49 protein-coding genes, 4 tRNA genes and 1 pseudogene (1 of these 54 only partly in view) are annotated in these 56367 nt (G+C 60.9%); 30 read left to right on the top strand and 24 right to left on the bottom strand.

The annotated features are described in order from the left end of the window. Positions 1–367: 367 nt before the first annotated feature. The 5 genes from fabB to BFW87_RS20915 form a co-directional block, all read right to left on the bottom strand. The gene (gene fabB / locus BFW87_RS20895) at positions 368–1588 is read right to left on the bottom strand and encodes a beta-ketoacyl-ACP synthase I (RefSeq protein ID WP_076950492.1); all 1221 of its coding nucleotides are present in this window, start codon (positions 1586–1588) and stop codon (positions 368–370) included. Positions 1589–1599: 11 nt separating this feature from the next. Beyond that, positions 1600–2115, bottom strand: coding sequence for a 3-hydroxyacyl-[acyl-carrier-protein] dehydratase FabA (fabA, locus tag BFW87_RS20900; protein WP_003210552.1), 516 nt, complete (start codon positions 2113–2115; stop codon positions 1600–1602). 249 nt (positions 2116–2364) lie between these two features. Continuing rightward, the gene (locus tag BFW87_RS20905) at positions 2365–4266 is read right to left on the bottom strand and encodes an ATP-binding protein (protein ID WP_078741620.1); all 1902 of its coding nucleotides are present in this window, start codon (positions 4264–4266) and stop codon (positions 2365–2367) included. Further along, entirely contained in the window at positions 4263–5192 is a 930-nt protein-coding gene (locus tag BFW87_RS20910) for an ABC transporter substrate-binding protein (protein WP_078741621.1), read from the bottom strand. The genes BFW87_RS20905 and BFW87_RS20910 overlap by 4 nt, the downstream gene beginning before the upstream one ends. A gap of 1 nt (position 5193) precedes the next feature. After that, entirely contained in the window at positions 5194–7314 is a 2121-nt protein-coding gene (locus BFW87_RS20915) for a TonB-dependent receptor plug domain-containing protein (RefSeq protein WP_368483949.1), read from the bottom strand. Positions 7315–7509: 195 nt separating this feature from the next. Here BFW87_RS20915 and BFW87_RS20920 point away from each other — a divergent pair, with 195 nt between their 5' ends. The 9 genes from BFW87_RS20920 (at position 7510) to BFW87_RS20960 (ending at position 15355) form a co-directional block, all read left to right on the top strand. Further along, the gene (locus BFW87_RS20920) at positions 7510–8535 is read left to right on the top strand and encodes an NAD(P)H-dependent glycerol-3-phosphate dehydrogenase (RefSeq protein ID WP_078741623.1); all 1026 of its coding nucleotides are present in this window, start codon (positions 7510–7512) and stop codon (positions 8533–8535) included. A gap of 10 nt (positions 8536–8545) precedes the next feature. Beyond that, positions 8546–8893: a DUF4389 domain-containing protein gene (locus tag BFW87_RS20925; protein WP_078741624.1), complete on the top strand. Its 348-nt coding sequence runs from the start codon at positions 8546–8548 to the stop codon at positions 8891–8893. Further along, on the top strand, positions 8890–9339 hold the full coding sequence (gene sixA, locus BFW87_RS20930; protein ID WP_078741625.1) for a phosphohistidine phosphatase SixA: 450 nt from the start codon (positions 8890–8892) through the stop codon (positions 9337–9339). Before BFW87_RS20925 ends, sixA begins: the two co-directional genes overlap by 4 nt. A gap of 85 nt (positions 9340–9424) precedes the next feature. After that, positions 9425–11074 (top strand): AMP-binding protein, encoded by a 1650-nt coding sequence (locus tag BFW87_RS20935; RefSeq protein ID WP_078741626.1) that lies wholly within the window; start codon positions 9425–9427, stop codon positions 11072–11074. Positions 11075–11104: 30 nt separating this feature from the next. Further along, positions 11105–11548 carry a hotdog fold thioesterase gene (locus BFW87_RS20940; protein WP_078741627.1) on the top strand — a complete coding sequence of 148 codons (444 nt, stop codon included), beginning with the start codon at positions 11105–11107 and terminating at the stop codon, positions 11546–11548. A 97-nt stretch (positions 11549–11645) separates the two neighbouring features. Then, positions 11646–12449, top strand: coding sequence for an alpha/beta fold hydrolase (locus BFW87_RS20945; RefSeq protein WP_078741628.1), 804 nt, complete (start codon positions 11646–11648; stop codon positions 12447–12449). Then, positions 12446–13300: an alpha/beta fold hydrolase gene (locus tag BFW87_RS20950; RefSeq protein ID WP_078741629.1), complete on the top strand. Its 855-nt coding sequence runs from the start codon at positions 12446–12448 to the stop codon at positions 13298–13300. The genes BFW87_RS20945 and BFW87_RS20950 overlap by 4 nt, the downstream gene beginning before the upstream one ends. Before the next feature lie 102 nt (positions 13301–13402). Continuing rightward, the gene (locus BFW87_RS20955; protein WP_078741630.1) at positions 13403–14221 is read left to right on the top strand and encodes a DUF4892 domain-containing protein; all 819 of its coding nucleotides are present in this window, start codon (positions 13403–13405) and stop codon (positions 14219–14221) included. A 72-nt stretch (positions 14222–14293) separates the two neighbouring features. Further along, complete coding sequence (locus BFW87_RS20960) at positions 14294–15355, top strand: AI-2E family transporter (RefSeq protein ID WP_078741631.1); 1062 nt, start codon at positions 14294–14296, stop codon at positions 15353–15355. A 125-nt stretch (positions 15356–15480) separates the two neighbouring features. Here the strand turns inward: BFW87_RS20960 and BFW87_RS20965 are convergent, their stop codons facing one another. Both BFW87_RS20965 and BFW87_RS20970 read right to left on the bottom strand, forming a co-directional pair. Next, positions 15481–16518: a sensor histidine kinase gene (locus tag BFW87_RS20965; RefSeq protein WP_078741632.1), complete on the bottom strand. Its 1038-nt coding sequence runs from the start codon at positions 16516–16518 to the stop codon at positions 15481–15483. Beyond that, positions 16518–17282, bottom strand: coding sequence for a response regulator (locus BFW87_RS20970; RefSeq protein WP_078741633.1), 765 nt, complete (start codon positions 17280–17282; stop codon positions 16518–16520). The genes BFW87_RS20965 and BFW87_RS20970 overlap by 1 nt, the downstream gene beginning before the upstream one ends. 260 nt (positions 17283–17542) lie before the next feature. Between BFW87_RS20970 and pyrF the strand changes: the two genes are divergently transcribed. Then, complete coding sequence (gene pyrF, locus BFW87_RS20975) at positions 17543–18241, top strand: orotidine-5'-phosphate decarboxylase (RefSeq protein ID WP_078741634.1); 699 nt, start codon at positions 17543–17545, stop codon at positions 18239–18241. 130 nt (positions 18242–18371) lie between these two features. Here the strand turns inward: pyrF and BFW87_RS20980 are convergent, their stop codons facing one another. Further along, the gene (locus tag BFW87_RS20980; RefSeq protein ID WP_078741635.1) at positions 18372–19379 is read right to left on the bottom strand and encodes an NADP-dependent oxidoreductase; all 1008 of its coding nucleotides are present in this window, start codon (positions 19377–19379) and stop codon (positions 18372–18374) included. A gap of 227 nt (positions 19380–19606) precedes the next feature. Here BFW87_RS20980 and BFW87_RS20985 point away from each other — a divergent pair, with 227 nt between their 5' ends. The 4 genes and pseudogenes from BFW87_RS20985 to BFW87_RS32640 all read left to right on the top strand — a co-directional run bounded on the left by BFW87_RS20985 (position 19607) and on the right by BFW87_RS32640 (position 24066). Continuing rightward, the gene (locus tag BFW87_RS20985) at positions 19607–20368 is read left to right on the top strand and encodes an SDR family oxidoreductase (protein WP_078741636.1); all 762 of its coding nucleotides are present in this window, start codon (positions 19607–19609) and stop codon (positions 20366–20368) included. Positions 20369–20571: 203 nt separating this feature from the next. Next, positions 20572–21984: a PLP-dependent aminotransferase family protein gene (locus BFW87_RS20990; RefSeq protein ID WP_078741637.1), complete on the top strand. Its 1413-nt coding sequence runs from the start codon at positions 20572–20574 to the stop codon at positions 21982–21984. A 996-nt stretch (positions 21985–22980) separates the two neighbouring features. Further along, positions 22981–23205, top strand: a pseudogene (locus BFW87_RS32635) (HAMP domain-containing protein); the annotation flags it as partial. Between the two features lie 18 nt (positions 23206–23223). After that, positions 23224–24066: a methyl-accepting chemotaxis protein gene (locus BFW87_RS32640; protein WP_439848397.1), complete on the top strand. Its 843-nt coding sequence runs from the start codon at positions 23224–23226 to the stop codon at positions 24064–24066. 33 nt (positions 24067–24099) lie between these two features. Here BFW87_RS32640 and BFW87_RS21000 read toward each other — a convergent pair whose 3' ends face one another. Together BFW87_RS21000 and BFW87_RS21005 are read right to left on the bottom strand one after the other, a co-directional pair. Then, positions 24100–24912, bottom strand: coding sequence for an alpha/beta fold hydrolase (locus tag BFW87_RS21000; protein ID WP_078741639.1), 813 nt, complete (start codon positions 24910–24912; stop codon positions 24100–24102). A 115-nt stretch (positions 24913–25027) separates the two neighbouring features. Next, the gene (locus tag BFW87_RS21005) at positions 25028–25786 is read right to left on the bottom strand and encodes a hypothetical protein (protein WP_078741640.1); all 759 of its coding nucleotides are present in this window, start codon (positions 25784–25786) and stop codon (positions 25028–25030) included. Between the two features lie 371 nt (positions 25787–26157). Between BFW87_RS21005 and BFW87_RS21010 the strand changes: the two genes are divergently transcribed. The 5 genes from BFW87_RS21010 (at position 26158) to gltS (ending at position 27976) form a co-directional block, all read left to right on the top strand. Next, a tRNA-Glu gene (locus tag BFW87_RS21010) sits at positions 26158–26233 on the top strand. Between the two features lie 4 nt (positions 26234–26237). Then, a tRNA-Gly gene (locus BFW87_RS21015) sits at positions 26238–26313 on the top strand. A gap of 104 nt (positions 26314–26417) precedes the next feature. Beyond that, a tRNA-Glu gene (locus BFW87_RS21020) sits at positions 26418–26493 on the top strand. Positions 26494–26496: 3 nt separating this feature from the next. Then, a tRNA-Gly gene (locus tag BFW87_RS21025) sits at positions 26497–26572 on the top strand. 192 nt (positions 26573–26764) lie between these two features. Beyond that, the gene (gene gltS, locus BFW87_RS21030) at positions 26765–27976 is read left to right on the top strand and encodes a sodium/glutamate symporter (protein WP_078741641.1); all 1212 of its coding nucleotides are present in this window, start codon (positions 26765–26767) and stop codon (positions 27974–27976) included. 37 nt (positions 27977–28013) lie between these two features. Here the strand turns inward: gltS and BFW87_RS21035 are convergent, their stop codons facing one another. After that, positions 28014–29495, bottom strand: a complete 1482-nt coding sequence (locus BFW87_RS21035) for a PLP-dependent aminotransferase family protein (protein ID WP_078741642.1) — start codon at positions 29493–29495, stop codon at positions 28014–28016. Between the two features lie 77 nt (positions 29496–29572). On the opposite strand from BFW87_RS21035, the gene BFW87_RS21040 reads away from it, so the two are divergent. Beyond that, positions 29573–31228, top strand: a complete 1656-nt coding sequence (locus BFW87_RS21040; protein WP_078741643.1) for a M24 family metallopeptidase — start codon at positions 29573–29575, stop codon at positions 31226–31228. A 29-nt stretch (positions 31229–31257) separates the two neighbouring features. On the opposite strand, the gene BFW87_RS21045 is transcribed toward BFW87_RS21040, so the two are convergent. From BFW87_RS21045 to BFW87_RS21070, 6 genes are all read right to left on the bottom strand, one after another. After that, entirely contained in the window at positions 31258–32997 is a 1740-nt protein-coding gene (locus BFW87_RS21045; protein ID WP_078741644.1) for a dipeptidase, read from the bottom strand. Positions 32998–33282: 285 nt separating this feature from the next. Next, complete coding sequence (locus BFW87_RS21050; RefSeq protein WP_078741645.1) at positions 33283–34500, bottom strand: phospholipase D-like domain-containing protein; 1218 nt, start codon at positions 34498–34500, stop codon at positions 33283–33285. A 246-nt stretch (positions 34501–34746) separates the two neighbouring features. Further along, the gene (locus BFW87_RS21055; protein WP_078741646.1) at positions 34747–35394 is read right to left on the bottom strand and encodes a MotA/TolQ/ExbB proton channel family protein; all 648 of its coding nucleotides are present in this window, start codon (positions 35392–35394) and stop codon (positions 34747–34749) included. 18 nt (positions 35395–35412) lie between these two features. Continuing rightward, positions 35413–37692 carry a TonB-dependent receptor gene (locus BFW87_RS21060; protein ID WP_078741647.1) on the bottom strand — a complete coding sequence of 760 codons (2280 nt, stop codon included), beginning with the start codon at positions 37690–37692 and terminating at the stop codon, positions 35413–35415. Positions 37693–37715: 23 nt separating this feature from the next. Further along, positions 37716–38450: an energy transducer TonB family protein gene (locus tag BFW87_RS21065; protein ID WP_078741648.1), complete on the bottom strand. Its 735-nt coding sequence runs from the start codon at positions 38448–38450 to the stop codon at positions 37716–37718. A 2-nt stretch (positions 38451–38452) separates the two neighbouring features. Next, a complete protein-coding gene (locus tag BFW87_RS21070) occupies positions 38453–38860 on the bottom strand; it encodes an ExbD/TolR family protein (protein WP_005786670.1) in 408 nt (135 codons plus the stop codon). A 190-nt stretch (positions 38861–39050) separates the two neighbouring features. Here BFW87_RS21070 and BFW87_RS21075 point away from each other — a divergent pair, with 190 nt between their 5' ends. Together BFW87_RS21075 and BFW87_RS21080 are read left to right on the top strand one after the other, a co-directional pair. Further along, positions 39051–39605: a GNAT family N-acetyltransferase gene (locus BFW87_RS21075; RefSeq protein ID WP_078741649.1), complete on the top strand. Its 555-nt coding sequence runs from the start codon at positions 39051–39053 to the stop codon at positions 39603–39605. Further along, positions 39602–41176 carry an alkaline phosphatase D family protein gene (locus BFW87_RS21080; RefSeq protein WP_078741650.1) on the top strand — a complete coding sequence of 525 codons (1575 nt, stop codon included), beginning with the start codon at positions 39602–39604 and terminating at the stop codon, positions 41174–41176. Before BFW87_RS21075 ends, BFW87_RS21080 begins: the two co-directional genes overlap by 4 nt. A gap of 201 nt (positions 41177–41377) precedes the next feature. On the opposite strand, the gene BFW87_RS21085 is transcribed toward BFW87_RS21080, so the two are convergent. Beyond that, positions 41378–42004, bottom strand: coding sequence for a hypothetical protein (locus BFW87_RS21085; RefSeq protein WP_078741706.1), 627 nt, complete (start codon positions 42002–42004; stop codon positions 41378–41380). 89 nt (positions 42005–42093) lie between these two features. On the opposite strand from BFW87_RS21085, the gene BFW87_RS21090 reads away from it, so the two are divergent. Continuing rightward, positions 42094–43026 (top strand): LysR family transcriptional regulator, encoded by a 933-nt coding sequence (locus tag BFW87_RS21090; RefSeq protein WP_078741651.1) that lies wholly within the window; start codon positions 42094–42096, stop codon positions 43024–43026. Between the two features lie 131 nt (positions 43027–43157). On the opposite strand, the gene BFW87_RS21095 is transcribed toward BFW87_RS21090, so the two are convergent. Both BFW87_RS21095 and BFW87_RS21100 read right to left on the bottom strand, forming a co-directional pair. After that, positions 43158–43565 carry a PA2817 family protein gene (locus tag BFW87_RS21095; RefSeq protein ID WP_078741652.1) on the bottom strand — a complete coding sequence of 136 codons (408 nt, stop codon included), beginning with the start codon at positions 43563–43565 and terminating at the stop codon, positions 43158–43160. 75 nt (positions 43566–43640) lie between these two features. Further along, positions 43641–46088 carry an acyl-CoA dehydrogenase gene (locus tag BFW87_RS21100; protein ID WP_078741653.1) on the bottom strand — a complete coding sequence of 816 codons (2448 nt, stop codon included), beginning with the start codon at positions 46086–46088 and terminating at the stop codon, positions 43641–43643. A 158-nt stretch (positions 46089–46246) separates the two neighbouring features. On the opposite strand from BFW87_RS21100, the gene BFW87_RS21105 reads away from it, so the two are divergent. From BFW87_RS21105 to BFW87_RS21120, 4 genes are all read left to right on the top strand, one after another. Further along, the gene (locus BFW87_RS21105) at positions 46247–46906 is read left to right on the top strand and encodes a transglutaminase-like domain-containing protein (protein WP_078741654.1); all 660 of its coding nucleotides are present in this window, start codon (positions 46247–46249) and stop codon (positions 46904–46906) included. 56 nt (positions 46907–46962) lie between these two features. Further along, complete coding sequence (locus BFW87_RS21110) at positions 46963–47580, top strand: glutathione S-transferase family protein (protein WP_078741655.1); 618 nt, start codon at positions 46963–46965, stop codon at positions 47578–47580. Between the two features lie 134 nt (positions 47581–47714). Beyond that, positions 47715–48647, top strand: coding sequence for an ABC transporter ATP-binding protein (locus BFW87_RS21115; RefSeq protein WP_078741656.1), 933 nt, complete (start codon positions 47715–47717; stop codon positions 48645–48647). Beyond that, positions 48644–49423, top strand: a complete 780-nt coding sequence (locus tag BFW87_RS21120; protein ID WP_078741657.1) for an ABC transporter permease — start codon at positions 48644–48646, stop codon at positions 49421–49423. The genes BFW87_RS21115 and BFW87_RS21120 overlap by 4 nt, the downstream gene beginning before the upstream one ends. 186 nt (positions 49424–49609) lie before the next feature. Here BFW87_RS21120 and BFW87_RS21125 read toward each other — a convergent pair whose 3' ends face one another. Continuing rightward, a complete protein-coding gene (locus BFW87_RS21125; RefSeq protein ID WP_078741658.1) occupies positions 49610–50155 on the bottom strand; it encodes a TetR/AcrR family transcriptional regulator in 546 nt (181 codons plus the stop codon). 90 nt (positions 50156–50245) lie between these two features. On the opposite strand from BFW87_RS21125, the gene BFW87_RS21130 reads away from it, so the two are divergent. From BFW87_RS21130 to BFW87_RS21140, 3 genes are all read left to right on the top strand, one after another. Then, the gene (locus BFW87_RS21130) at positions 50246–51433 is read left to right on the top strand and encodes an MFS transporter (protein WP_078741659.1); all 1188 of its coding nucleotides are present in this window, start codon (positions 50246–50248) and stop codon (positions 51431–51433) included. A gap of 110 nt (positions 51434–51543) precedes the next feature. Then, a complete protein-coding gene (locus tag BFW87_RS21135; RefSeq protein WP_078741660.1) occupies positions 51544–52692 on the top strand; it encodes a TDT family transporter in 1149 nt (382 codons plus the stop codon). 83 nt (positions 52693–52775) lie between these two features. Then, on the top strand, positions 52776–54650 hold the full coding sequence (locus BFW87_RS21140) for an MFS transporter (protein WP_078741661.1): 1875 nt from the start codon (positions 52776–52778) through the stop codon (positions 54648–54650). Between the two features lie 117 nt (positions 54651–54767). Here BFW87_RS21140 and sugE read toward each other — a convergent pair whose 3' ends face one another. The 3 genes from sugE to rdgC all read right to left on the bottom strand — a co-directional run. Continuing rightward, on the bottom strand, positions 54768–55082 hold the full coding sequence (sugE, locus tag BFW87_RS21145) for a quaternary ammonium compound efflux SMR transporter SugE (protein WP_078741662.1): 315 nt from the start codon (positions 55080–55082) through the stop codon (positions 54768–54770). Positions 55083–55194: 112 nt separating this feature from the next. After that, positions 55195–56154, bottom strand: coding sequence for a bile acid:sodium symporter family protein (locus tag BFW87_RS21150; protein WP_078741663.1), 960 nt, complete (start codon positions 56152–56154; stop codon positions 55195–55197). 180 nt (positions 56155–56334) lie between these two features. Beyond that, on the bottom strand, positions 56335–56367 hold the end of the coding sequence (gene rdgC / locus BFW87_RS21155; protein WP_078741664.1) for a recombination-associated protein RdgC. It continues 888 nt past the right edge of the window; 33 of the gene's 921 nt are visible here — the last part of the coding sequence; the start codon falls outside the window, past its right edge; the stop codon is at positions 56335–56337.

A 56367-nucleotide genomic window follows, 5' to 3' on the forward strand; every position in this document is an offset into this window, starting at 1 on the left:
GCTTTTGATTTTGATCTTGATCTGAGGCGCCCCGTTAACCACGCTGGCCGAACGCAGGCTTGAATCCGTGGGTAACCCGGCAGGACGCCGGGTTAGCCGCGCTGGGCCAAGGATGGCCCATCGCGGCGGCCCACGGATTCAAGCCGGAGTGAGGGCATGCCGAGCCTAGGCGAGGCACCGAGTGGTGGGGCGAAGACCTTTTGGTTACTTTTGGGGCGTTTCCAAAAGTGACCCGCTGTAAGAGCGGAACCATAAGAAGCCGTTACCGCAGCAACGGATATGTACCCCAACCCCAACCCCAAAACCACCCACCCACAAAAAAGCCCCGAACCAGTCGGGGCTTTTTCATCTGATCAACCTACAGGCCTTACTTGCCCTGCCAGCGCTTCAGCACCAGCGTGGCGTTGGTGCCACCAAAGCCAAAGCTGTTGCTCATCACGGTGTCGATTTTGGCGTTCTCAACGGTCTTGGTCAGGATCGGCATATCAGCCACCACCGGATCAATCTCGTCGATGTTGGCCGAACCTGCCATGAAGTTGCCTTCCATCATCAGCAAGCAGTAGATCGCTTCGTGAACGCCGGCGGCGCCCAGGGAGTGACCCGACAGGCTCTTGGTGGAGCTGATGGCCGGGGCCTTGTCGCCGAATACCGCACGCACGCCTTCCATTTCCTTGGCGTCGCCGACCGGAGTCGAAGTGCCGTGGGTGTTCAGATAGTCGATTGGGGTATCAACAGTGGACATCGCCATCTGCATGCAACGGATGGCGCCTTCACCGCTCGGGGCAACCATGTCGTAGCCGTCGGACGTCGCGCCGTAGCCAACGATTTCCGCGTAGATCTTAGCGCCACGGGCCAGAGCGTGTTCCAGCTCCTCGACCACCACCATGCCGCCACCGCCGGCGATGACGAAACCGTCACGCTTGGCGTCGTAGGCGCGGGAGGCCTTTTCCGGGGTTTCGTTGTACTGGGTGGACAGCGCGCCCATGGCGTCGAACAGGAACGACTGGCTCCAGTGTTCTTCTTCACCGCCGCCGGCGAATACGATGTCCTGCTTGCCCAGCTGGATCTGCTCAACCGCAGTACCGATGCAGTGAGCACTGGTGGCGCAAGCCGAGGAGATCGAGTAGTTCACGCCCTTGATTGCAAACGGCGTGGCCAGGCAGGCTGAAACGGTGCTGCCCATGGTCCGTGTAACACGGTACGGGCCAACGCGTTTCACGCCTTTTTCGCGCAGGATGTCCAGTGCTTCCATCTGGTTCAGGGTCGATGCGCCGCCGGAGCCGGCGATCAGGCCGGTGCGTACGTTGGACACCTGGTCGTCGCTCAGGCCGGAGTCGGCAATTGCGTCTTTCATGGCCAGGTAAGCGTAGGCGGCAGCGTGGCCGACGAAGCGGTAGATCTTGCGATCAATCAGTTCTTCGAGGGGCAGGTCGATGGAGCCGGAAACCTGGCTACGCAGACCCATTTCGGCATATTCCGGGTTGAAGCGGATGCCAGGGCGACTTGCACGCAGGTTAGCGGTGACGGTCTCTTTGTCATTGCCCAGGCAAGAAACGATGCCCAGACCAGTGATAACGACGCGGCGCATGCGGATAACCCTTAAAAGTTGTCAGTGGAAGTGAATACGCCGACCCGAAGGCCTTCGGCAGTATAGATCTCGCGACCGTCGACAGTGACCGAACCGTCGGCGATGGCCAGGTTCAGCTTGCCCTTGAGGACGCGCTTGATTTGAATGTTGTAGGTGACTTTCTTGGCGGTCGGCAGGACCTGGCCAAAGAACTTCACTTCGCCCGAACCCAGGGCGCGACCGCGACCCGGCAGGCCTTGCCAGCCCAGGTAGAAACCCACCAGCTGCCACATGGCGTCGAGGCCCAGGCAGCCCGGCATCACAGGGTCACCTTCGAAATGGCAGGCGAAGAACCACAGGTCCGGGGTGATATCCAGCTCGGCGACCAATTCACCTTTGCCGTACTTGCCACCTTCTTCGCTGATATGGGTGATGCGATCCACCATCAGCATGTTCGGGGCGGGCAGTTGCGCGTTACCTGGGCCGAACAGCTCACCGCGACTGCAGCGCAGCAGGTCTTCCCGAGTAAAGGCGTTTTGTTTGGTCATGCGAGCTCCTCAATAATCCCATGCGGCGGGGTGGGGTAAATCTTCCCGATCCGACTGAAGCGTTCATGCCTCAGGTCAGCAGCCTACACATAGACTATTGCGTTGTAGTGAAAGTCACAGCGTCAAGGCACTGAATGTACACTTGTTCACTGAAATTTTAAACCGGGCCTGTTTATCGGCCCGTTCGGGTGCCTAAGACTGCCGCACTTTCGTCTTTCACGCCAGTCGCAGTTGGCTGATGGCGCGTCGCTATTGCACCCAACGCTGCAGTATTTGCTGCAAATCCGTGCGTTTGAACGGCTTCGCCAGGTAATCGTTCATTCCGGCTGCCAGGCAAGCTTCGCGGTCGCCCTGCAAGGCGTTGGCGGTGAGTGCGATGATCGGCAGATCGGCGCAACCAGGCAGTTGGCGAATTTGTCGCGTAGCTTCGTAGCCGTCGATCAGCGGTAGGCGGCAATCCATCAAAATCGCAGTGAAAATCAGGCTTTCGGCGCTGCGGATCGCCTCGGCACCGTCGGTGGCCAGGCTGACTTCAAAACCCAGGCTGCGCAACATGGCTTCGACCACGGTACGGTTGACCGGGTTGTCCTCCACCAGCAACACATGGCGACCATCGCCGGCGCCGGTTTTGCCTTCGGCGTCCAGGGCGATCGTCGGCTGGCTTTGCTGGTCGACGGCCAAGGGAATTTCCAGCGTAAACACCGAGCCGCGGCCTTCTTCACTCTGGGCACGCAGGGTGCCGCCCATGCGTTCGGCCAGCGTGCGGGCGATCGGCAGGCCCAAACCGGTGCCGCCGTAACGTCTTGAAATGGAACTGTCAGCCTGCTGGAACGCATCGAACATCAATTCCAGGCGTTCGGCGGAAATGCCGATGCCACTGTCGCGCACGGTGCAGGTGAACCACACCAGTTCATGATCGAGGGTTTGCCAATGGGGCTCGACGGTGACAGTGCCGTGTTCGGTAAATTTGAGCGCGTTGCCGATCAGGTTCACCAGAATCTGGCGGATGCGTGTCGGGTCACCCTGCACGCGCAGCGCGCCCATGCCCGCCGGGATCGGCAACTCCAGCGTCAGCCCACGTTGTTGGGCGCTGTGCTGAAAGGCCTGGGCGCAACTGCTGATCAGGTCAGCCAGGTTGAACGAAATATGCTCCAGCTCCAGCGCCGCGCGTTCGATGCGAGAGAAGTCGAGGATGTCGTTGATCACCTTGAGCAGATGCTCGGTGGACTCGGAGGCCAACGCCGCGTACTCGGTCTGCTCCTCGGTCATCTCGGTGGTTTCCAGCAACTGCAACATGCCCAGTACGCCGTTCATGGGCGTGCGCAGTTCGTGGCTCATCATCGCCAGGAAGTCCGACTTGGCATTGTTCGCCCGTTCGGCCTCTTCGCGAGTCTGGATCAACTGCGCCATGGCCTGTTGCTGCTCGCGGCTCGCCTGGTTGAGGTTTTCGGCGAGGTTGTTGATATGCCGCGACAGGTCGCCCAGTTCCGAGTCATCGACAATCGGTAACGGCGTCTTGTAGTCGCCTTGCTGGATGGCCTTCACCGCGTGGCCCATGGCGCTGATCGGCTGCGACAGGCTGGCTGCCAGGCGCCGTGCCAACAGGAAGGTAAACAGCAGTGCGAACAACGCGAGAATGCCGGCCTTGAACAAGATCTCTTGCTGGCGCTGGCTGAAGGCATCGTTGGACATGCCGACGATCACCCGGCCCAGATAGTCCGCGCGCGGCGCCTTGGGCTCGTTGAGGTTGTCCTGAAAGAAGTCGTTACCCAGCTGGATATGCTGCAGGCGAATCGGCGCCTGGAACACTTTTACCGACAATGAACGGTCATGTTTCTCCGACGGCTGTTCGACGTACACCAGTATGTTTTCGGTGCTGTCCTGAATCTCCAGAAAGCGCACGTGCGGCGTGGCCAAGGTCGCGCGCAGCAGGCTGTCGAGCACGTCGTTGTTGCCGGAAATCACCCCATATTCGGTGGCGGGTGCGAGCTGGTTGGCGATCAATTGACCGGTGTGATCCAGTTCCTGTCGCAAGTCCTGGATGCGCACGAAGGTAAAGAAGCTGATCAACAGCAACGTGAGCAACAGCGCCGGGCCCAGGGTGATGAGCTGGGTGCGGGTGTTGATGTCCCAACGACGACGCAAGGTCATGGTCGTTTTTCTCCTTCGGCCAATCGGGCGGCGACGGCGGCTTCGTCCACCTGTTCGATGCCCAGTGAGCGCGCGACTTGCGGGTTGCCCACGACTTTGAAGTGTTCCGGGTACAAGGTGCGTGGCCAAGTGGCCGGCGAATGGTCCAGCAGGCGGTCGAGTACATCGAGCCAGTCGGCCTGGTCGCTGTAGGTACTGGCCAGGGCTCCGGCCTTGACGAATCCGGCATTGGGGCCCACCAGCGGCAGTTGCTGGGCATAGCTGCTGAGCAACAGGTTTTTCACGGTTTTGGGGTTGTACAGCTGCGGGTCATCAAGACCGAGCAGCACGTCACTGTTCTTGAACAGGTTCTGCAACGGGCGGCTGTCATTAATGTTGTCCCAGCGCTGCGGCACGATCTCCAGGCCCAACGGCGCTGCGTATTGGGTCAACTCGCGCAACAGGAATTCACTGTCGCTGCCGTAGAGCACGCCAATACGCCGGGCCTGGGGCAGGGTGTCGGCGATCAGGTTCAACTGACGTTCCAGCGGCGGGTCGCTCCACAGCAAGCTGATTTTCGCCGGGTGCGCGTTGCCCAGGCGCTGGCGGGCTTGCAGGCGGCTGATGCGCAGCACCAGGGTCGGCGGGCCCTGGGCATCCTGCAGGCGCCAGTCGAGGCCGGGCAGGTCGAGCAGAATCAGACGGGTGTTGGCCGGAAGCTGACTGGGGGCGGGCAGATCTTTGAGCGCGGTGAAGGTGATGTGGTCTTCCGGGCGTTGCAGGGCCAGGGCCTGGGTAAAGGCTTGCACGCCGGCACCGTCCTCGGCGGCGGTCAGCAGGATGTCGGCGCTCCAGGCAGGCGCTGCCAGCAGCAGGCACACCAGCAGCAGGCCGCGTCGCCACAGGCGAGTTATAGAGAGGAGGGTCATCCGTGACTGATCGCCCATATCAGAATTCCAGCTCCGCGCTGAAATAGAGGACGTGGCGACTGTCGTAATTGTTGTCGGCCCAGGTGGTGGGCTGGTTATCGAGGCGTTGTTGCAACATGCCGGCCAGCTCCACGTTGGCTTTGCCCAAGGCAACGCGCTTGGCCACCCGGAGGTCGACCCGTTCGAAGCGATACTGATTAAGTGCGTCGTCGCCGTAGTAGAACAGCGCGCTGGACCAGCCATGGCCCCACTCTCGCAACCAGCCGGCCGAGCCGCTGTTGCGCGCGGTTTGCGCTTTGTCCAAGGGGTTGCTGGCGGTGGCGTCGACGTAAGCATAGGTCAGCCGCAAACGGTCGGCATTGCTCATGCGCCAGTCGAACTGCGATTCGGCGCCGGTAAACCGTGAGCTGTTGGCGTTGCTGGCAATGTATTGGTTATTGCGCAGCGGCGAGCTGATCATGTCGGTGATTTCGTCGTAGAACAGTTTCACGTCGACATTCAGCCCGAGGTCGGCAAAGAAGCCGTTGTAGCCCAGCTCCCGCGAGCGCATCAACTCTTTATCGAGGTTGCCGGGGCCGCGCGTTACCACAAAATATTGCCCGGAGTTCTGCCCGTAGGCCGGCGAGCTGAGGTTGGTAACGCGATAGCTCCAGTTGACGTTGTTCTCGAACATGTCCGGCGAACGAATCGCCTCGGAGTACACCGCACGCAGGCCGTGGCGTGGGTTGATCAAATAATTGACCGCCACCCGTGGCGTCAGCGAGTTGCCGCTCAGGTGGGTGTCTTCGTACATCGCGCCGCCTTGCAGCAGCCAGTGCTCGCTGGCGCGCCACTCCAAGTGGCCGAACAGGCGCCAGGTGGTGTCGTCGAGGGTGCCATTGAAGTAGGTGTCGGAGTCGGCGCGGTCGTAGCGGTAGTTCATGCCGCTGACCAGGCGCAGGCTGTCGGACAGGCTGAGGGTGTCCTGAATCTCGATGTCGTAGCGGCTTTCGCGAGTACTCTGGTCGATATCCCCGCACACGCTCTGGTTGGCCCCATTGCGCCACTGGTCCAGCACTTGGTTGCCCAATGCCTGCTCCGCAGTGGTGCCAGGCGGGGCGGTGCCTTGGCTGTAGGTGTCCATGTGCCGAGCCAACTGTTCGGCATAGTTGGGGTTGAGCTGCCACAACTGGGTCAGCTCCGGGCTGAACGACACCTTGGCATCACAAGCCTTCCAGACTTGCTGGCGGTCCCATTGCTGGGCCGAACCCTGGACGTACAGGCTGTGCTCCGGGTTGAACTCGTAATTCCAGCGCACCGAACCGGCGTAGTCCTTGGCGGTAACGTCGGAATTGGTACCGCCTTCGGTAATCCCGGCAAATACTGGTGTGTAGGTGTAAGGGCGCTGATTGCTGCCTTCCTTGGCATCCAATTGCCAGTCGAGGCTCTGCTGGGCGTTCAGCGTCTGGCTCACGGCCAGGCTGAAACGGCTGAGACGCCGACTGTCACGGCGGTCGGCACCGGCCGCGTCGCTGTCAAAGCCATCGTCCTGTTGCCCTGACAACGACAGGCGCAAGTCGCCGGTTTCCCAGCCCACGCCCTGGCTGGCATAAAAATCGTTGATCCCGCGTGCGCCACGGATGACTTTCACCCGCGAACCCTGGCTGTTGGCCGGTGAGCGCGTGAGGATGTTGACCACCGCCATCAGCGCGTTGGCGCCGTAGCTGACGGTGTTGGGGCCACGGAACACTTCGATGCGCTCGATATCCTCCATGGCCACCGGAATGTCGCTCCAGTCCACGGTCGCCAGGCCCGCGCGGTACACCGAGCGCCCGTCGATCAGCACTTGCATGCGCCGTGCATCGCTGGCGCTGGTGCCGTGGTAATTCACCGCCGCCTGGTTGCCGGTGGTGTAGCCGACCATCATCCCCGGTACCAGCCGCAGCAGCTCGGCGATGTCCCGTGCGCCGCTGGCCTTGATCAGCTCGCTGTCGATCACCGTCATACTGCCAGGCACGGCTGCAGCCGATTGCTTGAGGCGGGTGGCGGTCAACACTTGTGGCAGCGGCTGGCTGTCGAGGAACAGATCGTCGGAAAAAGCCGGTGCACTGCACAACAGCATCAGCCAAAGAGATGAACGGGGAGGAGGGCCCAAATACACGGCACGGCCTTGATAATTGCGAATAGCCGCCCATGTTAACCGAGGCACGGCCATTTGCCAGTCGCCTTACCCGCGATTACGTCACACAACCGTGGCAATTTCCGACAAACGTGTGAATTGACACAGGGGCTGGCCGCAAGCGGGTCGCCCCGTATAATGCCGCCATCGCCACTGGTATGGATTAACGGATTGCATATGACTGAACAGCGCCCTATTGCGGTCCTGGGAGGCGGAAGTTTTGGTACCGCCGTGGCTAACCTGCTGGCCGAGAACGGCCACGCGGTGCGCCAGTGGATGCGTGATCCCGAACAGGCCGAGGCCATTCGCGTCCACCGGGAAAACCCGCGTTACCTTAAAGGCATCAAAATTCATCCGGCGGTCGAACCGGTCACCGATTTGCTCGACACCCTCACCGCCTGCGACCTGTGTTTTGTCGCGCTGCCTTCCAGCGCCTTACGCTCGGTGCTGGCGCCCCACGCCGAGCGTCTGGCCGGCAAGCTGCTGGTCAGCCTGACCAAAGGCATCGAAGCGCAAACCTTCAAGCTGATGAGCGAGATTCTCGAAGAGATCGCCCCGCAGGCGCGCATTGGCGTGCTGTCCGGGCCGAACCTGGCGCGGGAAGTCGCCGAGCACGCGCTGACCGCCACCGTGGTCGCCAGTGAAGACGAAGCGCTCTGCGAACGCGTGCAGGCCGTGCTGCATGGCCGTACCTTCCGCGTGTATGCCAGCAGCGATCGCTTTGGCGTGGAGCTGGGCGGTGCGCTGAAAAACGTCTACGCGATCATTGCCGGCATGGCGGTGGCGCTGGGCATGGGCGAAAACACCAAGAGCATGCTGATCACCCGCGCGCTGGCCGAGATGACCCGGTTTGCGGTGAACCAGGGCGCGAACCCGATGACTTTCCTGGGCCTGGCGGGCGTGGGCGATTTGATCGTCACCTGTTCGTCGCCGAAAAGCCGCAATTACCAGGTCGGTTTCGCCCTGGGCCAGGGCCTGAGCCTGGAAGACGCGGTGACGCGCCTCGGTGAAGTGGCCGAAGGGGTCAACACGCTCAAAGTGCTGAAGGCCAAAGCCCAGGAAGTCGGCGTGTACATGCCGCTGGTCGCCGGGCTGCACGCGATCCTGTTTGAAGGGCGCACCTTGAACCAGGTGATCGAGTTGCTGATGCGCGCCGAGCCAAAAACCGATGTCGACTTTATTTCCACCAGCGGTTTCAACTGAGGAGCACGCCATGAACGACCCGAAAGCAGCCCCTAAATACGAGTCCATCCTGCTGCGCATTCTGTGGATGCTGGTGTTTGCCCTGGTGTGGCAGGTGGCGCAATTCCTGCTCGGCGCGCTGGTGGTGGTGCAGCTGATTTACCGCTTGATCTACGGCGCCCCGAACCTGGGCCTGATGAATTTTGGGGATAGCCTCAGCCAGTTCCTCGCGCAGATCGGCCGTTTCGGCAGCTTCCACAGTGATCAGAAACCCTGGCCGTTCGCCGATTGGCCCACCCCGCGCGCACCCGAAGGCGAAGCCGCCCACAGCGTGCCGCCGGCGCCGCACCCGGCGCGCGATGAGGAGCCAAAACTGTGAAGCTATGGATTTTGCGTCACGGTGAAGCCGAGGCCCATGCGCCCTCCGACGCTGAGCGCAACCTCACCGAGCATGGCCGCGGCGAAGCATTGCGCAGTGCTGCGCACCTGATCGGCCAGCCCATCAGCGCGATCCTCGCCAGCCCTTACGTGCGGGCGCAGCAAACCGCACAGCTGGTGCGTGATGCCTTGGGTTTCGAACCGCACATCCGCACGGTGCCGTGGTTGACGCCCGAGAGCAGCCCGCTGCAGGTGCTGGAAAAACTCGACACTGACGACAATGTGCTGCTGGTCAGCCATCAACCGCTGGTGGGCAGCCTGATCAGCTTTTTACAGCACGGCCACTTGCGCCAGCCGCAGCCGATGCACACCGCCAGCCTGGCGGAGCTTGAAGGAGACTTTCCGTTGGCGGGGCTGATGAGCCTGGTCAGCGTGAAAAATCCGTAGGAAGGATCTGCGCTTTTTGTGTGCTATATAGTCAACCAAGCAAGTGCTTGGTTGGCTATCATCGGATCACAAAGGAGCGCGTCCCATGCCTGTCGCTTTTCGTTTGCCGTTGCAGGTCTTCTTCGAACGTGAAGCGCGGCACCCGCGCAAATCCTTTCTTGTGCAGCCGGTCGGCAGTGACGAGGTGCAGACCCTCACTTGGGAGGACGTCGGCCACCAAGCCCGCTGCGCCGCGCATTGGCTGCGTACCCGGGAATTGCCCCAGGGCTCGCACATTGCGCTGATCTCGAAAAACTGCGCGCACTGGATCATCGCCGACCTGGCGATCTGGATGGCCGGGCATGTCTCGGTGCCGCTGTACCCCAACCTCACCGCCGACTCCGTCGCGCATGTGCTGACGCACTCCGAGGCCGCGCTGGTGTTTATCGGCAAGCTGGATGACTGGCCGGCCATGGCGCCGGGTATCCCGGCCGGCTTGCCGACCATCAGCCTGCCGCTGTGCCCGGCGGGCGATTTTTCCTACACCTGGGCTGACCTGCAAGCCTGCTCACCGATTCAGGACAACCCCACTCCCGACGCTTCAAACCTGGCAACCATCGTCTACACCTCCGGCACCACCGGTTTGCCCAAGGGCGTGATGCAAACCTTCGGCGCGCTGGGGTTTGCCGCCACACGTGGCACTGAATTATTTGGCCTGGGCGAGGGCGACCGGTTGTTGTCTTACCTGCCGCTGTGCCATGTGGCGGAGCGGATGTTCGTGGAGCTGGCCTCGATCTACACCGGGCAAACTGTGTTCTTTGCTGAAAGCCTAGACACGTTTCTGGCCGACCTGCGCCGGGCACGGCCGACCGCCTTGTTTGGCGTGCCGCGCATCTGGACCAAGTTTCAGATGGGCGTGTACGCCAGGATCCCTGAAAAGCGCCTGGACACCCTGCTGCGCCTGCCGTTTATCGGCAAGCGCGTCGGCCATAAAGTCCTCGCCGGGTTGGGGCTGGATGCGTTGCGCATTGCACTGTCAGGCGCCGCACCCGTCCCCGAGGCCTTGCTGCGCTGGTATCAGCGCCTGGGCCTGGACGTGCTGGAGGTGTATGGCATGACCGAAGCCTGTGGCTATTCCCATGTGTCTCGCCCGGGCCAGCAAACCCTCGGCTGGATCGGCCTGCCATGCCCCGGCGTGGAAGTGCGCATCGATGCCAGCGGCGAAGTGCAGGTGCGCAGCGGCGCGACCATGCTCGGCTATTTCAAGGACCCGCAGAAAACTGCAGAGACAATCACCGAAGACGGTTTTTTGCGCACCGGCGACAAGGGCGAGCAGGACGCTGACGGCCGTCTGCGCCTGACCGGGCGGCTCAAGGAAATCTTCAAAACCAGTAAAGGCAAATACGTAGCCCCGGCGCCGATTGAAAACCGCTTGGCCGAACATGCGCGTATCGAGCAGGTGTGCGTGGTCGGTGATGGGCTTATCGCACCGATAGCGCTGTGCGTGCTGTCGGCAGGTGAACAGGATCGGCACGCATTGGGCACAAGCCTTGAACGCTGGCTGGAACAGGTGAACCAGGCGCTGGATAAACATGAGCGTTTACGCCAGTTGGTGGTGGTCAAAGACAGCTGGGCGGTGGACAACGGCTTCCTGACGCCGACGTTGAAGATCAAGCGCAGCGTCATCGAGTCGACCTACGGCGCAGAGTTTCAGGCCTGGAGTGAGCGCAACGAATCCATTCTGTGGCAGGATTAGGGCCGTAATAAAACCAATAAGGACACTTGCATGAGCCTGTGGCGCACCCAACCGAATATCGAACAACTCAACGCGATTCAGAAAAACACCATTGGTGAATTACTGGATATTCGTTTCGAAAGCTTCGACGACGAATCCCTGACCGCCAGCATGGTGGTCGACCAGCGTACCCATCAGCCTTACGGCCTGTTGCACGGCGGCGCGTCGGTGGTGCTGGCCGAGAGCGTCGGTTCCATGGCGGCCTATCTGTGCATCGACGCCAGCAAGTTTTATTGCGTGGGGCTGGAGGTCAACGCCAACCACCTGCGCGGTGTGCGCAGCGGGCGGGTGACGGCAGTGGCGCGGGCGATTCATATCGGCCGTACGACGCAGGTGTGGGACATTCGCCTGACCAGTGACGACGGCAAGGCCAGTTGCGTGTCGCGTCTGACCATGGCCGTGGTGCCGCTGGGCCAGAACCCGCCGGCGCGATAGGCGTGGCGTGAGTGTCATCATTCCTGGCAGTTACAGTCATTGCTGTGCTGCCCGGGGCTGGTGACAATCCACTTCTGTTTTTGTTGATGGAACCGCTATGTCGCAGCACGTGTTTTTTGCCCACGCCAATGGCTTCCCTTCGGCCACCTACGGCAAGTTGTTTGCCGCCCTGGCCCCGGAATACGAGGTGGCACACGTGCCGCAGCACGGTCACGACCCCAGGTTTCCGGTCGACGATAACTGGCAGAACCTGGTGGACGAGTTGATCCACCACCTGGAGCAACAGCCGGAACCGGTGTGGGGCGTGGGGCATTCCCTGGGTGGCGTGCTGCATTTGCACGCGGCCATGCGTTGCCCACAGCTGTACCGGGGCGTGGTGATGCTCGATTCGCCGGTGCTGACCCGCGCCGACCGCTGGGTCATTCGTGCGGCCAAACGCTTTGGCTTTATCGACCGCTTGACCCCGGCCGGGCGCACGCTGGGCCGTCGGGAAGAATTCAGCGACCTGGCTGCCGCGCGCAGCTATTTTGCCGGCAAGACGTTGTTTCGCGGGTTCGACCCCGAATGTTTTGACGCTTACCTGCAACATGGCCTGCTGCAAGTAGGCGATCGCCTGCGTCTGCGCTTCGACCCAGCCACCGAAATCAGCATCTACCGTGGCGTGCCCCACACCAGCCCGGGCCAGGTGCGCCAGTTGAAGGTGCCGCTGGCGGTGGTACGTGGTCGCCAGAGCCGCGTGGTGATGCGTCACCATGCCAGCGGCGTCGACCGCCTGCCCATGGGCGAAATGCTCACCATGCCGGGCGGCCATATGTTCCCCCTTGAACGCCCTCAGGACACCGCGACCTTGATCAAGAACCTGTTTTCCCGCTGGGAAGCCCGCGAGCGCAGCTGCGCATGAGTACGCCGGTCGAGGAAGTGCGCCTGAGCCTGCCGCATATCGAATTGGCGGCGCATCTGTTTGGCCCTGAAGACGGTGTGCCGGTGATCGCCCTGCATGGCTGGCTGGACAACGCCAATAGCTTTGCGCGGCTGGCGCCCAAGCTTGCGGGGTTGCGCATCGTTGCGTTGGACATGGCCGGGCACGGGCATTCCGCGCATCGTCCTGCGGGGGCCGGCTATGCCTTGTGGGATTATGTCTCTGACGTGCTGCACGTCGCCGAGCAACTGGGCTGGAAACGTTTTGCATTACTTGGCCATTCCCTCGGCGCGATCGTTTCACTCGTGCTGGCGGGCGCCTTGCCGGAACGGATTACCCACCTTGGATTGATCGACGGCGTGATCCCGCCGACCGCCGCCGGTGAGAACGCCGCTGAACGCCTGGGTATGGCATTGCAGGCGCAATTGAACCTGCGCGATAAAAACAAACCGGTCTACAGCACCCTTGATCGCGCGGTAGAAGCGCGCATGAAAGGCGTGGTCGCCGTGAGCCGCGAAGCTGCCGAACTCCTGGCCCAGCGCGGTTTGATGCCGGTGCCGGGCGGTTATACCTGGCGCACCGACAGCCGCTTGACCCTGGCGTCGCCGATGCGTCTGACCGACGAGCAGGCGATGGCTTTCGTGAAGCGTGTGGGGTGCCCTACGCAGTTGGTGGTCGCGGCTGATGGCATGCTGGCGAAACATTCCGAATTGCTTTCTCAGCTACCCTTCACGGTGACCACGCTGCCCGGCGGCCATCATTTACACCTGAATGATGAGCCCGGCGCGGCTCTTGTTGCAGACTGTTTCAATCGGTTCTTCTCCACGCCTTGACTTGGCGGGGTCAACTGCCGAGGCTGGGCGGATTGAAAGGGAGTCAACCATGAACCATCTCAACACCGCTGCGACCTCCAATGGCCAGGGCTCACGCATCCGATGAGCCTGCGTAAAGGATGTATACGTGCCCTCGGGCTGTGCTGTTTCAGCCCCTTGGTGTTCGCCGCCGACTTGCCGGGCAGTCAGGATTTACCCGCCGTTTCGCGCCAGGTCGACGCGCAGATCGTCGATTACCGCCCCGCTGAAGAAAAAGAACGCATTTACCCCATGGGCGCGATCCGCAAGATCAGCGGCCAGCTGCGCTATGAAGGCCAAGCCACGGCGCGCGGCCAGGCCACCGCCATCACCTATGAACTGCCCGCCGAACACACCTCCAGCGCCGCGTTTACGTCAACGCGCGAAGCGTTACAGGCCAAGGGCGCACAATTGTTGTTCTGGTGTCAGGCCCGCGATTGCGGCGAGAGCAGCCTGTGGGCCAATGAAGTGTTCGGCAACGCCAAGCTGGTGGGCGCCGACGGCCAGCAGGAATACCTGCTGCTGCGTTTGGCCGCCCCGCAGGACAACTCCCTGGTGGCGCTGTACGGCATTACCCGAGGCAACCGCCGCGCCTATCTGCACGTAGAGCAACTGGACGCCAGCGCGCCGTTGGGCGACCTGCCGCCGACCTCGGCCACCTTGCTGCGTGAATTGAAAAGCACCGGTGAGCTGGATTTCCCGATCCTCAGCGCTGAACCTGACGCCACGTGGCTGACCCTGATTTCCCGTGGACTCAACCTTGACGCCACCTTGCGTGTCAGCCTCACCGGTCCCACGGCCGAAGCCTGGCGCCAGGGCCTGATCGACAGCGGCGTACGCGCCGCGCGCCTGGAAACCGGTACAGATACCGCCAAAGGCCTGCACCTGCATCTGATACGCTAAGCGTTACAAGGCGAACGGACCCGCGCCGTTCGCCTAAGCTCTCTTCCTACAGCCTTTTTCTCGAGATACCCGATGCTCAATAACGATCGCCTGCTGGTGCAAATCCTGCTGCTGGTGCTGTTTGGTGCGAGCTTCTGGGTGATGGCGCCGTTCTGGTCGGCGCTGTTCTGGGGCGCGGTGCTGGCGTTTGCCAGCTGGCCGCTGATGCGTTTGCTGACGCGCGCGCTGGGTGGCCGCGAATCCCTGGCGGCGGGCATTCTGACGTTGGGGTGGATGTTGCTGGTGGCGGTTCCGCTGGTGTGGCTGGGGTTCAACCTGGCGGACCACGTGCGCGATGCGGTGGGCCTGATCAAGGATATCCAGGTCGACGGTTTGCCCGCCGCGCCGACCTGGCTCGGTTCGATCCCGTTTGTCGGCGAGCGGCTGGTGGCGACGTGGGACAGCATCGACCAACAGGGCGCGGCGCTGATGGTCAGCATCAAGCCGTACCTGGGGCAGGTCGGCAACTGGCTGCTGGCGCGCAGCGCGCAGATCGGCGGCGGAATCCTCGAACTGACCTTGAGCCTGGTATTCGTGTTTTTCTTCTACCGTGACGGGCCACGCCTGGCGACCTTTGTGCATCGCCTGCTGGAACGCCTGATCGGCGAGCGCGCCGGTTACTACATCGAACTGGTCGCCGGTACAGTGCAGCGTGTAGTCAACGGCGTGATCGGCACCGCCGCCGCCCAGGCCGTGTTGGCGCTGATCGGTTTTCTGATCGCCGGGGTGCCGGGTGCGCTGGTGCTGGGCATCGTCACTTTCCTGCTCAGCCTGATTCCCATGGGCCCGCCGCTGGTATGGATCCCGGCCACGGCCTGGCTGGCCTGGAAGGGCGATTACACCTACGCGGTGTTCCTCGGGGTGTGGGGCACGTTCATCATCAGCGGCGTCGACAACGTGCTCAAGCCCTACCTGATCAGTCGAGGCGGCAACCTGCCGCTGGTGATCGTGCTATTGGGCGTGTTTGGCGGGTTGATCGCCTTCGGCTTCATCGGCCTGTTTATTGGCCCGACCTTGCTGGCCGTGGCCTACAGCCTGTTGACGGACTGGAGCGCGACCCAGGTCCAGGTCCGTCGGGAGGATAAATCGATCTAACTGATCGATGGAGATCACTGTGGGAGCTGGCTTGCCTGCGATGGCGGCCTGTCAGGTGCTCATTGGCAAACTGACATACCGCCATCGCAGGCAAGCCAGCTCCCACATGGGGCCGTGCCAGACCATTAGCCTCTGGGCAGCCACATCACGGCGGTCAACCCGCCGCCTGGGGTTTCCTCCAGGCTGAGGTGGCCGCCGAGGCGTTCCACCGCTTCCTTGGAAATCGTCATGCCCAGGCCGACGCCGCCGGAGTTGCGGTTGCGCGAGCCTTCCAGGCGAAAGAACGGTTCGAACACCGCCTCGCGTTTATCCGCCGCAATCCCGGGCCCGTGGTCGATCACGCGAATCACCAGCGCGCCACGGCTGTCTGCCAGCTCCACTCGGGCGGTGCCGGCATAACGCAGGGCGTTGTCGATCAGGTTGTTCAGGCAGGAACGCAGCGCCATTGGTTGCACCTGCAAAGGCGCGCAGGTGCCGGAAAACTGCACGTCAGAGCCTTGGTCCTGGGCATTTTCGCTTAAGGACTCCACCAGTGCCTGCACGTCGAGCCAATGCCGGGTCTCGCTGGTACGCTGTTCGTGCAGGTAGCTCAGGGTGGCGTCGAGCATGCCGATCATGTCGTCGAGGTCTTGGCGCATCTGGCCTTGCAGCTTGGTGTCTTCGATCTGCTCCAGGCGCAGCTTGAGGCGCGACAGCGGGGTGCGCAGGTCGTGGGACACCGCGCCAAGCATGCGTGCACGCTGGCTGACCTGTTCGCGGATGCGCTTTTGCATCAGGTTGAATGTCGATGCTGCCTGGCGCGCTTCCCTAGGCCCGGACTCGTTGAGCGGTGGGCTGTCGAGGTCGAGGCTCAAGCGCTCGGCTGCCGCACTCAGGCGCTGGATCGGCCGGCTCAGCAGTTTGGCGCCGTACCAGGCAGCGATAATCAGCGAGATAAATTGAAACGTCAGGGGCACCACCGGGCCGCCGAACCAGGGCCGATGGTGATCCTTGCGCAGCGGCGTCAGTGTGCCGTCAGGCTGCTCGATGAAGGTTTCATGGGGCGGCGGTGGCGGCGGTCCGTAATGGTGGAACCAGAAGAAAGCCAGCGCGTGCGCCAGCACAATGGCTACCAGCAATACGCCGAACAGCCTGCCGAACAGCGTATTGAAGCCGTTGCGCATCAGCCAATATCCCGTGCGTCGAACAAATAGCCTTCGCCACGCACGGTCTTGATCAGTTGCGGTGCTTTGGGGTCATCGCCCAGTTTCTGGCGCAAGCGTGAAACGAGCAAGTCGATACTGCGATCAAACGCTTCGATGGAGCGGCCACGGGCGGCATCCAGCAATTGTTCGCGGCTCAGCACGCGGCGTGGGCGTTCGATAAACACCCACAACAGGCGAAACTCGGCGTTGGACAGCGGCACTACCAAGCCATCATCGGCCACCAATTGGCGCAGCACGCTGTTGAGGCGCCAGTTATCGAAACGAATGTTGGCGCGCTGCTCGGTGCGGTCATCACGCACCCGACGCAGAATGGTCTGGATCCTCGCCACCAGCTCGCGCGGCTCGAACGGCTTGGACATATAGTCGTCGGCGCCCAGTTCCAGGCCGATGATGCGGTCGGTGGGTTCACAGCGGGCGGTGAGCATCAGAATCGGGATGTCTGATTCCCCGCGCAGCCAGCGGCACAGCGACAAGCCGTCTTCACCCGGCAGCATCAGGTCGAGCACCACCACATCGAAGGTTTCCGCCTGCATGGCCGTGCGCATGGCGGCGCCGTCGGTTACGCCCACGGCAAGAATGTTGAAGCGTGCCAGGTAATCGATCAGCAGTTCGCGGATCGGCACGTCGTCGTCAACGATCAGCGCGCGGGTGTTCCAGCGCTTTTCGTCGGCGATCACTGCGCCTTTTAGCTCGTCGTTCACAGAGACTGAAGAAGTATGCATAGTGCGATCATCTGCCTGGTTGTTGCTGTCAGCATAGGCGCCCAGCCCCCATGGCTGGAAGTGCTGGACGGTCGGTCATGTGCGCGAGGCTAGCGGTAGGGCGTGTTGGGGGCGTGTCGTGAATGTATCAGGCTTGATACAATTGGCTGGAATGGCCGCCGCAGGGCGGTCTGTCAGTATTTACCGATCATCGGATCCCGTAACGGCGCCGCTTGCGCTACAATCCGCGCCGATTTCGACTTGCCTGAGAGCCCATTCCAATGTCCGTTTGCCAGACTCCTATCATCGTCGCCCTGGATTACCCCACCCGTGACGCCGCACTGAAGCTGGCTGACAGGTTGGACCCGAAGCTTTGCCGGGTCAAAGTCGGCAAGGAACTGTTTACCAGTTGCGCCGCGGAAATTGTCGGCACCCTGCGCGACAAAGGTTTTGAAGTATTCCTGGACCTCAAATTCCACGACATTCCCAACACAACCGCGATGGCGGTGAAGGCTGCGGCCGAGATGGGCGTGTGGATGGTCAACGTGCACTGCTCCGGCGGCCTGCGCATGATGAATGCGTGCCGTGAAGTGCTGGAACAGCGCACCGGCCCCAAACCGTTGCTGATCGGCGTGACCGTGTTGACCAGCATGGAGCGTGAAGATTTGGCCGGTATTGGCCTGGATATCGAACCGCAGGAACAAGTGCTGCGTCTGGCCGCCCTGGCCGAGAAAGCCGGTCTGGATGGTTTGGTTTGCTCGGCGCTGGAAGCCCAGGCCCTGAAGGCTGCGCACCCGTCGCTGCAACTGGTGACCCCGGGAATTCGCCCGGCGGGCAGTGCAGTGGATGATCAACGCCGTATCCTGACCCCGCGCCAGGCGCTGGACGCGGGCTCGGACTATTTGGTGATTGGTCGCCCGATCAGCCAAGCGGCGGACCCGGCGCAGGCGTTGGCAGCAGTCGTTGCCGAGATCGCCTGACTCCACAGATGATCGTTCCCACGCTCTGCGTGGGAATGCCTCTTGTGACGCTCCGCGTCACGCTCTGGGACGCATAGCGTCCCGGGCTGAATTCCCACGCGGAGCGTGGGAACGATCAGACAGAGGGATTTCAGCTGACTTTCAACACCAACTTCCCAAAGTTCTCCCCGTTGAACAGCTTCATCAGCGTCTCCGGGAATGTCTCCAGTCCCTCCACGATATCCTCCTTGCTCTTGAGCTTGCCTTGCGCCATCCACCCGGCCATCTCCTGCCCGGCCGCCGCGAAGTGGGCGGCATGGTCCATCACCACAAAACCTTCCATGCGCGCGCGGTTCACCAGCAACGACAAGTAGTTGGCCGGCCCTTTCACCGCTTCCTTATTGTTGTATTGGCTGATCGCCCCGCAGATCACCACGCGCGCTTTCAGTGCCAGACGGCTGAGCACGGCGTCAAGAATGTCGCCGCCGACGTTATCGAAATACACATCCACGCCTTTCGGGCACTCGCGCTTGAGCGCGGCGGGCACGTCTTCGCTTTTGTAATCGATGGCGGCATCAAAGCCCAATTCATCCACGAGAAATTTGCATTTGTCGGCGCCACCGGCGATGCCCACGACGCGGCAGCCTTTGATCTTGGCGATTTGCCCGGCAATGCTGCCCACCGCACCGGCCGCGCCGGAGATCACCACCGTTTCACCGGTCTTTGGCGCGCCGGTGTCGAGCAGGGCGAAGTAGGCGGTCATGCCGGTCATGCCCAATGCTGAAAGGTAGCGCGGCAGTGGCGCCAGTGTCGGGTCGACCTTGTAGAAACCGCGCGGCTCGCCGAGGAAGTAATCCTGCACACCCAAAGCGCCATTGACGTAGTCGCCGACCGCAAACTTGGGATTATTCGAGGCGATGACTTTGCCAACGCCTAGCGCACGCATCACTTCGCCAATGCCCACCGGGGGAATGTAGGACTTGCCCTCATTCATCCAGCCACGCATGGCCGGGTCGAGGGACAGGTATTCGTTTTGCACCAGCACTTGCCCCTCACCGGGCGTGCCCACCGGCACTTCCTGATAGGTAAACGTTTCCCGCGTGGCCGCGCCGACCGGACGTTTGGCGAGCAGGAATTGGCGGTTGGTCTGGGAAGTCATGGCAAGGACTCTTTAGAAATGAACCTGGAGTGATAGACCCACAATGGCCTGGGGGCAAGGTTATGCCGGGTGTGCGAATGCCCGCCGATAGCCATGGCTGATAATCAGGTAGGGCGCCTTATCACTGCGATTCATGCAGCGCTAACCGGCCTTTTGATAGTGCTGACGCGCCCGGGCGGGGGTTGGCTAGACTCGGTCCACGGCTATTTCTTCCCTAGGACATTCCCATGAGCATGACGTTTTCCGGCCAGGTCGCCCTGGTGACCGGCGCCGCCGCCGGTATTGGCCGCGCTACCGCGCTGGCGTTCGCCGCTGAAGGCTTGAAAGTAGTGGTCGCTGACCTGGATGTGGCGGGCGGTGAAGGTACTGTTGCGCAGATTTTGCAGGCCGGTGGCGAGGCGCTGTTCGTGCGCTGCAACGTCACGCTGGAAGCCGACGTGCAGCAATTGATGGCACAGACCGTCGCCGCCTATGGACGCCTGGACTATGCCTTCAACAACGCCGGGATCGAGATCGAGAAGGGCAAGTTGGCCGACGGCAGCCTGGACGAGTTCGACGCGATCATGGGCGTTAACGTCAAGGGCGTGTGGCTGTGCATGAAGCACCAGTTGCCGCTGTTGCTGGCTCAGGGTGGCGGGGCGATTGTTAATACTGCGTCGGTGGCGGGGCTGGGGGCGGCGCCGAAGATGAGCATTTACGCGGCCTCCAAGCACGCGGTGATTGGCCTGACCAAATCGGCGGCGATCGAGTACGCCAAGAAGAAAATTCGCGTCAACGCGGTATGCCCGGCCGTGATCGATACCGATATGTTCCGCAGAGCCTATGAAGCCGACCCGCGCAAGGCAGAGTTTGCAGCGGCCATGCACCCGGTCGGGCGTATTGGCAAAGTCGAGGAAATCGCCAGTGCCGTGCTCTACCTGTGCAGCGACGGGGCGGCGTTCACCACCGGCCAGGCGTTGGCGGTGGACGGCGGCGCGACGGCGATCTAGGACCGCACGCCGCGTCCTGTTCGAAAAGGGTGGGCGTGCTGTGGGGCATTTCCAGGGCTGGCACAAGGCCTCGAATGAATGTGTATCACTAGGTAAATAAGTCAATAAAATCAATACTTTAATAAAAGTTGGCGACCGGCTGAACCAGGCTTCTGTGCTTAACTGTTTGGGGTTGAATAACAGACAGTTGAAGTGAGTGGCTCATGGATTTAGGGATCGATCGACAAGCCCTTGTACCGGTGGTGCAGCAAATCGTCAGCGCGGCGGCGCAATGGATTGTCAACAGTGGGGCGGGGCCCGGCACGCGCTTGCCGTCCATCCGGCAAATTGCCCTCGACAACCTGCTCAGCCAGTCCAGCGTGATCGAGGCCTTCGAGCGCATGGTGGCCCAGGGGGTTTTGGAGTCCAAGCAGGGCTCTGGCTTTGTGGTGGCCCAGCCGCCGGTCTGCCTGGAAAGCCATTGGTATGAGGGGGCGGAGCTGGGGTGGGGGGCCTACCTCGATAGCCCGCTGGGCGAGTTGAAACTGGGTTGCGGCTGGTTGCCGGATGCCTGGCGCGAAAGTGATGACATTTGTTACGCAATCCGTGAAATCAGCCGCACCGATACCGCCGGCCTCTTCAGCTACAGCACGCCCTTGGGGCTGCCGGCGTTGCGCGAACAACTGCTCAAGCGGCTGACCCAGATAAAGGTGGCAACCAGCCTTGATCGCATCCTCACCACCCATGGCGCCAGCCATGCCCAGGATTTGCTGATACGCACGTTGCTCAAGGCGGGCGATACGGTGGTGGTCGAGACCCCGGGATACGCCAACCTCTACCGTCAACTGGAGCGTCACGGCGTCAGGCTGCTGGAAGTCCCGCGTACCTGTGGCGGGCCGGATATCCAGGTGCTGGAGACGTTGCTGCACAGCCATCGGCCCAAGTGCCTGTTCATCAACAGCCTGTATCACAACCCCACCGGCACCAGCCTCTGCCGCGCCGTGGCCGAACGTTTGCTGCAACTGGCGTGCAGCGAAGACTTCCTGATCATCGAAGAGGACGTTTACGGCGATTTGCAACACGCCAGTTGCACGCGGTTGTCGGCGCTGGCCCATGATGATCGGGTGATCTACGTCTCCAGTTTCTCCAAGACCCTGAGCAGCGCGTTACGGGTAGGCTACCTCTGTGCGAGCGCGACGTTCATCTCGCAAATCGCCACCCTCAAGACCCTGACGGGCATCGGCACTTCGCGCTTTGCCGAAGCGGTGGTGGCCACGCTTTTGGCCAACGGCACCTACCGTAAATGGGTGCAGCGCCTGCGCAAGCGCCTGAACACGCAGATGGCTGCTACCTTGCAAGTGCTGGAGGATGAAGAGTGGGAAGTGTTTGCCGTGCCCGCGGGTGGGATGTTTGTGTGGGCGCGGCCTGGCAGCGCTGATCGCTCGCGCTTGCAGGCGTGTGCGCGCAAGCTCTGCGTGTTGCTGTCGCCGGGGGCGCTGTTCAGCCCGAAAGGTGAATCCAGTGACTGGCTGCGTATCAATGTGGCCTATGCCGCTGATGAGCGGGCACTGGCGCTGTTCCATGCCATGGGACCCGCCAGATCGACCTCGACCATTCTGAAAACGACGGGCATGTAGCTTTTTGCCATTATTGTGGCGCCAATCGCTTGTATCAGCGGCTCGCGGTTGCGAATCTCGTCTCATGGAAACCAGGCTTGATGGCATTCGCCATTGCATGAGGATTCAAGCGCAATGATTTCGGCCGTGCAACGACGTTTCGCCAACCTCGGTATGGCGAAAAAACTGGGTTTGGGCTTCATTCTTGTGCTGCTGCTGACGGCGTTGGTGGCGGCCATTGGCGTGTGGTCCCTGCAAACCGTTGGTCAGCGTTTCGAAGGCCTCAAGGCGATGTCGTCGCTCAACAGTGGCCTGCTCAAAGTGCGCCTGATCGAGCAAGACTACGCACTGCACGCCGACCCAAAATCCGTTGATGCGTTGCATGAAAGTGTCGATGCCCTGACCGCGCATGCAGAAAGCCTCAAGAACCAGTCTGCGGCCAATGTGCCGGTGATGACCGACGTCGAACAAGCGCTGGCGGCTTATCGCAAGGCGTTTGATGAGTTTGTCGAACTCACCCAGACCAAAGACCTGGCGCTGGAAATGGCCAGTTGGTCCGTGTCCAGCGTGGCGAATAACCTCGACGTATTGCAGGCCGGTCTGGCTGACGATGGCGCCTATGGCCTTAAGGAAAGCCAGGGCAAGGACGGCGCCGAATTTATCGAGCAGGCGGGGCAGGTCAGCCAGGTTTCACGGTTGATGTTGCAAGCCATGAACGAAGCGCGGGTGCGTCTGGACCAGAGCCGCAAAGCTGACGCCGACAACGCCGAGCAGGGCAAGATCGAGCAGGCTGATCAGGCGCTGGCGCAGGTCGAGCAGCTGAAAACGTCGGTCAAGGATGCGGGTTACCAGACCGTACTTAACGAAGTGTCCGGGCACATTGCTTCGTTCAGCGAAAAGCTGGGCGAATACACCGGGCTGCTGGCCCAGGAAAAGGTGGTCTACAAACAACTGCATGACCGCGCCGATGAGGTGGTCAGCCGGGTCAACCAGGCGTACGCCGCCGAAGATGAGTCGATGCAGGCGCAGTTGAAGAAAAGCGCGTTGCTGATCATTGGCTCGTCCGCCCTGGCTCTATTGGTGGGTTTGATCGCGGCGTGGGTGATTACCCGGTTGATTGTCGCGCCCCTGCGCAGTGTGATCGCGGTGGCACAGCAAATTGCATCCGGCGACTTGAGTGGGCGTATGGAGGTCAATCGGCGTGATGAAATCGGCCAATTGATGCAAGCCATGCAGCAGATGGGTCACGGCCTGAGCCATATGGTCAGCGGGCTGCAGGCGGGTATTGAGCAATTGGCCAGCTCGGCGCATTCGCTGTCCAGCGTGACGGAGCAGACCAATGTCGAGGTCAGCAGCCAGAAAGAAGAAACCGAGCAAGTGGCTACGGCGATGAACCAGATGACCGCCACGGTGCACGATGTAGCGCGTAACGCCGAAGAGGCCGCGCAAGCTGCGCAAACGGCGGACGACAAGGTCGACAGTGGCCAACAGGTGGTGCGTCAGAGCCTGCAACGAATTGAATTGCTCGCGACGTCGAGCACCAGTGCCAGCGCCAGCATCGAGAGCCTGAGTGCCGAAATCCAGAATATCGGCACGGTGCTGAGTGTGATCAAAAGCGTGGCCGAGCAGACCAACCTGCTGGCGCTTAACGCCGCGATTGAAGCCGCCCGTGCGGGCGAGCAAGGCCGCGGCTTTGCGGTGGTGGCCGATGAAGTCCGTGCCTTGGCCAAGCGCACCCAGCAATCCACCGAAGAAATCGAGCGGCTGGTCAGCACCTTGCGCAGCGCTGCGCAATCATCCGTTGAACAGATCCAGCAGAGCGGCGAACTGGTAAAGCTGGCGGTGAGTGATGCACTGGAAACCGAAAGCGCGTTGGGCAGCATCGCCGCTGCTGTGTCGTTGATCCAGCAGATGAACCAGCAGATCGCTGCAGCTGCCGAGGAGCAAAGCTCGGTGGCCGAAGAAATCAACCGCAGCGTCACCAGCATTCGCGCGAGTGCCGATCAGTCGGCGTTGAGCATGCAAGGCAATGCCGCGTCGAGCATTCAGCTGGCGCAGTTGGGGGCGGAGCTCAAGGGCATGGTGGGGCATTTCCGCCTTTGACCGCCGCTGAGTGCGGCGATCAAAGGGGAGGGGTCAGGCGTTGTTGGCGAGGAAGGTCAGCAGCGCTTCGTTGACGAAGTCCGGATTCTCACGGCTGGAGATGTGCCCCGCGTCTGGAATCAGGATCAGGCTGCAGCCGATCAACTCGGCCATTTCCCTGGATTCGGCAGGTGGGCGAGGTTTGTCGTGCTCGCCGCACATTACCAACGTTGTGTCGGCATCCAGGCGGGGCAGTTGGTCCAGAATGTCGGCGCGGCTGAAAATCACTCGGCCCAGCGGCACGATACTGTCCAGCAGGCGTTCCCTGGAGTAGTCCTGCAATGCCTTACGGTAGCCCTGATACAGCGCCGATTCGCGGTCGATGCCCGGGCGAAAGAAGATTGGCGCTACCACATCCAGCAACGGCTCGGGGATGGCCCCGGCGTCTTCGATCATCTTGAACAGCGAGAAGTAGTACTGACGCGTGGCCTCGGGCTCGGCGCCCAGGTGGGTGTCCATCAGCACCAGGCTGTTGATGCGCTCGGGGGCCAGCAACGCCAGGCGTGCGCCCCACATGCCGCCGACCGAGAGACCTACGAGGTTGACCTGGTCAATGTCCAGGTGGTCCAGCAGGGCCAGGTTCTGGCGTGCCAGGTCATCCAGCGATTGCGTGTGCGCGGGCAGCGGGCCGGATTCGCCATGGCCCCATAGCTCGGGAACGATCACACGATACTGCTGCGACAGGGCCTCAATCTGCGGGGCCCACATGTCGTGGCCCCACAGGTAACTTGAGCCCAGCAAAACGACCGGGCCGGTGCCCTGGTCGACATAGTTCAGCGGTTGTCCATCAATCACGGCGACGGGCATAGCAGGCCTCTAACTTCACGGAGTGAGGGGCACTTTTTTACGCTAGTCGGGGGCGGCGGGATAGGTGCAAATTGATGGCATGTGGCGAGAAACTCGCCACATGGGGGGAGGGCGATCAGTCGTAGATGGCTTTCTTTTTCCACTCGGCGTCGGCGTCGACGACTTTGAGGCCCTCAGTCAGTTCGTTGACTTCGTCTTCAGCAGGCTTGCTGTTGGTCAGCACGGTGGAGTTGGCGCGGGCCAATTGATTCTCCAGCAACTGCAGTTGCGCACTGTAGAGCACCGGTTCTGCCTGCTTGCGCAAATATTGCACGCCACGCTCGAAGGCCAGGCGCGCCTGCCCCGGCTGACCTTGTTGCAGGGCATGCTGGCCGAGATTGTTGAAGAACTCGATGTGCAGCAGCACCAGAATATGACGAATTTCCTTGATCCAGTGTTTGGCCTCGTTGGTCGGCAGGAAACCGTCCTGAGCGGCGCGGGTAACCTGGCCGTGCAGGGCTTCGAGCAGGAAACGTACGTCCTTGGCCTTGGCTTCGGTCTGGATCGGCGAGGGCGGATTGGTCACCGGGATCGACTCGCCTTGGGCCACCAGCGCATTCAATTCGCTGATGCGCGCCTTGAGCGCTGCGCTGGACTTGTTGAGGTTCAGCAAGCGCGCGTTAACGTTGAGCTCAAGGCGAGTCAGCAACAGTTTGAGCGCCGGCGTCATCAACTGGCCGGGGAAGGTCTCGGTAATTTCACCGCAACGGCGCAGCCGATCGTTTAGCTCGATCTCGGTACGCTTCTTTTCCAGCTTGTTGTTTTCCACCACGTGGTTCATGTAGCCAATGGCGATCAGTATTACGATCCCGGCTATTACCAGCAGGGTGATCATGAGTGGTGTCACCGGTGTGACCTCTTTTATAGGGTTTGCTGTGGAGTGTAGTGACTGGGCCATCTGGCGGATAGGACTGTTCGACCAGTTGCCCAGGTAGTTTCTTCTATATAGGTAAGCTTTCCCTGCGTAGATGCACATTGCCATCATTCGCTGGAGCGAACTATAGCGTCTTGTCGGACGTCAGAATATAGGCGTCAAGGTCCGGACGGCCCAACCACGCGCAAACGCCCGGAAAGCGGGGCGAAGTCATTGATTTAAATAAATTTATCCTTGGGGGTTGACGACCTTTCAATCCATCCATAGAATGCGCGCCACTTACAGCGTAAAGCACACAGCGAAACGCGGTAGGGAGTGAATGTTGTACGTGTGTCCCCTTCGTCTAGTGGCCTAGGACACCGCCCTTTCACGGCGGTAACAGGGGTTCGAGTCCCCTAGGGGACGCCAATATGCGGGAATAGCTCAGTTGGTAGAGCACGACCTTGCCAAGGTCGGGGTCGCGAGTTCGAGTCTCGTTTCCCGCTCCAAATTTAAGCAGTGTTGCCCTCGGGTGGCACTGAGTGAAACCAGGGCATAATCTTCGGATTTAATCTCTGGGCACTGAAATACACACCATGTGTTTCAGTAGCGTGTCCCCTTCGTCTAGTGGCCTAGGACACCGCCCTTTCACGGCGGTAACAGGGGTTCGAGTCCCCTAGGGGACGCCATTTGCGGGAATAGCTCAGTTGGTAGAGCACGACCTTGCCAAGGTCGGGGTCGCGAGTTCGAGTCTCGTTTCCCGCTCCATATTTAGCGAAAACGCCGATCAGAAATGATCGGCGTTTTTGTTTGTGCGGATTTTTTGTCCAGCCCGCCTGTAGGACTTTTTTCCAAGTACATGTGAATAATCTGTACTTACACTTGGGCAGGTGTGCGCCCGCCCCAACCTCTCTACTCTGGCCAGCTTCTTCTGCCTGCTGACATCAGAGAGCTGCCCAGATGCTTCAACTTGATTTCTATTCCACGCTGGTCGCCGCTTCCCTGGTGCTGTTGCTCGGGCGTTGGCTGGTGGCCCGAATCGACTTTTTACGCACCTACAGTATTCCGGAACCGGTAGCCGGTGGCTTGCTGGTTGCCGCGTTGTTGTTGGCATTGCGCGGGCTGGCGGGTATTGAGGTTCGGTTCGATGGGTCATTGCAGGCGCCGTTAATGTTGGCGTTTTTCGCCACCATCGGCCTGAATGCTGATTTTGCCAGCCTGAAAAAAGGCGGGCGTGTACTGGGGATATTTCTGCTAGTGGTGACGGGCCTGCTGCTGGTGCAAAACGCCATGGGCATTGCACTGGCAACAGCGTTGGGGCTCGACCCGTTGATGGGCTTGCTGGCCGGCTCTGTCACGTTGTCGGGCGGGCACGGCACCGGGGCTGCGTGGGCGGCGGTGTTCAGCGAAAAATATGGTGTGGCCTCGGCCAGTGAACTGGCGATTGCCTCGGCAACCTTTGGTCTGGTGCTGGGCGGTTTGATTGGTGGCCCTGTGGCGCGCCTGCTGATCAAACGGGTCCAGGTGCCAGGCGTCGAGCACGCACAGCCGCGCCTGCCCAAAGGGTTTGAGCAACCCCACCAGGAACGCATGATCACCTCGTTCTCGTTTATCGAAACCCTGGCGCTGCTGGCGATCAGCCTGCAAGTCGGCAGCTTTCTGAGCGGCTTCATTCAAGGCACCGCATTCGAGTTACCGACCTTTGTCTGTGTGCTGTTTGTCGGCGTGGTGCTGCGTAATGGTTTGTCGGCGCTGGGTTGGCACCAGGTGTTCGAGCGTGAAGTGTCGCTGCTGGGCAATGTCAGCTTGTCGTTGTTCCTGGCAATTGCGCTGATGTCACTCAAACTGTGGGATTTGGCGGCCCTGGCCTTGCCTATTGTCATTCTGCTGGCGGCACAAGCGTTACTGATGGCCCTGTTCGCGATTTTCGTCACCTTCCGGGTCATGGGCAGCAACTACGATGCGGCGGTGCTGGCGGCAGGGCACTGCGGCTTCGGGTTGGGGGCCACGCCCACCGCCATTGCGAATATGCAGGCGGTGACGCAACGGTTCGGCCCTTCGCAGATCGCCTTTCTGGTGGTGCCGATGGTGGGCGCGTTTTTCATCGACATCACCAACGCGGTGGTGATCAAGTTGTACCTGGCGCTGCCATTTCTTGGCAGTACAGGTTGAGCGAAACCTTGGCAGGCTGTTTTCTTCAAGGAAAATTTCAACACTGACTCAGCGCCCGTGCCAAGCGTTGCGTGGCTGTTCGGATCTCCTCCCGGTCCAGCGAAGCAAACCCCAGCCGCAAGGCATTTTCCGGCAACCCCATGGGCGAAAACTGCCGCGCGCTGCGCACCACCACGCCGTGGTCCAACGCGCGGTTTACCCACTGATCCACATTCGTTTCATCCTGTAAACGTACCCAAAGCGCCAGGCCGCCCTCCGGCTCACGTACGTGGATACGTTCGCCGAAGGCCTCGTGCAGGCAACCCTGCATGACTTCGCGCCGCGCCGCGTATTCCTTTGACACCCGGCGCAGGTGTTTCTTCAGTTCGCCGTCATTGATCAGGTCAGCCAGCATTTTCTGCGCGACGGCATCGGTGTCGCCGACGATCAGCGCGGCGTTGCCTTGCAGGGCTTCGATCACATCCGTGGGAGCCACTATATAGCTGCAACGAAAGGTCGAACCCAGTGCCTTGGACAATGAGCCGATATACACCACATGCCGCTGCGCATTATCACTGGCCAACGGCAGGTAAGGTCGTCCGTTAAAGTGATATTCGTGGTCGTAGTCTTCCTCGATCACACAGAAGTTATGCAACGCCGCCAACGCCAGCAGGTGCTGCCGACGCGCCGCATGCAGGCTCACGGTGGTGGGGAATTGGTGGTGCGGTGTGAGGTAGATCATCCGCACGTCATGTGTGCGGCATAACTGTTCAATGTGGTCCGTGCGGCAGCCTTCCTCATCTATGTCGACGGTGACCAGTTGCGCGCCCAGCCTGCGGAAAATCTCCCAGGCCGGCGGGTAGCTCAGGCGCTCTACCAGCACCACATCGCCGGGTTGGATCAGCAGGCTAGCCGTCAGGAACAACGACACCTGGGTGCCTGGGGTCAGGCAGATATTTTCCGCGCTGACTGCCAGCCCACGGTTACTGCGCAGCATCTCGGCCAGCGCGCAGCGCAATTCATGGCCGGTGCCTTCACTGCCGTAGCGCACGGTATTGGAGGCAAAGCTATTGCGCAGGGCGTTGCGGTAGTAGCGATGCAACACGGCTTGCGGCAGCAGGCGGTGGTCGCATGCGCCGTTGTCGAAAAACAGCGCGTCATGCCGATGCTGCAGGGCGATTACTTGGGCGTTCTGAGTGAAATACGGAACCACCGCCGGCTCAAGGATTCGCGGTGCAAAGGATTGCTGCGCACGACTGGGCGCAGGCTTGGCGGCCAATTGCGTATTAACGAACGTCCCACGGCGCGGCTCGCTGATCAGCCAGCCTTTGGTCAGGGCTTCTTCGTAGGCAAGGATCACTGTCTTGCGATTGACGTCGAGCAATTGCGCCATTTCCCGCGTCCCCGGCAGCATCGTGCCCGGCGGTAGCCGCCCTTCAGTAATCGCGGCGACCAAACCTTCGGTGATTTTGCGGTAGGAGGCCTGAGGTACGCCTTCATCAAGTTTGAGCAGGGGGCGCCACTTTCGCATCTGGACCATCTGAAGTATCCAAAACTGGAGGTTCTAATGGGCCCAGTCTAGCGCAACAATCAGGCCTCACTCACCCTGAGGTCTTTATGAACCCACGCCACGTAATCGAACTCTCCCCCTCGGGCACCACCTTTGAGGCCGGTGACGAATTGTTGCTGGATGCAATGCTTGCCAGCGGCCTGCCCGTGCCGTTCTCCTGCCGGCGCGGGGCGTGTGGTTCGTGCAAGGTCGTGGTTACGCAGGGAGCGTACCGGGCCAAACAACTTGCGCCGGGCGCACCGGCCCCCAGCTATCCGCTGGCCGCGAATGAAATGCTGTTGTGCCAGAGCCACGCCTGCGCCGACATGTGCCTGGAGATCCCCGGCTGGTCGCTGGACACGCCCGCGCTGGCCGTCGAGGCGACAGTGCTGAGCAAGCGCGCACTGAGCCCGGACATCATCGAGTTGATCGTGATGCCGGATATGCCATTGGCGGCGCGGGCGGGCCAGTACCTCAAGTTCCGCCTGGTCGACGGCGACTCCCGTTGCTTCTCGATCGCCAACCTGCCGGCCGACGGCGATGGGCGCCTGGTGTTTCAGATTCGCCAAGTGCGTGGCGGACTGTTTTCCGAGACTCTTTTGGGCAGCCTTGAAGCGGGTGATCTGTTGCAATTGGAAGGGCCTTTTGGTGCCTGCACCTGGCAGGACGATGACGCTGCGCCTGTCGTCCTGTTCGCCACAGGCACCGGCTACGCGGGCATCAAGCCGATCCTGCTGACCGCCTTGAAGCGTGATGTAGAGGTGACGTTTTACTGGGGTGGCGCCCAGGCGGGCGACTTTTACGACCGCGAATTCCTCGATCAATCGGTCCTCGGCCACCCGCGCTTTCACTGGCACCCGGTACTGGCATCGCAGGGCAGGGTGCAGGAAGTTGCGCTGAGCCATGGGCACACCTGGGCAGCGGCCCAGGTGTACGCCTGCGGTAACGGCATGATGATTAGCCAGACGCGCGCGGATTGCCTGGCGGCGGGCCTGCCGAGCCACCGTTTTGTCGCCGAAGCCTTTGTGCCCAGCGGCCAGTCGGGTGTCGATACGCTGCTCGGTTCACTGGATGAAACCTGGGAAAAAGTCGGCCCCCGGTATTCTCTGGACGGCATGCTCGCCGCCCGTGAAAAAACCGTGCGCGCGCTCGCGGCGATTGCCAGCCAACTCAAGGTCGGCATGACCACCGGCGCAGCCCTGGAAATGGCCAGCCAACAGCTGCAGGCCATGGGCGCATCGCACACCTGGCACCCGACCTACATCCGTTTTGGCGACGACACGGTGCGCCCGTCCCGAGAAGGAATTGACCCGCTGCGCACGCTGCGTCCCAGTGACATTGTGGTGGTCGACCTTGGCCCGGTGTGGGACGGTTACGAGGGAGATTACGGCGACACTTTCATCTTCGGCGAGGCGCCGTTGCACCTGGATTGCCGCAAAGCGTTGCATGAAGTGTTCGATGAAACCCGCGACGCCTGGCTGCGCGGCATGACCGGCTGCGAGCTGTACGACTTTGCCGAGGACCGCGCCGTGTCGAAGGGCTGGCGCTTATCACGCAACCTGGCCGGCCACCGCATTGCGGACTTTCCCCATGCGCTGTTCGGGGACACGGAGCTGGCTGAACTCGAAATCACGCCCAGCGAAATGGTGTGGGTGCTGGAGGTCCAGCTCTGCCACCCAACATTACCCATTGGCGGTTTTTTCGAAGACATCCTGATGCGATGAGCCCGCCATTGCGGCGGGCTCAAAGGGCGTCAGAGCTTCGGCAACTGCCCGACGCGGCCCATCATTTCAGTGACAATCTGCAGGTCCAGGAGGAACTGGCCGACGGTCTTGAACTCACCGTCGGTGTGACCGGTGTACTTCTCTTCCGGACGCGCCAGGCCGAATTGCACACCGTTGGGCAGCTCATGCACGGAGGTCGCGCCGGCGGAGGTGCCGAATTTGTGCTCCATGCCGAGGTTTTCAGTGGCGACGGCCAGTAGGGCCTTCACCCATTCGCCTTCCGGGTTGCGGTACATCGGCGCGGCTATCGAGTAGGTGAAGCTCACTTTCACTTTGGACTGCTTGTCCCAGGCGCTGAGCTTGTCGGCTATTTCAGCCTTGAGTTTTTCCGGCGACTTGCCCTTCGGTACACGCAGGTTCACTGCCAGTTTGAAGGCTTTGGCATCCTGGCCGACGAAGGTCAGCGAGGTGGTCAGCGGCCCCATGAAATCATCGGCGAAGCCCACGCCCAACTTGCCGCCCAGGTAATCCAGGCCCCAGTTGTCGGACGCATAACGCGCGGCGTCGGTGATGTGGTTGTGCTTGAGGGCGATTTTGCCGTCGATGCTGTGGATCAGCTCGAGCATGCGCGCGACCGGGTTGACGCCCGATTGCGGCGCGGACGAGTGCGCAGACACGCCGGTGACCGTCAGCTTGACGTCTTTACCGACCACTGTGGCGGCGACTTCAAAATCGCCACCCTTGGCCTTGGCATACGCAGCACCGGCTTGCTCCAGGCTGGCAGCCAGTTCAGCCGGCTTGTCGCTGACCAGGGTCGCAACCGACACCGAAGGAATCTGGTTGGTCGCCATGCCACCAGTCATCGAAATGATTTCCGCGCCTTTGCCGTCGCCCTTGCGCACCGGGAAAGTCGCCATGACGGTGCCGTAGCCTTTCTCGGCAATCACCACCGGGTAGCCGCCGTCCAGCGCCAGGTTGTATTGCGGCGTCGGGTTGTGTTCGAAGTAGTAGGGGATCGCGTCACCGGAGGTTTCTTCGGTGGTGTCCACCAGCAGCTTGAAGGTGCGCGCCAGTGGCAGCTTTTCTTCCTTGATCACTTTCATGGCGTACATGGCCACGACGATGCCGTTTTTGTCATCCTCGGTGCCACGGCCGTACATGCGGTCGCCGATCAGCGTGACCTTGAACGGGTCGAGCTTGGTGCCGTCCTTGAGCACCCAGTTTTCCGGCGTCACTGGCACCACGTCGGCGTGGGCGTGGATGCCCACCACTTCGTCGCTGCTGCCTTCCAGGCTGATTTCGTAAACACGGTTATCGATGTTGCGGAAGTTCAGGTTGAAGGCCTTTGCCAGATCCTGGATCTTGCCGGCGATCTTGAGGAATTCCGGGTTTTTGTACTGCGGCAGGCCATCCACGTTGAACGTCGGGATTTCCACCAGCTCGCGCAGGGTTTCAAGGGCGGCCTTGCCGTATTTCACCCGCGTGTAAATGCCGAGCAGGCGATTGATTTCATTCTGCTGGTCGGCGCTCAGGGTTTTGTTGTCGAGAAAGGCGCTGATGGCCGGTCCCACGTCGGCAGTTTTACCCAGGTCGCCCTTGGCCAGGGTGCCGAGGAAACCCCGAAAATCAGTGACTGACGTTTCGCTGAAGCTCTTCAGAATGGCTGCGCTTTGTTGCTCGGTGATATTGGCAAAAGCAGGGCTGGCGACAGCCGACAGGCTGGCGGCGAACAGCGTGGCCGCCACGATTTTTTTCAGTGGAAAGTGCATGGGTAGAGCATTCCTTTGCAGGTCGTGAGTAAGAGGTTTCTGATCGATCTGTCAGAAACATTTTCACACACTACCATCACCAAGCTCGGGATTGGGAGACTTGGATGTGGGAAATGTCGTACTCAAATGCCAAGAGCGCAGAGATTCAAATGTGGGAGCGGCGGTGCGACGATTCGACTTGCCCGCGATGGCGGTATGTCAGCCGACTCTTGCGGTGGCTGATGCACTGCTATCGCGGGCAAGCCCGCTCCCACAGGGTTTCCAATGGGCTTTTTGATCCGGGTTTCAAGGCTTGCCGGGATGTGGCTCCGGGTACTGCGCCGCTACATCCAATGCCTTGGCATACGGCCCGTCCCACAACTGCTCATGCAATTCCCCTACACGCTTGGCCATCGCCTCGCTGCGCATCACCACCTCCAGGTTGCGCGAGTTATCCAGGTAACCGCCCAGCCAGTTGCTGGTGCCCACCCACGCCACTTGCCCGTCGATTTCCAGGGTCTTGCTGTGGATCACCCGCGCATACGGGATAAACCCTTGCTTGGCCTCGGGCAGGGTGACGATCTTGACTTCGACGTTCGGCAGCACCGCGAGGCTCTTGAGGTAGGGCAGTTCCAGCGGGTCGGTATTCCAGTTCGACACCATCAGCTTGATCGACACGCCGCGTGCGGCGGCGGCGCGCACGGCGTTGTCGATCACCGCGTAGTAGGGGCGGGTTCTGTCAGGCCCATAGGACAGCGGCGCGTAGTCCAGCAGTTGTACGCGCACTTCTTTTTTCGCTTCGCCGAGCAGGCGCGGCAATTCCAGTTGTGAGTCGCCCACGCCCGGCGGGTTGTAGCGTTGCGGGCTGGCCACCAGATAATTGCCCGTTCGCGCAGGCGCCTGGCCTGCTGTCGGCAGAGGCACGGGTTTGTTTTCGGTCAACGCCGCTTGCGCTTGCCAGTCCTGATCGAAGATCGCCTGCACTTGGCCAACCACGTTCGCGTCGCTGATGCGCAGCCCGGTTTCGTGGATATGTTCCAGCGAGCGCCAGTCGAAATTTTGGCTGCCGATAAACGCCTGCTCTGCATCCACCACCATGTATTTGGCATGGATGATCCCGCCGCTGAGTTGCCCGTAAGGCAGCACGCGGAAGGTCAGGTTGGGGATTGCGCGCAAGCGTTCCAGCGTAGAAGCTTCCGATAACTTGATGCCTTTTTCTTCCAGCAAAAAGCGAATCTTCACACCGCGTTTGCCGGCGGCCTCCAGGTGTTCGATCACCTTGTCCATCACTGAACCGGGGTGATCGGCGGCGTAGAACTGGCCGATATCAATGCGGGTTTTCGCACCATCAAACAGTTCAATCCACACCGGGCCGGGCTGGCGCAAATCGGCGGTACTCAACTCAGTATCCACCGGCACGGTGTGCACCAGTTCAAACCCTGGAATTGAAAAGTCCGCCTGGGCCAGCGGACTGAGGAGAGAGGCGGCGAGGCCTGCGATACGCAATTTCATCGAGAGGGGCATGGGGCGTCTCATCGGGCAAAAAGACAAACAGAGTATCTGTGGCGAGCGGGCTTGTTGTGGTGAGCGGGCTTCCTGTGGTGAGCGGGCTTGCCCCGCGTTGGAGTGCGAAGCGCTCCCAATTCAAACGACGCGGTGCAACTGATAAACCGCGTCGTCAGGTTTTAGGGCTGCTTCGCAGCCCAACGCGGGGCAAGCCCGCTCGCCACAGGAAGCCCGCTCACCACAGGGGCGCGCCCGCCTCGAAGGTTAGGCCGTGCGGCTGTGCAGCGGCGCTGGCACCAGGTGCGGTACTTCGCTTTGCACACGGGCACCGGTGGCGGCGCGGATCAGCAGGATTTTCAGCTGATCATTGATGCGCTCCAGGCTGTCCTGGAAGAAGTTGTGGAACACCACGCAGAACAGCGCAATGGCGATACCCAGGCCGGTCGCGAACAAGGCCGTACCGATACCACCGGAAATCTGCCCCGGGTCGGACACACCCGCCGTAGCCAGCGCCTTGAAGGTGTCGATGATGCCGAGGATCGTACCCAACAGGCCGAGCAGCGGCGCGGCAGTGGTGATGGTCTCGATGATCCACAGGCTGCGCGACAGCGGTGCACGGGTCTTCAGGTATTGGGTTTCGATCTCGTCATCCAAATCCTTGCGTGAACCGTGGGAGGCCTTCTGCGCGAGTACCGGCAACACCATGTTCAGCGGCAGGCTGTCGCGGCGGGTCAGGCTTTCAGGCAAGTCGCGTTCGCTGTGCACGTTGGCGCCCAGCACGTCGGTCAAGGCGCGCGCCTGACGGCGCACGTAGGCGAAGTAGATGCCCCGCTCGATGGCGATAAAGATGGCGATGGCCATCGCGGCGTACATCACATAGAAGGTGACGTCGTGAAGCAGGTTCATGTCCATGATTCTCAAGCCTCGTGGTTAGAAATTCGCTTCCAGAGAAACGGTGACAGTACGGTCCAGGCCAACGATGTAGGCCGGGTCGCCGTCGCGGAAGCCGCTGTAGCTGGCCGCGTTGGTCTTGGTGGTGTACACGCCGTCCAGGTATTTCTTGTCGAACAGGTTGTCGACGTTCAGGCGCAGGGTGGCGTCCTTGACCACTTTCTTGTCCACCGGCAGGTAGATACCGGCGCCGAGGTTGAAAATGGTGCGGCCGGAAATCGCCTCATCGTTGGTCAAGTCACCGAAAAGCTTGCTGGTGTATTTGCCGCCGAAGGTGCCGTAGAAACGGCCGTCGTCGTAGCCGATATTCGCTGCGAGCATGTTCTTCGGCACGTTGGCGAACTGCTTGCCGCTGGTGGGCAATACGATGGCCTTGCCGGCGTTGTAGACGGTCAAATCGTCCTGCTGCTCGGCCTTGGTGTAGGTGTAGGAGGTGTAGTAGTTGAAGTGATTCGGCAGCAGGCCGCTCCACTCCAGCTCCAGGCCGCTGTTGTTGACGGAGCCTGCGTTGATGTCGGCGAAGTCGCCGTTGATGTCTCTGGACGATACCTGGCGATCCTTGAACTGCATGTAGAACAAGGTGGCCGCCACGGTCATGTCTTCGTCGGTGAAGCGCCAGCCCAACTCGTGGTTCCAGCTGGTTTCCGGCTTGGAGTCGATCGAGCCGACGCCCTTGTCATACAGCACGTAGTTCTGCGGGATGCGCATGTTGCGCGACAGGCTGTAGAACAACTGGTCACGTTCATCCAGCTGGTATTTCAGGCCGGCGTTGGGCAACAGCTTGTTGTAGCTCTGGTTACGTTTTTCCGGCTGTTCGGTGAGGCTGCCGTTGTTGGTGCCGTCACGCTTGACGTTCATGTAGGCCAGGCCCGCGATCAGGGTCCAGTCCGAATTGATGTACCAGGTGTCCTGGGCCCAGACTTTCTGTGCCGGAGTAATGGTGAAGCGGTCGCGGCCCTGCACGGTGTTGCCGTTGGCATCAACCACCGAGTCTCCGTCCGGCCAGGTGTCGGTCGGCTTGCCGCTGTTTTTCAGGGCAATGAACGGCTGGGTCTGGCTCTGGCGCGCGCGCTCATACCAGTAGCCGAACTGCAGGCTGTGGTCGCCAAGGTCCCAGTTCAGTTTGGTGGTGATGCCCGGGCGCCAGGTTTGGGTGCGCGAAGGGCGGTAATACACGCCGGTGGTCGAGGATCCGTCGGCGTTGTACTGCGCGGCGGTCGGCAAGTTGCCCAGGTCGAACACGCCACCCTGGTTCGAGCCACGGTTCAGGGCATAGCTGGACGAGCCCACACCGCTGCCGTTGCCCCAGTAGTAATACGGGATGACCGACAGGGCCAGGTTGTCGGCCAGTTTGAATTGGGTGTTAAGCACGCCGGTAAAGGTCTGGAACGGGTTTTGCGCCAGCGCGTAGTAGCTGTTCAACTTGCCGTTGCTGCCCACGGTCGGGTTGGCGGGGTAGGGGTCGTACTTGCGCCCGTATTGCTGGAACTGCGCCTTGGTCAGCTGGCTGTAACTGTTGTTGTCCTGCTCGTGGTACTTGAGGATCAGGTTGGCAGTGTTGCCATTGCCGGCGTCGAAGAAGCTGTTCCACTCGACCTTATCCGCCCGCACGGCGCCCGAACCGCGCCACATGTCGCCTTCGGTATGCGACACCGACAGCCAGTTGCTCAAGCCGTTGACCTCGCCGGTGTTGAGCCGCGCGAAGGTCTTGCGGGTGGCGTTGCTGCCGACGATTTGTTTGACGAACGCCCCGGTTTCCTTGGTTGGGCGAATGGTCACGATGCCAATGTTGCCGCCGCTGGAACCGATGTGCGGGCCGTCGGCTTCGGACGAGCCCTGGGTGACGAAGATCTGGTCGATGTTTTCCGGGTCGCCCAGCAGGTTGGAGTACAGCGCGTAGTTGCCGGAGTCGTTGATCGGCATGCCGTCCACCGACATCCCCACCTGGTCGGAGTTGAGCCCGCGCATGGTGAAGCGAAAGCCTGACAGCCCGGTGTTGTCCTCGCTGGAGATGTTCAGCCCCGGGGTGTACTTGAGCTTGTCGATCGCGTTGCCGGTGGCGGTCTGTTTATCCAGCGCTTCCTTGGTCACGGTGGAGCGGCCCTTGATGCTTTCTTCCTGCACCATGTAGCCGCCACCCGCTGTGGCCTTGCCCTGCACGCCAATCGTGCCGACGTCACTGTCGCCGGTGTCTGCCATGGCGATCCCATGGCCCATGCTTGCGGCAACGAGTGCCAGATGAATCCGTGTGAACCTCATCACTGTCGTCCTGGTGTCGGTGCTTATTGCACGCTGTAGTTGAAGGTGGCGGTGAAGCGCTGCTCATTGCGCCCCCCGAAGGCTTGCTCGGGGAACGGCTTGACTTGCTTGATGCGACGCAAGCTGGTGGTGGCGGCCCGGTTGAGCAGCATGCTTGACGTCTGGGTTTGGATGCCGGAGTCCAGCACCCGGCCCTGGCGGTCTACCAGCAACCACACCACCACCTCGCCGCTGGGGCGTTCGAGGGAGGCCTGGCGCCCGGTGGGGTATTGCTTGTAGGTGTCCAATTCGTTGCGCAACCCCTTGAGGTAACCGCCTTCGAGGGCTTGGCCATCGACCTTCGGCGGTGCTGGCGGGGCGGGCGGCGCCGGTGTCGGTGCCGCAGCGGCCTGTACCGGCTTGGCCGCAACCGGGGGCGCCGGCGTAGGCGTCGGCGTTGGCTTGGCGGCCACAACGGGTTTGGGCTTGGGCACCGGTTTGGGCTTGGGTTCAGGTTTTGGCAAGGGTTTTGGCGGTGGCGGCGGCGGGGCCGGTTCGGCCTCTTCATCCTCGATCACCGGCGGTGGCGGTTCTTGCTCCACCACGGGCTCCGGGATCACTTCGGGCTCCGGCTCGACCAATGCCAGCTCGACCGCGGACTCGTCATACACCGGCGTAACTTTCAACGTCTGTGACTGGATGCCCACTGCAATCAGCACCAGGGCGATCAGGGCCGGGACACTGCCCAGCAGCTGTCGCGCACGAAACAAGGCGTACATGATCAGGACTTGCGTGTGGCAATGGACACGGAGGTGAAGCCACCCAGGCGCAGGGTGTCCATCACTTCCACCAGGCGCGAAACCTCAACGCCCTTGTCACTATTAACGATGATTGTCGACTTGGTGTCCGGCTTTTCGGCTGCCTTCAGCGCGGGTACCAATGCATCAACGGTGAGGTCTTTGCCGTCGAGTTGCAGCTGGCCTTCCAGGCCCAGGGTCAGGATGAATTTGTTCTGCGGTTTGAGCTGTTGCGAACTGCTGGCGCTGGGCAATTGAGTCTTCATGCCAAGGGCCGGAATCACGTTCAGGCTCACGAGTACGAAAAACACCAGGAGGAACATCATCACGTCGATCATCGGGATCAATTCGATGTGCGCCTTGCGTTTTTTGGGTTCGTCCCAGGTTCTCATTCCGTTACCCCGTTATTGAATTAGGGGCGACACGCTAACAACCGAAAATGACCGATTGGTTAACTTTAATTTACGATTTGAAGGCTCTAGGACGAGTCTTTCAGTCGATTCATGCGGCATTTTTGTGACGTAGTGAAATTGACACAATAGCCGTACATTCTTGATGCATTTATCTCCAGAGCCACCCCGTATGCCGACTGCATTGCCTCGATTGACCACATCGCGACTACTATTGCGGGCGCTGGAAAGCGACCAGGCCGAGACGCTGTTTACCCTCGCCAACGGGCCGGATATTGCGCAGAACACGGCGAATATTCCGTCGCCCTATACCCTGGAAACTGCGCAGACGTTTATTGCTTCAATCGCGGAAAAATTTCGCGCAGGTGACCTGCTGAACCTGGGCATGCATGTGCGTGAAACCGGTGAGTTGGTGGGTATGGTCAGCCTGCGTCTCAACGCGCGCCATCACTATGGTCACCTCGGTGGCTGGGTGGCCGGACACTGTCGAAACCGGGGATACGCCGCCGAGGCTGCGCGCGCGATGATGGACTTCGGGTTCACCCAATTGGAGTTGCAGCGCGTGGGTAGCCAATGCTTTGGCTGCAACAAGGAGTCGGCGCGGGTCATGGAGAAAATCGGCCTGCGTTTTGAGGGTTGCCAGCGTCAGGCGTTTCTCAAGAATGGCGTGTACGAAGATTTACTGGGCTTTGCCACTGTGCGCGAAGACTGGGAGCGCTGCCTGTGAACGAAGCAGTGGACCACGGTCGGCGGCGCATCCTCAGCGGGCTTGCGGTGGCCACGGCATTTTCAATCCTCAGCCCGTTTGCGCGCAGTGCCGGGGTCGATTACCCGTTCACCCTTGGCGTGGCTTCGGGCGACCCGTTGCCCGACGGCTTTGTGATCTGGACGCGCCTGGCCCCCTTGTTCAATGCTGCGGACGGGCGTGGCGGATTGCGCCAGGCGGTACCGGTGCGTTGGCGCGTGGCCAGCGATGCGGCGATGACACGCATCGTGCGCCAGGGCGAGGTGACGGCGACCGAGCGTTTCGCCCATTCGGTGCATGTCGAGGTCGTGGGGCTGGAGGCGGGCCGGCCGTACTGGTATCAGTTCGAAGGTTTGGGCGCGCAAAGCCCGGTGGGTCAGGCGTGCACGACGCCGCCGGTGCAGGCCATGGTGTCGGCGCGATTGGGGTTTGTGTCTTGTTCCCACTGGGAGCGCGGTTATTTCAGCGCGTATCGCCACCTGGCGGCGGAGCAGCCCGACCTGGTGTTTTTTCTCGGTGACTATATCTACGACAGCTCCTACGCGCTGGATTCAGGCAAGATCATCCGGCCCCACGGCAGCGGCAATGCGGTGAGCCTGCGCGACTACCGCAACCGTTACGCGCTGTACAAAACCGACCTGGATTTGCAGGCGTTGCACGCCGCCGCCCCCAGCGTCGCGACCTGGGACGACCACGAAGTGCAGAATGACTACGCCAACCGCTGGTCCCAGGACCCGAAGATCCCGGTGGCGCAATTTCTCAAGCAGCGGGCGGCGGCCTATCAGGCGTTTTACGAGCACATGCCACTGCGCGCCAGCAGCCTGCCGAAGGGCCTGGACATGCGCATTTACCGGCGCCTGGACTACGGCCGACTGGCGCGTTTTCACGTGCTCGATGGCCGTCAATACCGCTCCGAGCAGCCGTGCATTGCAGCCAATGGCAGCCATCAGGGGCATATCGCCGACAACACCTGCACCGACTTGCGCGATCCGCGTCGAACCCTGCTCGGCTGGGAGCAGGAAGCCTGGCTTGATCGCGGGTTTGCCGAGTCGCCGGCACAGTGGAACGTGATCGCCCAGGACCTGCTGGTAGCGCCGCTGACCCAGCGTGACCTGACCAATCACAAACCGGGGCGCTGGACGGATGGGTGGGATGGTTACATGGCCAACCGTGAGCGGATGCTCGCATCCATCCAGCGCAGGCAAGTGAAGAACCCGGTGTTCTGGGGCGGTGATATCCATTCGTTCTGGACCACGGATTTGCATGCCGACGCCAATGATGTGGACTCGCCGGTTGTCGCCACTGAATTTGTCGGCTCATCGGTTACTTCGGATGGGCCGCCCTTTGACGCGTTCTCGCAGCTTTTACCGCTGAATCCTCACGTGAAGTTTTTTGACAGCCGTCAGCGGGGGTATGTGTCGGTAGACGTGGATGAGCAGAAGATGCTGACGAACTTTCGTGTGATTACGGACCCGCGTGATCCGTTGGCGACGGTTTCCACGCTTAAGTCGTTTGTGGTTGAGCCGGGGCGGGCGGGGGCGGTTGCGGTATAGCAGGATATTTGAGCCAAGCGCATTCGTAATGGCGAACGCGCTTATTGTGGCGAGCGGGCTTGCCCGCGTTGGGCTGCGAAGCGGCCCCAAAACCCGTCACCGAGGAGCATCTGACGCAACGCGGTGACCTTGATGGGGGCCGCTTCGCGCCCCAACGCGGGCAAGCCCGCTCGCCACAGTAGTGCTATCGGCCTTCATTTTTCAGCTGACTTCATAACGCACCGACAGCGCGCCCTTCTTCTCTGACAAAGCCAGAACCGTCACCTGGCCCAACTCGCTCAGCGCTTGCACATGGGTGCCGCCGCAGGCGTAGGCAGGCAGTTCGCCAAAGCCGACTTCACGCGTGCCGTCTTCCAGGGCCATGTGGCGAGGGTAATCGGCGGCAATCCAGCGGTTGATTTGCGTTTGAATCGCCTCGGCGTCAATGGCTTGTGCGGCCTCGCCACGAATAAATGTGACCTTGCCTTCACCCGGCCAGTGATGGGCCTTGATCGGCATCCAGCCCAGGGCTTCCCCGGCATTGCCGATCAAATGCCCGGCGGAATGCAGGCGGGTGTGCAGGGCGCGGCGCTGTTCGTCGACCCGCGCAATGATCGGGCCGAGCTCTACGGGTTGATCCACGTAGTGCACCACCCGGTCCGCCTCCTGAATAACACGTACCACCTGGCTGTCGCCGAGCCAGCCGGTGTCGAATGGCTGGCCGCCACCCTGAGGGTGGAAAATCGTAGAGTGCAACGTGACCGCAAACTGGCCCTCGTGCGGCGTGCAGGCCAGCACTTCAAGTTCGGCAGTCAGGTGGTCGTGGGTGAAAAACAGGCGCTCGGTCATCATCTACATCCGCATCAGGGTTCTGCGGGCAGTATAAATAGTGCGCAGATGGGTGATAATCCGTTCAATTATCAATGGACCTGTGCGTCATGAGCATCAATCTTCCTTTGCCGCTGCTGGGTGAAATGGCGATTTTCGTCAAGGTGGTGGAAACCGGCAGTTTCTCCGAGGCTGCGCGACAACTCAGTGTTTCTCCTTCAGCAGTGAGCCGCAGCATTTCGCGTCTGGAAAAGGCCCTGGCCACACGCTTGCTGCAACGCACCACGCGCAAATTGCGCCTGAGCGAAGGCGGTGAAGAGGTGTTCAAGCGTTGCCAGGAAATGGTCAACGCGGCGCGCTCGGTGATGGAAATCAGTGGTCAGTTCACGCATGAGGCTGAGGGTTTGGTGCGGGTCAGCGTGCCCAAGGCGGTAGGGCGCTTTGTGGTTCACCCGCACATGCCCGAGTTCTTGCGGCGCTACCCGAAGGTGGATGTGCAACTGATCCTTGAGGACAGGCATGTGGACCTGATCGATGACAATGTGGATTTGAGCATCCGCATCACCGACAGCCCGCCGCCGGGGTTGGTGGGGCGGCAGTTGTTGCCGATCGAACACTTGTTGTGCGCGACACCGCAGTACCTGATCGAGCATGGCACGCCGAGCCATCCCCATGATTTGCTGGAACACAGTTGCGTTTATCTTGGGGAAACCCCGGGGGATTCACGCTGGAAATTTCGCCAGGGCGCCAAGGCGGTAACGGTGGGCGTGCGCGGGCGGTATGCGGCGAACCACACGGGCGTGCGGCTGGATGCGGTACTTCAGCATGTGGGGATTGGCAGCCTGCCGTATTTCACCGCGCGCCATGCCTTGGAGGAGGGGCGGTTGGTGCAGGTGTTACCGGAGTGGGATTTTATTGCGTCGTACCATGGCGAGGCGTGGTTGCTGCATTCGCCAACGCGGTACCTGCCGCCGAAGTTGCGGGTGTTTATTGATTATCTGGTGGAGTGTATGGCGAAGGAGCCGACATTGCGCCGACGGTAGGGTTGCGATGCGGTGCAAATGTGGGAGCTGGCTTGCCTGCGATGCGGGCAACTCGATCTTTCAAGAGAACCGAGGTGATGCTATCGCAGGCAAGCCAGCTCCCACATCGAATGCTGTGCAGGTCTGGAAGATCAGTGCTTGCTCTGATCCTGCGGCATGGCCAGCAGTTGTTTTTCCTGGTTCCAGTCGAACGGTTCGTCGTTCTGTTCGGCTTCGAAGCGACGCTCTTCCAGGGCCTGGTACAGGTCCAGTTCTTCATCCGGCATGAAGTGCAGGCAGTCGCCGCCAAAGAACCACAGCAGGTCGCGCGGGACCAGGTGGGCAATTTGCGGGTAGCGCAGGATGACCTGACTCATCAGGTCCTGGCCCAGGTACTGGCTTTCGATCGGGTCGATCGGCAGCAGGGCGCGCAATTCGTCGAAACGTTCCAGGAACAGTGTGTGGCTTTCCTCGGGCACCTGTTCGGCTTCGCCGACGGCAACCAGGATGCCGCGCAGGTGGTCGAGCAAGACGAGATGATCGGCAACGACGTTGGACACGAGATAAGTCCTCTAAAGCAAAAACGGGCGCGAGAGTATATAGCTCTCGCGCCCGTATTTATATGACCGCTGGTATCAGCGGATTTTGCCCTCAGCCTGGGTGAGTTCTTCCTTGCTGAAATCATCCACGTCGATCACCTTGCGCCGCGCTGCCTCGGCGTCACGCAGGGTCTGCGCTTCAGCCGGTTGCAGCACCCCGGCGTGGAGCGCTGCGTCGATGGCGTGTTCGCCGGCCGTCGGTTTGACCTGACCGCTTTTCAGCGCACTGTGCAATTTTTTCTGCAGCGGATGGCTGGCGCCAAGCAGGTCGTAAGCATGTTGCAGGGCGCCCACCGGATCATCCGCCGATTGCGGGCGATAGCAGCCGGCCAGCAGTTCTTCGAGGGTCGGGTCGCCTTTGGCGCGACCAATCACCTCGGCCACCTGGGCATCCAGCGCATCGGACGGCCCGGTATGGCGACGCCCAAACGGGAACACGATCACCCGCAGCAGGCAACCGAGGATCTTGTTCGGGAAGTTGCTCAGCAATTCATCCAGCGCACGTTCCGATTCGCCAAGGCTTTCTTCCATGGCCCAGGCGAACAACGGTTCCAGATGGTCCGGCGAATCCAGGTCGTGGTAGCGCTTGAGCGCCGCCGAGGCCAGATACATGTGGCTTAACACATCCCCCAAGCGTGCCGACAGGCGTTCGCGACGTTTCAACTCGCCGCCCAGCAGCATCATGCTCAGGTCAGCCAGCAGGGCGAATGCCGCAGCCTGGCGGTTCAGGGCGCGGAAGTAACCCTGGCTCAAGCGGTTACCTGGCGCCTTCTCGAAATGGCCAAAACCCAGGTTCAGCACGAGGGTGCTGGCAGCATTGCTCACGGCAAAACCGATGTGTTGCATCAGCAAACCGTCGAACTCTTTAAGCGCCTGATCATGGTCTTCGCGACCGGCCAGCGCCATTTCCTTCAGCACGAAAGGATGGCAGCGAATCGCGCCCTGACCAAAGATCATCAGGTTGCGCGACAGAATGTTCGCACCCTCTACGGTGATGAAAATCGGCGCGCCCTGCCAGTTACGACCCAGGTAGTTGTTCGGGCCCATGATGATGCCCTTGCCGCCGTGCACATCCATCGCGTGGCTGATGCACTCGCGGCCACGCTCGGTGAGGTGGTACTTGAGGATCGCCGACAGCACCGAAGGTTTTTCCCCCAGGTCCACGGCGTTGGCGGTGAGCATGCGCGCGCTGTCCATCAGCCAGGCATTGCCACCGATGCGCGCCAGGGCTTCCTGGATGCCTTCGAAGGCTGACAGCGGCAGATTGAACTGCTCGCGTACCTGAGCGTATTGGCCGGTGACCAAACTAGTGAACTTGGCCGCGCCGGTGCCCACGGCAGGCAGGGAAATCGAACGGCCTACCGACAGGCAGTTCATCAACATCATCCAGCCCTTGCCGAGCATCTCCTGGCCGCCGATGAGGAATTCCAGGGGAATGAACACGTCCTTGCCGGAGTTGGGGCCGTTCATGAACGCGGCGCCCAGCGGCAGGTGGCGGCGGCCGATTTCCACGCCGGGGGTGTCTGTCGGGATCAGCGCGAGGCTGATGCCCAAGTCTTCCTCGTCACCCAGCAAGTGGTCCGGGTCATGCGCCTTGAAGGCCAGACCGAGCAGGGTCGCGACCGGGCCGAGGGTGATGTAGCGTTTTTCCCAGTTCAGGCGCAGGCCGAGGGTTTCCTGGCCTTCCCATTCGCCTTTGCAGATCACGCCGGTGTCGGGCATGGCGCCGGCGTCGGAGCCCGCCAGTGGACCGGTGAGGGCGAAACACGGAATGTCATCGCCACGCGCCAGACGCGGGAGGTAGTGGTTGCGCTGTTCGTCGGTGCCGTAATGCAGCAGCAGCTCGGCCGGGCCGAGGGAGTTAGGCACCATCACGGTGGACGCAAGGTCACCACTGCGGGTAGCAAGTTTCATCGCGACCTGGGAGTGGGCATAAGCGGAAAAGCCCTTGCCGCCATATTCCTTGGGAATGATCAGGGCGAAAAAGCCGTGGGTCTTGATGTGCTCCCAGGCGGCGGGCGGCAGGTCCATGGCCTGGCCGATTTCCCAGTCGCTGACCATGGCGCAGAGTTCTTCGGTAGGGCCGTCGATAAACGCTTGCTCTTCTTCGGTCAGTTGCGCCTTGGGGTAGGCCAGCAACTTGTCCCAGTCGGGGCGACCGCTGAACAGCTCGCCGTCCCACCACACGGTGCCGGCGTCGATGGCGTCGCGTTCGGTTTCGGACATCGGCGGCAGGACTTTCTGGAACCAGCTGAACAGTGGCTTGGTGAAGTATTGGCGGCGCAGGTCGGGCAACAGCAGGGGCAGGGCCACGGCCGCGATCAACACCCAGAAGACCAGTAACAGCCAGCCCGGTGCATGGCTCCAGGCCCCCATCGCCAGCAGGTAAACGGCAACCACGCCCAGGGCGGGCAGGGGCGCGGTGCGGCGGTGTGCCAGGTAGGCAATGCCGACCACCAGAACCAGTATCCACAACAACAGCATATTCAATCCTCCGTGAAACCAGGGGCGAAACCACCATGGAGCTTAGTCGGCATCCGAACAAGCGCGGTGATCAGGGTGTTACGAGATTTGGCCGAATCGTCGTTATCTCCAGGGCAGGCCTGTGTTTAGACTCAAGGCTTCCTTCGGAGACAAAGCTCATGGATACGTACCTGAGTCCCAGCCGCTTCATCGATAGTGACCACCCTGCGGTGGTGGAGTTCGCTGAAAAACATCGCGGTTCCAGTGCGGATTTAAATGACCAGGCGGTCAGCCTTTATTACGCGGTACGTGAGGCGATTCGCTATAACCCGTACACCTTCAGCCGTGATCCAAATACCCTCAGCGCCAGTTTTGCCCTCGCCACCGGCGAGAGCTACTGCGTGCCCAAGGCCACCTTGCTGGCAGCCTGCGCCCGCCATTGCGGCATTCCCGCGCGCATCGGCCTGGCGGATGTGCGCAATCACCTGTCGACGCCCCGGCTGATCGCGCTGCTGAAAAGCGATGTGTTCGCCATGCACGGCTATACCGAGCTGTACCTGCGCGGGCGTTGGGTCAAGGCGACACCGGCGTTCAACAGCCAGCTGTGCGAGGTGTTCGATGTACCACCGCTGGCATTCGACGGAATCAATGACAGCGTATTTCACGCGTTCAACCGCCAGGGCCTGCGTTCCATGGAGTACGTGATCGACCACGGGCAATTTCCTGACGTGCCGGAGGCGTTTTTCTTCGCACATATTCAGAACTGTTACCCGCACCTGTTCGGCGAGGGCATGCCGGTGCTGCTGGGCGACATGCAGAGTGATTTAAGCCGCGCGTGAACCGGCGTATGCTGCTGCGTTCATCAAGCCATGTTCATCAAAAATAAGGCGCGGTCATGCTGAAGATCTGGGGTCGTAAAAATTCATCAAACGTCAGGAAAGCACTCTGGTGCGCCGAGGAACTCGGCCTGGACTATGAAGCAATTGATGCGGGCGGGGCTTTTGGTGTGGTCGACACGCCGCAATACCGGGCCTTGAACCCCAATGGCCGGGTGCCGATGATCGAAGATGGCGACTTTGTGCTGTGGGAGTCCAACACCATCGTGCGCTACCTCTGCGCCAAGCAGGCATCGAGCTGGTACCCGACAGACCTGAAAGCCCGCGCCAATGCGGAAAAATGGATGGACTGGACCACCTCGACCCTCGCCGAACCTTTCAAGGCGGTGTTCTGGGGCATTTTGCGCACACCCGCTGACAAGCAGAACTGGGACAGCATCAACGCCGGGCGCCAAGCCTGCATCGATGCACTCGGCACGGTAGAGAAAGCCCTCGCCGAGCAACCTTACCTGTCGGGCGATGCGATCGGCATGGGCGACATCCCGCTGGGCTGCTTCATCTACGCCTGGTTTGAAATGCCCATCGAGCGCCCTGCGATGCCCCATCTAGAGGCCTGGTACCAGCGCCTGCAACAGCGCCCGGCCTACCGCAAAGCTGTTATGACCGCGTTGACTTAATACCCACTATTAATACAGGCGACTGTACTTGTGCGGCGCGGGCAAGCACCATGCTTGTCATGCGCCGCCGTTGAACTACGTGCGCTGCGCCCTCATCTACTCTTTCTATTCCCTTCTTTGGTGCGTATTCCGATATGAGTTCCGCTCTGTCCATCCGGCAGCTAACCAAAACCTACGGCAACGGTTTCCAGGCCCTGAGTGGTATCGATCTGGACGTGGCCGAAGGTGACTTCTTCGCCTTGCTCGGCCCCAACGGCGCCGGCAAATCCACCACCATCGGCATTCTTTCGACCCTGGTCAACAAATCCAGCGGTTCGGTGAATATCTTTGGTCATGACCTGGACAAATCCCCGGCAGCGCTCAAGCGTTCCATCGGCGTGGTACCCCAGGAGTTCAACTTCAACCAGTTTGAAAAGACCTTCGACATCGTCGTGACCCAGGCTGGCTACTACGGCATTCCGGCGAAAGTCGCCAAGGAACGCGCCGAGCAGTACCTGGTGCAGTTGGGCCTGTGGGACAAGCGTGACGTGCCGTCTCGCTCGCTGTCCGGCGGCATGAAGCGTCGTCTGATGATTGCCCGCGCGCTGGTGCATGAACCGCGCTTGCTGATCCTCGATGAGCCAACGGCCGGTGTGGACATCGAACTGCGTCGTTCGATGTGGACCTTCCTCACCGAGCTGAACGAGAAGGGCATCACCATCATCCTCACCACCCACTACCTGGAAGAGGCTGAGCAGCTGTGCCGCAACATCGGCATCATCGACCACGGCACCATCGTCGAGAACACCAGCATGCGTAACCTGCTGGGCCAGTTGCATGTGGAAACCTTTTTGCTCGACCTTAAAAACAACTTGTCGGCGCCGCCGCAGTTGCTCGGTTACCCGAGCCGCTTGGTCGACAGCCACACGCTGGAAGTCCAGGTGGACAAAGCCATGGGCATCACCGCGCTGTTTACCCAGTTGGCGACTCAGAACATTGAAGTGTTGAGCCTGCGTAACAAAACCAATCGCCTTGAGGAGTTGTTCGTGTCCCTGGTGGAAAAAAATCTGGCGAAGGTGGCGGTATGAGTTCCGAACTGCAACCCAACCTCGTCGCGCTGCAAACCATCGTCTACCGCGAAGTGAAGCGGTTTACCCGGATCTGGCCGCAAACGCTGCTGCCGCCGGCGATCACTATGGTTCTGTACTTCGTTATCTTCGGTAACCTGATCGGCCGGCAGATCGGCGACATGGGTGGTTTCACCTACATGGAATACATCGTGCCGGGCCTGATCATGATGTCGGTGATCACCAACTCCTACGGCAACGTGGTGTCGAGCTTCTTCGGCAGCAAGTTCCAGCGTTCCATTGAGGAGCTGATGGTGTCGCCGGTGTCGCCGCACACGATTCTGATCGGCTACACCGCCGGTGGCGTGCTGCGAGGTTTGATGGTGGGTGTGATTGTGACCCTGCTGTCGCTGTTCTTCACCCACCTGCAGGTGCATCACCTGGGGGTCACCCTGCTGGTGGTGGTACTGACGGCGACGATCTTCTCGCTGCTGGGGTTTATCAACGCAGTGTTTGCACGCAATTTCGATGATATTTCGATTATCCCGACCTTCGTGCTGACGCCGCTGACCTACCTCGGCGGGGTGTTCTACTCAATCACCTTGCTGCCGCCGTTCTGGCAGACCGTGTCGCTGGCCAACCCAGTGCTGCATATGGTCAACGCCTTCCGTTACGGCATTCTGGGCGTATCGGATATCAAGATCAGCGTGGCGATCACCTTTATGCTGGTGGCCACTGTGGTGCTGTATATCGGTTGCGCGCGGTTGCTGGTGAGTGGGCGCGGGATGCGTACGTAAGCGCAGATCTGCCAAAAAAACGGCCTCCCTATGAGGCCGTTTTTTATTGAATGTGCCCGGGCAATGTGGGAGCTGGCTTGCCTGCGATGGCGGTGGTTCAGGCAACATAGCTACAACTGACAGACCGCTATCGCAGGCAAGCCAGCTCCCACATTTTTATTGTTGTCTGACCCTTAACCTCCCTGCTCAGGTTTTCAGCGCCAGCTCGATCAATTCGTGCAATTCCTCTACCGGCAGTTGCTCACTCGAAAACAGACTGCGATAGACCGTGGGCGCAGCAATCAGATTCAACAACCTGTCCACGGTCGGTCTCACATCAACGCTGCTTTGGTAACGGTCGAGAATAATCTGCAACTGCCCCATCAGGATCTGGCTGCAATAGTCCCTGGGGCGGCTGCACTGCACGTCGCGCATCATGTTGCGCCCAAGCTCCGAACTCATTTCGTCCAGGTATTGCTCGCCCCACGCGCGCAAGTCGCCGCGCAGGCTGCCGGTCTCGGCAGGCTCGCTCTCCGGGCGCAGGCGTTCCAGCGCCACGTCGGCGAGTAGCGCGGACAAGTCGCCCCAGCGGCGGTAGATGGTCGAGGGCGTAACCCCCGCGCGCGCAGCAATCATCGGCACGGTGACGCTGGAGCGCTCATGGGCTTCCAGCAGTTCGCGCGCTGCGTTGTGGACTGATTCCTGGACCCGGGCACTGCGGCCCCCCGGGCGTAGACCTTCTTTAATAGCCATGCCTAAAACCTTAACACAAAGAATTTGCTTTAAGCGCTTTCCAGTAGCACACTCAGCAAAAGCAAAACGTTAGCTTTAACGGAGTAAGCCATGCCCAGCGTCATTTCTCAACGGTCCAGCCTGGCGTTCCTGGTGATCACTGTGCTGACCTTTCTCGCTGCTTCCAGCGCGCCGACCCCGTTGTATCAGGTCTATCAGGACAACCTGCACTTCTCGGCCGCGATGCTTACGGTGATCTTCGGCGTCTACGCCGTGAGCCTGCTGGCGGCGCTGCTGACCGTGGGTTCACTGTCGGATTACCTGGGGCGCAAGCCGGTGATCTTCGTCGCCTTATTGCTCAACATCGTGGCGATGCTGCTGTTTATCAATGCTGACTCAACCGCGCACTTGATCGTCGCCCGTGCCTTGCAAGGCTTCGCCACCGGGATGGCGACGGCGGTGCTGAGCGCCACGCTGCTCGACACCGACCGTGTGCGCGGCCCGATGCTCAATAGCCTGGCGCCGCTGCTGGGCATGGCCAGCGGCGGTCTGGGCAGCGGCTTGCTGGTGGAGTACGCGCCACGGCCGACCCAGTTGATCTTCTTCACGATGCTCGGCTTGATGGTGCTGCAGGCGATCTATGTCTGGCGCCTGCCTGAAACCGTCAGCCGTATTCCGGGCGCCTTGAAATCGTTGGCGCCGACCCTGCATGTGCCGGAGCAGGCGCGCCGAGCCTTGTGGCTGGCCATGCCGCTGAATGTGGCGGTGTGGGCGCTGGGCGGGTTCTTTTCATCGTTGGCGCCGTCGCTGGTGAAGGCTGCCACCGGTTCGACGTCTCATCTGATCGGTGGAGGCCTGGTCGCCGTCGTAACCTTGAGCGGCGCGGTGACGATTTACAGCCTGCGCAACCGTCCGGCAGACAAGATCATGCGCCTGTCGGCCGCATTGTTGGCTGCGGGCGTGGCCTTGTTGCTGGTCGCCGTGCAGAGCGCCAGCCTGCCGCTGTTTTTTGTCGCCAGTGTGGTCGCGGGCTTTGGGTTTGGCGGCGGCTTCATGGGCAGCATTCGCAGTATCGTGGGGTTGGCGTTACCGCATGAGCGGGCCGGGTTAATGTCGGCTTTTTACGTGCTGAGTTACTTGGCGTTCTGCCTGCCGGCATTGTTGGCTGGAAATCTGAGCCGGGTTTTTGGCTTGATTGCGACCACTGACGGCTATGGCGCAGTGCTGATCCTGCTGGCCCTCGGTGCGCTTGGCGGCCTGCTGTTACAGGAGTCTGCGAAGGTCAAAACGGTGGTTTAAATCGTCTATATCGGCAAAACAGATAACAGTTAGAGATATTACCCGTTATATAGATATTCGATCCGGTTCTACCATGGTCTCAACCTCATGCGAGGAAGAGGATTGCCATCATGACCTGCTCGAATACCATCAGCTACAAACCTTTCAGTCACCTGGCCCGTCCCCGGGAAGTGATTCGCCAGTTCACCCCCAACTGGTTTGCCGCAACCATGGGCACCGGTGTGCTGGCGCTGGCCCTGGCGCAGTTGCCCATCAATCTGCCCGGCGTGCACGCCATTGCCGAAGGGCTGTGGTTTTTCACCATTGGCCTGTTTATATTGTTCAGCGTTCTCTATGCGGCGCGCTGGGTGATGTTCTTCCACGAGGCACGGCGGATCTTCGGCCACTCCACGGTTTCGATGTTTTTCGGCACCATCCCCATGGGCCTGGCGACCATTCTCAATGGCTTGCTGCTGTTCGGCCTGCCGCGCTGGGGCAGCGATGTGGTGCCGCTGGCCGAAGCCTTGTGGTGGCTGGACGTGGCAATGGCGCTGGCCTGCGGTGTGCTGATCCCGTTCATGATGTTCACCCGTCAGGAACACAGCATTGACCAGATGACGGCCGTGTGGCTGCTGCCCGTGGTTGCCGCCGAAGTCGCTGCTGCCAGCGGTGGCCTGCTCGCGCCGCACTTGGTAGACGCGCATTCGCAACTGGTGATGCTGGTGACCAGCTATGTGCTGTGGGCGTTTTCGCTGCCGGTGGCGTTCAGCATCCTGACCATCCTGATGCTGCGCATGGCCCTGCATAAACTGCCTCACGCCAATATGGCGGCGTCGAGCTGGCTGGCCCTGGGCCCGATCGGCACGGGGGCTCTGGGTATGTTGCTGCTGGGCGGTGATGCGCCTGCGATTTTTGCTGCCAACGGCCTGCCCGGCGTCGGCGAAATGGCCTACGGCCTGGGGCTGGTGGCGGGCATCACCCTGTGGGGCTTTGGCTTGTGGTGGATGTTGATCGCGGTGCTGATCACCCTGCGTTACCTGCGCGCAGGTATTCCCTTCAACCTCGGCTGGTGGGGGTTCACGTTCCCGTTGGGCGTGTATGCATTGGCCACGCTGAAGCTGGCGAGCGTGTTGCACTTGGGTTTCTTCAATGCTTTTGGCAGTGCGCTGGTGGTGGTCTTGGCGCTGATGTGGCTGATCGTGGCCAAGCGCACCGTGCAAGGCGCCTATAAAGGTGAGCTTTTTGTTTCACCTTGCATTGCAGGGCTAGCGAATAAGTAAGCAGGATTAGGTAAAGTCGTGGCCTGTCTTTTTATAAAAGCCTTCGGGCAATAATGCTATCAGGCCACGCAGGAACACGGACGATGAGCCACCCCTCACAATTCACCTTGCTGCGCACACGGCGCTTCCTGCCGTTTTTTGTCACCCAGTTGCTGGGTGCGTTCAACGACAACATCTTCAAGCAATCGCTGATCCTGGCGATTCTCTACAAACTCAGCATTGACGGTGACCGCTCCATTTGGGTCAACCTCTGTGCGCTGCTGTTTATCCTGCCGTTCTTCCTGTTCTCGGCGCTGGCCGGGCAGTTTGGCGAGAAATTCAACAAGGACGCCTTGATCCGCGCGATCAAGATCGGCGAGATCGTGATCATGGCCGTGGGCGCCACGGGCTTCCTGACAGACCACCTTGAACTGATGCTGCTGGCGCTGTTTGCCATGGGCACGCACTCGGCGCTGTTCGGCCCGGTGAAGTACTCGATCATGCCGCAAGCCCTGCACGAAGATGAGCTGGTCGGCGGCAACGGCCTGGTGGAGATGGGCACGTTTCTGGCGATTCTGGCGGGCACCATCGGCGCCGGGATCATGATGTCGTCGACTCATTACGCGCCGGTTGTTGCGGTGGCGATTGTCGGTGTGGCGCTGCTGGGCTACCTGGCCAGCCGCAGCATTCCACGTGCTGCCGCTTCGACGCCGGGGTTGCGGCTGAACTGGAATATTTTCAGCGAATCCTGGGCCACCTTGCGTCTGGGCCTGGGCCAAACGCCCGCGGTGTCGCGCTCGATCGTCGGCAACTCGTGGTTCTGGTTTGTCGGCGCGATCTACCTGACGCAAATCCCGGCCTACGCCAAGGAGTGGTTGTACGGCGACGAGACCGTGGTGACGCTGATTCTCACGGTGTTTTCGGTGGGCATCGCCTTGGGCTCGATGCTCTGCGAAAAGCTTTCCGGACGTAAGGTCGAAATCGGTCTGGTGCCGTTTGGCTCCTTTGGTTTGACCGTGTTCGGCCTGCTGCTGTGGTGGCACTCCGGCGGCTTCCCGCAAAACGTGCAGGCCAACGATTGGCTCGCGGTGCTCAGCTATGGCAAGGCCTGGTGGGTGCTGTTCGACATCCTCGGGCTGGGCGTTTTCGGCGGTTTCTATATCGTGCCGCTGTACGCGCTGATCCAGTCGCGCACCGCCGAAAACGAGCGCGCGCGGGTGATCGCGGCCAACAACATTCTCAACGCGCTATTTATGGTGGTCTCGGCCATCGTGTCGATCCTGCTGTTGAGCGTCGCCAAGCTGTCGATCCCCGAGTTGTTCCTGGTGGTGTCGCTGCTCAACATCGCGGTGAACACTTACATCTTCAAGATCGTCCCCGAGTTCACCATGCGTTTCATGATCTGGCTGCTCAGCCATTCCATGTACCGCGTGGAGCATCGCAACCTCGACGCCATTCCGGATGAGGGTGCGGCGTTGCTGGTGTGCAATCACGTGTCGTTTGTCGATGCGCTGTTGATCGGCGGCGCGGTGCGGCGGCCGATTCGCTTTGTCATGTACTACAAGATCTACCGTTTGCCGCTGCTCAATTTTATCTTCCGCACAGCCGGGGCGATTCCGATTGCCGGGCGCAACGAAGACATCCAGATCTACGAGAAGGCCTTTGCGCGGATTGCGCAGTACCTGAAGGAAGGGGAGTTGGTGTGCATCTTCCCTGAAGGCAAGTTGACGGCGGATGGCGAGATGAATGAGTTTCGCGGTGGCGTGACGCGCATTCTGGGAGAGACGCCGGTGCCGGTGATTCCGCTGGCGTTGCAGGGGTTGTGGGGGAGCTTTTTCAGCCGCGATCCGAACAAGGGCATTTTTCACCGAATCTGGTCGCGTGTGGTGTTGGTGGCGGGGGAGCCGGTTGCGGTAGAGGCCGCGACGCCTGAGCAGTTGCAGGTGGTGGTGGGTGGTTTGCGGGGGAGTGTCAGGTAGTTTTTTGCCGGCTTTGAGGGCCTTATCGCAGGCAAGCCAGCTCCCACAGTTGACCGAGTTGTTCAAGCGAACGAGGTCTAATGTGGGAGCTGGCTTGCCTGCGATAGCGGTACGGGTCTAAGCGCTGACCTTGAGCCCAATGAGCCCGCAAATAATCAACGCCACACTCGCCAACCGGAACAGCGCCATGGATTCCCCAAATAGGATAATCCCGGCAATCACTGTACCCACGGCACCCACACCGGTCCAAATCGCATAGGCCGTGCCCAGCGGCAGTTCTTTCATGGCCAACCCAAGCAAACCGAGGCTGATAGCCATGGCGGCAATGGTCAGAGCCGTGGGCAGGGGCTTGCTGAAACCGTCGGTGTACTTAAGGCCAACGGCCCAGCCAACTTCAAACAACCCGGCAAAAAACAGAATGATCCAGGACATGATGACCCTCCTTCCAGAAGTGGGGTCGTCCCCTGATTAAGCGCTTGAGAGCGTCGCGAGGTCGTCCCCGCGAAGCCCGGTAGAGTGCCGAATATGGATCAAGTGATCAAGTTTATGGCGTGGTTTCCAGTGCGCGGCGATCTTCCTTTTCGCTCATGCGACGGAAATAAGTCGACAGCAATGCCCCGGAAATATTGTGCCAAACACTGAAGAGCGCACTCGGCACCGCCGCCAGCGGCGAGAAGTGCGCACTGGCCAATGCGGCGCCCAGCCCGGAGTTTTGCATGCCCACTTCCAACGCCAGCGATTTGCGTTGCGCCAGCGGCAGTTTGAACAGCCGGCCGGTGAAGTAGCCCAGTAAGTAGCCGAAGCTGTTGTGCAGCATCACCACCGCCATGATCAGCAGGCCCGACTCGGCAATCTTCGCCTGGCTCGCTGCCACCACTGCCGCGACGATAATCACGATGCTCACCACCGACACCAATGGCAACACATCCACCGCATGGCGAACCCGCGCGCCCAGCACGCGTTGCGCGACCACGCCCAGTACGATTGGCAGCAGCACCACTTGCAGGATCGACCAGAACAGCTCCATGAACGACACCGGCAACCAGGCCGAAGCCAGCAGCCATATCAGCGCCGGCGTCAGCAGTGGTGCGAGGAGGGTCGTGACGGCGGCGATGGCCACCGACAGCGCCAGATCGCCCCGAGCCAGCCAGGTCATGACGTTGGACGAAGTGCCGCTTGGGCAGCAACCGACCAGGATCACACCGACGGCAATTTCCGGCGGCAAGTGAAAGGCCTGGCACAGCAACCAGGCCACGCCAGGCATGATCACGAAATGCGCGACCACGCCCAACGCCACGCGCCACGGATGGCGGGCGACTTCGGCGAAGTCTTCGAGTTTGAGGGTCAGCCCCATGCCGAACATTACCAGGCCCAACAACGGCACGATGGCGCCTTTGAGGCCGATGAACCAGCCGGGCTCAAGGAACGCGAGCACTGCGAAGATCAACACCCAGTAGGCGAAGGTATTGCCGACGAAGCGGCTCAAGGCGGCGAGTGCGCGCATGGGGGTGTCCTTGTTATTGGATTCTGGAAGTGCAAATACAATCAAATGTGAGAGCGGGCTTGTGTGGGAGCTGGCTTGCCTGCGATGCAGACACCTCGGTGAATCAGGGATACCCAGGTGAAGCTATCGCAGGCAAGCCAGCTCCCACACTGACCGTGCCCACAAAAGACTTGAGTTGCTTTAGATGCCTTGTGGTGTCTCTTCACCGCCCAG

Origin of the sequence: Pseudomonas fluorescens (assembly GCF_002022275.1) — a bacterium.
Classification (GTDB): Bacteria; Pseudomonadota; Gammaproteobacteria; order Pseudomonadales; family Pseudomonadaceae; genus Aquipseudomonas; species Aquipseudomonas fluorescens_AJ.

What these genes read in the sequence shown, in the direction of transcription:
- BFW87_RS20955 (WP_078741630.1), top strand. Translation starts at nt 13,403, where the DNA reads ATGAGCCTGCGTAAAGGATGTATACGTGCCCTCGGGCTGTGCTGTTTC.
- BFW87_RS21045 (WP_078741644.1), bottom strand. Translation starts at nt 32,997, where the DNA reads ATGCACTTTCCACTGAAAAAAATCGTGGCGGCCACGCTGTTCGCCGCC.
- BFW87_RS21105 (WP_078741654.1), top strand. Translation starts at nt 46,247, where the DNA reads ATGGATACGTACCTGAGTCCCAGCCGCTTCATCGATAGTGACCACCCT.
- BFW87_RS20905 (WP_078741620.1), bottom strand. Translation starts at nt 4,266, where the DNA reads ATGACCTTGCGTCGTCGTTGGGACATCAACACCCGCACCCAGCTCATC.
- BFW87_RS21035 (WP_078741642.1), bottom strand. Translation starts at nt 29,495, where the DNA reads ATGGTCCAGATGCGAAAGTGGCGCCCCCTGCTCAAACTTGATGAAGGC.
- BFW87_RS21135 (WP_078741660.1), top strand. Translation starts at nt 51,544, where the DNA reads ATGACCTGCTCGAATACCATCAGCTACAAACCTTTCAGTCACCTGGCC.
- BFW87_RS20970 (WP_078741633.1), bottom strand. Translation starts at nt 17,282, where the DNA reads ATGCATACTTCTTCAGTCTCTGTGAACGACGAGCTAAAAGGCGCAGTG.
- BFW87_RS21085 (WP_078741706.1), bottom strand. Translation starts at nt 42,004, where the DNA reads ATGACCGAGCGCCTGTTTTTCACCCACGACCACCTGACTGCCGAACTT.
- BFW87_RS21090 (WP_078741651.1), top strand. Translation starts at nt 42,094, where the DNA reads ATGAGCATCAATCTTCCTTTGCCGCTGCTGGGTGAAATGGCGATTTTC.
- BFW87_RS21120 (WP_078741657.1), top strand. Translation starts at nt 48,644, where the DNA reads ATGAGTTCCGAACTGCAACCCAACCTCGTCGCGCTGCAAACCATCGTC.
- BFW87_RS20950 (WP_078741629.1), top strand. Translation starts at nt 12,446, where the DNA reads ATGAGTACGCCGGTCGAGGAAGTGCGCCTGAGCCTGCCGCATATCGAA.
- BFW87_RS21060 (WP_078741647.1), bottom strand. Translation starts at nt 37,692, where the DNA reads ATGAGGTTCACACGGATTCATCTGGCACTCGTTGCCGCAAGCATGGGC.
- BFW87_RS21130 (WP_078741659.1), top strand. Translation starts at nt 50,246, where the DNA reads ATGCCCAGCGTCATTTCTCAACGGTCCAGCCTGGCGTTCCTGGTGATC.
- BFW87_RS20910 (WP_078741621.1), bottom strand. Translation starts at nt 5,192, where the DNA reads ATGGGCGATCAGTCACGGATGACCCTCCTCTCTATAACTCGCCTGTGG.
- BFW87_RS21100 (WP_078741653.1), bottom strand. Translation starts at nt 46,088, where the DNA reads ATGCTGTTGTTGTGGATACTGGTTCTGGTGGTCGGCATTGCCTACCTG.
- BFW87_RS21005 (WP_078741640.1), bottom strand. Translation starts at nt 25,786, where the DNA reads ATGATCACCCTGCTGGTAATAGCCGGGATCGTAATACTGATCGCCATT.
- BFW87_RS20940 (WP_078741627.1), top strand. Translation starts at nt 11,105, where the DNA reads ATGAGCCTGTGGCGCACCCAACCGAATATCGAACAACTCAACGCGATT.
- gltS (WP_078741641.1), top strand. Translation starts at nt 26,765, where the DNA reads ATGCTTCAACTTGATTTCTATTCCACGCTGGTCGCCGCTTCCCTGGTG.
- BFW87_RS21065 (WP_078741648.1), bottom strand. Translation starts at nt 38,450, where the DNA reads ATGTACGCCTTGTTTCGTGCGCGACAGCTGCTGGGCAGTGTCCCGGCC.
- BFW87_RS21115 (WP_078741656.1), top strand. Translation starts at nt 47,715, where the DNA reads ATGAGTTCCGCTCTGTCCATCCGGCAGCTAACCAAAACCTACGGCAAC.
- BFW87_RS20920 (WP_078741623.1), top strand. Translation starts at nt 7,510, where the DNA reads ATGACTGAACAGCGCCCTATTGCGGTCCTGGGAGGCGGAAGTTTTGGT.
- BFW87_RS21140 (WP_078741661.1), top strand. Translation starts at nt 52,776, where the DNA reads ATGAGCCACCCCTCACAATTCACCTTGCTGCGCACACGGCGCTTCCTG.
- BFW87_RS32640 (WP_439848397.1), top strand. Translation starts at nt 23,224, where the DNA reads ATGGTCAGCGGGCTGCAGGCGGGTATTGAGCAATTGGCCAGCTCGGCG.
- fabA (WP_003210552.1), bottom strand. Translation starts at nt 2,115, where the DNA reads ATGACCAAACAAAACGCCTTTACTCGGGAAGACCTGCTGCGCTGCAGT.
- sugE (WP_078741662.1), bottom strand. Translation starts at nt 55,082, where the DNA reads ATGTCCTGGATCATTCTGTTTTTTGCCGGGTTGTTTGAAGTTGGCTGG.
- BFW87_RS20960 (WP_078741631.1), top strand. Translation starts at nt 14,294, where the DNA reads ATGCTCAATAACGATCGCCTGCTGGTGCAAATCCTGCTGCTGGTGCTG.
- BFW87_RS21050 (WP_078741645.1), bottom strand. Translation starts at nt 34,500, where the DNA reads ATGCCCCTCTCGATGAAATTGCGTATCGCAGGCCTCGCCGCCTCTCTC.
- BFW87_RS20985 (WP_078741636.1), top strand. Translation starts at nt 19,607, where the DNA reads ATGAGCATGACGTTTTCCGGCCAGGTCGCCCTGGTGACCGGCGCCGCC.
- BFW87_RS21075 (WP_078741649.1), top strand. Translation starts at nt 39,051, where the DNA reads ATGCCGACTGCATTGCCTCGATTGACCACATCGCGACTACTATTGCGG.
- BFW87_RS20945 (WP_078741628.1), top strand. Translation starts at nt 11,646, where the DNA reads ATGTCGCAGCACGTGTTTTTTGCCCACGCCAATGGCTTCCCTTCGGCC.
- BFW87_RS20935 (WP_078741626.1), top strand. Translation starts at nt 9,425, where the DNA reads ATGCCTGTCGCTTTTCGTTTGCCGTTGCAGGTCTTCTTCGAACGTGAA.
- fabB (WP_076950492.1), bottom strand. Translation starts at nt 1,588, where the DNA reads ATGCGCCGCGTCGTTATCACTGGTCTGGGCATCGTTTCTTGCCTGGGC.
- BFW87_RS21125 (WP_078741658.1), bottom strand. Translation starts at nt 50,155, where the DNA reads ATGGCTATTAAAGAAGGTCTACGCCCGGGGGGCCGCAGTGCCCGGGTC.
- pyrF (WP_078741634.1), top strand. Translation starts at nt 17,543, where the DNA reads ATGTCCGTTTGCCAGACTCCTATCATCGTCGCCCTGGATTACCCCACC.
- BFW87_RS20925 (WP_078741624.1), top strand. Translation starts at nt 8,546, where the DNA reads ATGAACGACCCGAAAGCAGCCCCTAAATACGAGTCCATCCTGCTGCGC.
- BFW87_RS21150 (WP_078741663.1), bottom strand. Translation starts at nt 56,154, where the DNA reads ATGCGCGCACTCGCCGCCTTGAGCCGCTTCGTCGGCAATACCTTCGCC.
- BFW87_RS21070 (WP_005786670.1), bottom strand. Translation starts at nt 38,860, where the DNA reads ATGAGAACCTGGGACGAACCCAAAAAACGCAAGGCGCACATCGAATTG.
- BFW87_RS21055 (WP_078741646.1), bottom strand. Translation starts at nt 35,394, where the DNA reads ATGGACATGAACCTGCTTCACGACGTCACCTTCTATGTGATGTACGCC.
- BFW87_RS20965 (WP_078741632.1), bottom strand. Translation starts at nt 16,518, where the DNA reads ATGCGCAACGGCTTCAATACGCTGTTCGGCAGGCTGTTCGGCGTATTG.
- BFW87_RS21110 (WP_078741655.1), top strand. Translation starts at nt 46,963, where the DNA reads ATGCTGAAGATCTGGGGTCGTAAAAATTCATCAAACGTCAGGAAAGCA.
- BFW87_RS20980 (WP_078741635.1), bottom strand. Translation starts at nt 19,379, where the DNA reads ATGACTTCCCAGACCAACCGCCAATTCCTGCTCGCCAAACGTCCGGTC.
- BFW87_RS20990 (WP_078741637.1), top strand. Translation starts at nt 20,572, where the DNA reads ATGGATTTAGGGATCGATCGACAAGCCCTTGTACCGGTGGTGCAGCAA.
- BFW87_RS21040 (WP_078741643.1), top strand. Translation starts at nt 29,573, where the DNA reads ATGAACCCACGCCACGTAATCGAACTCTCCCCCTCGGGCACCACCTTT.
- BFW87_RS21000 (WP_078741639.1), bottom strand. Translation starts at nt 24,912, where the DNA reads ATGCCCGTCGCCGTGATTGATGGACAACCGCTGAACTATGTCGACCAG.